51 protein-coding genes and 1 tRNA gene (2 of these 52 cut by a window edge) are annotated in these 56,104 nt (G+C 65.7%); 25 read left to right on the top strand and 27 right to left on the bottom strand.

Features of this window, described 5'->3' with window-relative positions; translation table 11 throughout:
• The 8 genes from glnE to AC0MAZ_RS01740 all read left to right on the top strand — a co-directional run.
• Positions 1-640, top strand: the end of a protein-coding gene (gene glnE / locus AC0MAZ_RS01775) for a bifunctional [glutamate--ammonia ligase]-adenylyl-L-tyrosine phosphorylase/[glutamate--ammonia-ligase] adenylyltransferase (RefSeq protein ID WP_475859964.1). 2,294 nt of this gene lie to the left of the window's left edge; only the last 640 of its 2,934 coding nucleotides appear in the window; its start codon lies beyond the left edge, outside the window; its stop codon occupies positions 638-640.
• Positions 641-877: 237 nt separating this feature from the next.
• Positions 878-1,927, top strand: a complete 1,050-nt coding sequence (waaF, locus tag AC0MAZ_RS01770) for a lipopolysaccharide heptosyltransferase II (protein ID WP_475859962.1) — start codon at positions 878-880, stop codon at positions 1,925-1,927.
• Entirely contained in the window at positions 1,928-2,986 is a 1,059-nt protein-coding gene (gene waaC, locus AC0MAZ_RS01765) for a lipopolysaccharide heptosyltransferase I (protein WP_232855042.1), read from the top strand.
• Complete coding sequence (locus tag AC0MAZ_RS01760; RefSeq protein WP_232855043.1) at positions 2,986-4,110, top strand: glycosyltransferase family 4 protein; 1,125 nt, start codon at positions 2,986-2,988, stop codon at positions 4,108-4,110. The genes waaC and AC0MAZ_RS01760 overlap by 1 nt, the downstream gene beginning before the upstream one ends.
• On the top strand, positions 4,107-4,913 hold the full coding sequence (gene rfaP / locus AC0MAZ_RS01755; RefSeq protein ID WP_475859960.1) for a lipopolysaccharide core heptose(I) kinase RfaP: 807 nt from the start codon (positions 4,107-4,109) through the stop codon (positions 4,911-4,913). The genes AC0MAZ_RS01760 and rfaP overlap by 4 nt, the downstream gene beginning before the upstream one ends.
• Positions 4,913-5,647, top strand: a complete 735-nt coding sequence (locus AC0MAZ_RS01750) for a lipopolysaccharide kinase InaA family protein (protein WP_203649796.1) — start codon at positions 4,913-4,915, stop codon at positions 5,645-5,647. Before rfaP ends, AC0MAZ_RS01750 begins: the two co-directional genes overlap by 1 nt.
• The gene (locus AC0MAZ_RS01745; RefSeq protein WP_203649805.1) at positions 5,644-6,396 is read left to right on the top strand and encodes a lipopolysaccharide kinase InaA family protein; all 753 of its coding nucleotides are present in this window, start codon (positions 5,644-5,646) and stop codon (positions 6,394-6,396) included. The genes AC0MAZ_RS01750 and AC0MAZ_RS01745 overlap by 4 nt, the downstream gene beginning before the upstream one ends.
• The gene (locus AC0MAZ_RS01740) at positions 6,396-7,838 is read left to right on the top strand and encodes a lipopolysaccharide kinase InaA family protein (protein WP_475859958.1); all 1,443 of its coding nucleotides are present in this window, start codon (positions 6,396-6,398) and stop codon (positions 7,836-7,838) included. The genes AC0MAZ_RS01745 and AC0MAZ_RS01740 overlap by 1 nt, the downstream gene beginning before the upstream one ends.
• Before the next feature lie 184 nt (positions 7,839-8,022).
• Here AC0MAZ_RS01740 and AC0MAZ_RS01735 read toward each other — a convergent pair whose 3' ends face one another.
• The 7 genes from AC0MAZ_RS01735 to AC0MAZ_RS01705 all read right to left on the bottom strand — a co-directional run bounded on the left by AC0MAZ_RS01735 (position 8,023) and on the right by AC0MAZ_RS01705 (position 16,432).
• Positions 8,023-8,199 (bottom strand): hypothetical protein, encoded by a 177-nt coding sequence (locus AC0MAZ_RS01735; RefSeq protein ID WP_203649809.1) that lies wholly within the window; start codon positions 8,197-8,199, stop codon positions 8,023-8,025.
• Entirely contained in the window at positions 8,196-9,308 is a 1,113-nt protein-coding gene (locus tag AC0MAZ_RS01730; RefSeq protein ID WP_234562823.1) for a PepSY-associated TM helix domain-containing protein, read from the bottom strand. The genes AC0MAZ_RS01735 and AC0MAZ_RS01730 overlap by 4 nt, the downstream gene beginning before the upstream one ends.
• Before the next feature lie 86 nt (positions 9,309-9,394).
• The gene (locus AC0MAZ_RS01725) at positions 9,395-11,833 is read right to left on the bottom strand and encodes a TonB-dependent siderophore receptor (RefSeq protein WP_475859955.1); all 2,439 of its coding nucleotides are present in this window, start codon (positions 11,831-11,833) and stop codon (positions 9,395-9,397) included.
• Between the two features lie 259 nt (positions 11,834-12,092).
• The gene (locus tag AC0MAZ_RS01720; protein ID WP_234562728.1) at positions 12,093-13,037 is read right to left on the bottom strand and encodes a FecR domain-containing protein; all 945 of its coding nucleotides are present in this window, start codon (positions 13,035-13,037) and stop codon (positions 12,093-12,095) included.
• Positions 13,034-13,552, bottom strand: a complete 519-nt coding sequence (locus AC0MAZ_RS01715; protein ID WP_186712646.1) for an RNA polymerase sigma factor — start codon at positions 13,550-13,552, stop codon at positions 13,034-13,036. Before AC0MAZ_RS01715 ends, AC0MAZ_RS01720 begins: the two co-directional genes overlap by 4 nt.
• A 235-nt stretch (positions 13,553-13,787) precedes the next feature.
• Entirely contained in the window at positions 13,788-14,498 is a 711-nt protein-coding gene (locus AC0MAZ_RS01710; protein ID WP_475859953.1) for a 3'-5' exonuclease, read from the bottom strand.
• Positions 14,495-16,432: a putative nucleotidyltransferase substrate binding domain-containing protein gene (locus AC0MAZ_RS01705; RefSeq protein ID WP_232855049.1), complete on the bottom strand. Its 1,938-nt coding sequence runs from the start codon at positions 16,430-16,432 to the stop codon at positions 14,495-14,497. Before AC0MAZ_RS01705 ends, AC0MAZ_RS01710 begins: the two co-directional genes overlap by 4 nt.
• 225 nt (positions 16,433-16,657) lie before the next feature.
• Here AC0MAZ_RS01705 and AC0MAZ_RS01700 point away from each other — a divergent pair, with 225 nt between their 5' ends.
• On the top strand, positions 16,658-17,107 hold the full coding sequence (locus AC0MAZ_RS01700) for a response regulator (protein WP_062575435.1): 450 nt from the start codon (positions 16,658-16,660) through the stop codon (positions 17,105-17,107).
• 84 nt (positions 17,108-17,191) lie between these two features.
• Here AC0MAZ_RS01700 and AC0MAZ_RS01695 read toward each other — a convergent pair whose 3' ends face one another.
• A complete protein-coding gene (locus AC0MAZ_RS01695; RefSeq protein ID WP_475859951.1) occupies positions 17,192-19,369 on the bottom strand; it encodes a malate synthase G in 2,178 nt (725 codons plus the stop codon).
• Between the two features lie 459 nt (positions 19,370-19,828).
• Here AC0MAZ_RS01695 and AC0MAZ_RS01690 point away from each other — a divergent pair, with 459 nt between their 5' ends.
• On the top strand, positions 19,829-20,347 hold the full coding sequence (locus AC0MAZ_RS01690; protein ID WP_475859950.1) for a glycine cleavage system transcriptional repressor: 519 nt from the start codon (positions 19,829-19,831) through the stop codon (positions 20,345-20,347).
• A 332-nt stretch (positions 20,348-20,679) separates the two neighbouring features.
• On the opposite strand, the gene rarD is transcribed toward AC0MAZ_RS01690, so the two are convergent.
• The 4 genes from rarD to AC0MAZ_RS01670 form a co-directional block, all read right to left on the bottom strand.
• Complete coding sequence (gene rarD, locus AC0MAZ_RS01685; protein WP_203649835.1) at positions 20,680-21,567, bottom strand: EamA family transporter RarD; 888 nt, start codon at positions 21,565-21,567, stop codon at positions 20,680-20,682.
• A gap of 64 nt (positions 21,568-21,631) precedes the next feature.
• Positions 21,632-22,606: a serine/threonine protein kinase gene (locus tag AC0MAZ_RS01680; protein WP_475859949.1), complete on the bottom strand. Its 975-nt coding sequence runs from the start codon at positions 22,604-22,606 to the stop codon at positions 21,632-21,634.
• A gap of 194 nt (positions 22,607-22,800) precedes the next feature.
• A complete protein-coding gene (locus AC0MAZ_RS01675; protein ID WP_475859947.1) occupies positions 22,801-23,565 on the bottom strand; it encodes a TOBE domain-containing protein in 765 nt (254 codons plus the stop codon).
• Between the two features lie 57 nt (positions 23,566-23,622).
• On the bottom strand, positions 23,623-24,360 hold the full coding sequence (locus AC0MAZ_RS01670; protein WP_203649845.1) for a ComF family protein: 738 nt from the start codon (positions 24,358-24,360) through the stop codon (positions 23,623-23,625).
• A gap of 90 nt (positions 24,361-24,450) precedes the next feature.
• Here AC0MAZ_RS01670 and bioB point away from each other — a divergent pair, with 90 nt between their 5' ends.
• The 9 genes from bioB (at position 24,451) to AC0MAZ_RS01625 (ending at position 35,097) form a co-directional block, all read left to right on the top strand.
• Positions 24,451-25,509, top strand: coding sequence for a biotin synthase BioB (bioB, locus tag AC0MAZ_RS01665; RefSeq protein WP_110734496.1), 1,059 nt, complete (start codon positions 24,451-24,453; stop codon positions 25,507-25,509).
• Positions 25,510-25,511: 2 nt separating this feature from the next.
• Complete coding sequence (gene bioF, locus AC0MAZ_RS01660; RefSeq protein ID WP_475859946.1) at positions 25,512-26,684, top strand: 8-amino-7-oxononanoate synthase; 1,173 nt, start codon at positions 25,512-25,514, stop codon at positions 26,682-26,684.
• On the top strand, positions 26,677-27,408 hold the full coding sequence (locus AC0MAZ_RS01655) for an alpha/beta fold hydrolase (RefSeq protein ID WP_475859944.1): 732 nt from the start codon (positions 26,677-26,679) through the stop codon (positions 27,406-27,408). The genes bioF and AC0MAZ_RS01655 overlap by 8 nt, the downstream gene beginning before the upstream one ends.
• Entirely contained in the window at positions 27,401-28,225 is an 825-nt protein-coding gene (gene bioC / locus AC0MAZ_RS01650; protein ID WP_232855058.1) for a malonyl-ACP O-methyltransferase BioC, read from the top strand. The genes AC0MAZ_RS01655 and bioC overlap by 8 nt, the downstream gene beginning before the upstream one ends.
• 1 nt (position 28,226) lies before the next feature.
• A complete protein-coding gene (gene bioD / locus AC0MAZ_RS01645) occupies positions 28,227-28,907 on the top strand; it encodes a dethiobiotin synthase (RefSeq protein ID WP_475859942.1) in 681 nt (226 codons plus the stop codon).
• 282 nt (positions 28,908-29,189) lie between these two features.
• Positions 29,190-29,486, top strand: a complete 297-nt coding sequence (locus AC0MAZ_RS01640; protein WP_203649856.1) for a pyrroloquinoline quinone biosynthesis protein PqqE — start codon at positions 29,190-29,192, stop codon at positions 29,484-29,486.
• 250 nt (positions 29,487-29,736) lie between these two features.
• On the top strand, positions 29,737-31,542 hold the full coding sequence (locus AC0MAZ_RS01635; protein ID WP_110734511.1) for a phenylacyl-CoA dehydrogenase: 1,806 nt from the start codon (positions 29,737-29,739) through the stop codon (positions 31,540-31,542).
• A 357-nt stretch (positions 31,543-31,899) separates the two neighbouring features.
• A complete protein-coding gene (locus AC0MAZ_RS01630; protein ID WP_203649858.1) occupies positions 31,900-33,183 on the top strand; it encodes a GGDEF domain-containing protein in 1,284 nt (427 codons plus the stop codon).
• Between the two features lie 135 nt (positions 33,184-33,318).
• On the top strand, positions 33,319-35,097 hold the full coding sequence (locus AC0MAZ_RS01625) for an acyl-CoA dehydrogenase C-terminal domain-containing protein (RefSeq protein WP_475859939.1): 1,779 nt from the start codon (positions 33,319-33,321) through the stop codon (positions 35,095-35,097).
• Between the two features lie 400 nt (positions 35,098-35,497).
• On the opposite strand, the gene AC0MAZ_RS01620 is transcribed toward AC0MAZ_RS01625, so the two are convergent.
• Complete coding sequence (locus AC0MAZ_RS01620; protein ID WP_186712661.1) at positions 35,498-36,421, bottom strand: LysR family transcriptional regulator; 924 nt, start codon at positions 36,419-36,421, stop codon at positions 35,498-35,500.
• A 208-nt stretch (positions 36,422-36,629) separates the two neighbouring features.
• Between AC0MAZ_RS01620 and AC0MAZ_RS01615 the strand changes: the two genes are divergently transcribed.
• Together AC0MAZ_RS01615 and AC0MAZ_RS01610 are read left to right on the top strand one after the other, a co-directional pair.
• Positions 36,630-37,907 (top strand): aspartate aminotransferase family protein, encoded by a 1,278-nt coding sequence (locus tag AC0MAZ_RS01615; protein WP_475859936.1) that lies wholly within the window; start codon positions 36,630-36,632, stop codon positions 37,905-37,907.
• A 157-nt stretch (positions 37,908-38,064) separates the two neighbouring features.
• Positions 38,065-38,223 carry a YqaE/Pmp3 family membrane protein gene (locus AC0MAZ_RS01610; RefSeq protein WP_009681539.1) on the top strand — a complete coding sequence of 53 codons (159 nt, stop codon included), beginning with the start codon at positions 38,065-38,067 and terminating at the stop codon, positions 38,221-38,223.
• Positions 38,224-38,350: 127 nt separating this feature from the next.
• Here AC0MAZ_RS01610 and AC0MAZ_RS01605 read toward each other — a convergent pair whose 3' ends face one another.
• From AC0MAZ_RS01605 to AC0MAZ_RS01560, 10 genes are all read right to left on the bottom strand, one after another.
• Positions 38,351-40,177, bottom strand: a complete 1,827-nt coding sequence (locus AC0MAZ_RS01605) for a S9 family peptidase (RefSeq protein WP_475859934.1) — start codon at positions 40,175-40,177, stop codon at positions 38,351-38,353.
• Positions 40,158-41,306, bottom strand: a complete 1,149-nt coding sequence (pqqE, locus tag AC0MAZ_RS01600) for a pyrroloquinoline quinone biosynthesis protein PqqE (RefSeq protein WP_234561414.1) — start codon at positions 41,304-41,306, stop codon at positions 40,158-40,160. The genes AC0MAZ_RS01605 and pqqE overlap by 20 nt, the downstream gene beginning before the upstream one ends.
• Positions 41,278-41,553 (bottom strand): pyrroloquinoline quinone biosynthesis peptide chaperone PqqD, encoded by a 276-nt coding sequence (pqqD, locus tag AC0MAZ_RS01595; protein WP_203649868.1) that lies wholly within the window; start codon positions 41,551-41,553, stop codon positions 41,278-41,280. Before pqqD ends, pqqE begins: the two co-directional genes overlap by 29 nt.
• Positions 41,550-42,305, bottom strand: coding sequence for a pyrroloquinoline-quinone synthase PqqC (pqqC, locus tag AC0MAZ_RS01590; protein ID WP_475859932.1), 756 nt, complete (start codon positions 42,303-42,305; stop codon positions 41,550-41,552). Before pqqC ends, pqqD begins: the two co-directional genes overlap by 4 nt.
• 133 nt (positions 42,306-42,438) lie before the next feature.
• Positions 42,439-43,350, bottom strand: a complete 912-nt coding sequence (gene pqqB / locus AC0MAZ_RS01585; RefSeq protein ID WP_475859930.1) for a pyrroloquinoline quinone biosynthesis protein PqqB — start codon at positions 43,348-43,350, stop codon at positions 42,439-42,441.
• A gap of 91 nt (positions 43,351-43,441) precedes the next feature.
• Positions 43,442-43,513 (bottom strand): pyrroloquinoline quinone precursor peptide PqqA, encoded by a 72-nt coding sequence (gene pqqA / locus AC0MAZ_RS01580; protein WP_003243383.1) that lies wholly within the window; start codon positions 43,511-43,513, stop codon positions 43,442-43,444.
• A gap of 170 nt (positions 43,514-43,683) precedes the next feature.
• Positions 43,684-45,999: a pyrroloquinoline quinone biosynthesis protein PqqF gene (gene pqqF, locus AC0MAZ_RS01575; protein WP_475859928.1), complete on the bottom strand. Its 2,316-nt coding sequence runs from the start codon at positions 45,997-45,999 to the stop codon at positions 43,684-43,686.
• Positions 46,000-46,179: 180 nt separating this feature from the next.
• Positions 46,180-46,962 carry a carbon-nitrogen hydrolase family protein gene (locus AC0MAZ_RS01570; protein WP_232855065.1) on the bottom strand — a complete coding sequence of 261 codons (783 nt, stop codon included), beginning with the start codon at positions 46,960-46,962 and terminating at the stop codon, positions 46,180-46,182.
• A 16-nt stretch (positions 46,963-46,978) separates the two neighbouring features.
• The gene (locus AC0MAZ_RS01565; protein ID WP_232855066.1) at positions 46,979-48,661 is read right to left on the bottom strand and encodes a flavin monoamine oxidase family protein; all 1,683 of its coding nucleotides are present in this window, start codon (positions 48,659-48,661) and stop codon (positions 46,979-46,981) included.
• A gap of 160 nt (positions 48,662-48,821) precedes the next feature.
• The gene (locus AC0MAZ_RS01560) at positions 48,822-49,136 is read right to left on the bottom strand and encodes a helix-turn-helix domain-containing protein (RefSeq protein WP_475859926.1); all 315 of its coding nucleotides are present in this window, start codon (positions 49,134-49,136) and stop codon (positions 48,822-48,824) included.
• A 551-nt stretch (positions 49,137-49,687) separates the two neighbouring features.
• Here AC0MAZ_RS01560 and AC0MAZ_RS01555 point away from each other — a divergent pair.
• Positions 49,688-49,978 (top strand): DUF3077 domain-containing protein, encoded by a 291-nt coding sequence (locus AC0MAZ_RS01555; protein ID WP_475859924.1) that lies wholly within the window; start codon positions 49,688-49,690, stop codon positions 49,976-49,978.
• Positions 49,979-49,994: 16 nt separating this feature from the next.
• Here AC0MAZ_RS01555 and AC0MAZ_RS01550 read toward each other — a convergent pair whose 3' ends face one another.
• Positions 49,995-50,456 (bottom strand): Lrp/AsnC family transcriptional regulator, encoded by a 462-nt coding sequence (locus AC0MAZ_RS01550; RefSeq protein ID WP_088852407.1) that lies wholly within the window; start codon positions 50,454-50,456, stop codon positions 49,995-49,997.
• Positions 50,457-50,612: 156 nt separating this feature from the next.
• Between AC0MAZ_RS01550 and AC0MAZ_RS01545 the strand changes: the two genes are divergently transcribed.
• The gene (locus tag AC0MAZ_RS01545) at positions 50,613-51,308 is read left to right on the top strand and encodes a CatB-related O-acetyltransferase (protein WP_475859922.1); all 696 of its coding nucleotides are present in this window, start codon (positions 50,613-50,615) and stop codon (positions 51,306-51,308) included.
• A gap of 145 nt (positions 51,309-51,453) precedes the next feature.
• Here the strand turns inward: AC0MAZ_RS01545 and AC0MAZ_RS01540 are convergent, their stop codons facing one another.
• On the bottom strand, positions 51,454-51,828 hold the full coding sequence (locus AC0MAZ_RS01540) for a hypothetical protein (protein ID WP_203649888.1): 375 nt from the start codon (positions 51,826-51,828) through the stop codon (positions 51,454-51,456).
• A gap of 268 nt (positions 51,829-52,096) precedes the next feature.
• Between AC0MAZ_RS01540 and AC0MAZ_RS01535 the strand changes: the two genes are divergently transcribed.
• Both AC0MAZ_RS01535 and AC0MAZ_RS01530 read left to right on the top strand, forming a co-directional pair.
• Entirely contained in the window at positions 52,097-52,300 is a 204-nt protein-coding gene (locus tag AC0MAZ_RS01535) for a DUF4160 domain-containing protein (RefSeq protein WP_475859920.1), read from the top strand.
• Positions 52,297-52,845, top strand: a complete 549-nt coding sequence (locus AC0MAZ_RS01530) for a DUF2442 domain-containing protein (protein WP_475859918.1) — start codon at positions 52,297-52,299, stop codon at positions 52,843-52,845. Before AC0MAZ_RS01535 ends, AC0MAZ_RS01530 begins: the two co-directional genes overlap by 4 nt.
• A 51-nt stretch (positions 52,846-52,896) precedes the next feature.
• Here AC0MAZ_RS01530 and AC0MAZ_RS01525 read toward each other — a convergent pair.
• Positions 52,897-52,973: transfer RNA gene (locus AC0MAZ_RS01525), tRNA-Ile, on the bottom strand.
• 17 nt (positions 52,974-52,990) lie between these two features.
• Positions 52,991-56,104, bottom strand: the 3' portion of a protein-coding gene (locus AC0MAZ_RS01520; RefSeq protein WP_475859916.1) for an EAL domain-containing protein. It continues 630 nt past the right edge of the window; only the last 3,114 of its 3,744 coding nucleotides appear in the window; its start codon lies off the right edge, out of view — the gene reads right to left on this strand; the stop codon is at positions 52,991-52,993.

Genomic DNA, 56,104 nt, shown 5'->3' with positions numbered 1-56,104 from the left:
CGGCCAGCTTTACGACGTGGACATGCGCCTGCGCCCCTCCGGCGCCTCGGGGCTGCTGGTCAGCTCGCTGGGCGCCTTCGAGCGCTACCAGCAGAACGAGGCCTGGACCTGGGAGCACCAGGCCCTGGTGCGGGCCCGCGTATTGGTGGGTTGCAAGCAGGTGGCCACGGCCTTCGAGGCGGTGCGGGCGCAGGTCCTCGGCCAGCCTCGCGACCTCGACAAGCTGCGCGTAGAAGTCAGCGAAATGCGCGCCAAGATGCGCGACAACCTGGGCACCAAGGCTACTGCCGCCGGCACCGCGGGCAACGCCTTCGATGCCGGCCAGCCGTTCGATATCAAGCAGGATGCCGGCGGTATCGTGGATATCGAATTTATGGTGCAATACGCCGCTTTGGCCTGGTCCCACGACCATCCGGCCATACTGCGCTGGACCGACAACATCCGCATCCTCGAAGAGCTGGAACAGGCCGGGCTGATGTCCGCCGCCGACGCCGTGCTGCTGCGCGAGGTGTACAAGGCGTTCCGTTCGGCGTCGCACCGTCAGGCCCTGCAGAAGCAGGCCGGGGTGATCGATGCGGCGCAGTTTGTCGATGAGCGTCGTGAGGTAAGGCGGATCTGGGGGCAGTTGGGCCTGGCCTGAGGTTGGTGCAGTCCCTGTGGGAGCGGGTTTACCCGCGAAGAAAGCGCCGCGGTGGCTGGCACGGGCTACGCCCGTGTTCGCGGCGGTTCGGCGCCCCGATGAACCCGCTCCCACAGGGGCCTCGATCACGAGCGAGTGCCACCGGTGGTACACTGTCCGCCACATAGCCTGAATATAAAGAGGGGAGGCCAGGTTGTAGCGCAGCCTGCAGCCTCCCCGAATGTTTCTGGATAAAGCATGAGAATACTGATCATTGGCCCCAGCTGGGTCGGCGACATGGTGATGGCGCAGACCCTGTTCCAGTGCCTCAAACAGCAGCACCCCGACTGCGTGATCGACGTCCTGGCCCCCGAGTGGAGCCGGCCGATCCTCGAGCGCATGCCCGAGGTGCGCCAGGCCCTGAGCTTCCCGCTCGGCCACGGCGCGCTGGAGCTGGCCACGCGCCGGCGCATCGGCAAGTCGCTGGCCGGCCAGTACGACCAGGCGATCCTGCTGCCCAACTCGCTCAAGTCGGCGCTGGTGCCGTATTTCGCCGGTATCCCCAAGCGCACCGGCTGGCGCGGCGAGATGCGCTACCTGCTGCTCAACGACGTGCGCAAGCTGGACAAGGCCCGCTATCCGCTGATGATCGAGCGCTTCATGGCCCTGGCCTACGCAGCGGATGCCGAGCTGCCCAAGCCTTACCCGCGTCCGAGCCTGCAAATCGAAGCCGCCAGCCGCGAAGCGGCCCTGGCCAAGTTCGGCCTGGCGCTGGACCGCCCGGTGCTGGCGCTGTGCCCTGGTGCCGAGTTCGGTGAGGCCAAGCGCTGGCCGGCCGAGCACTACGCCGAGGTGGCCGACGCGATGATCCGCCAGGGCTGGCAGGTGTGGCTGTTCGGTTCGAAGAACGACCACCCGGTGGGCGAGCAGATCCGCGACCGGTTGATCCCCGGGCTGCGCGAGGAGGCTTGCAACCTGGCGGGCGAAACCTCGCTGGCCGAGGCCATCGACCTGATGTCCTGCGCCGATGCGGTGGTGTCCAACGACTCTGGCCTGATGCATGTGGCCGCCGCCCTCAACCGCCCGCTGGTGGCGGTGTACGGCTCGACCTCGCCGGGCTTCACCCCGCCGCTGGCCGACCAGGTGGAAGTGGTGCGCACCGGTATCGAGTGCAGCCCCTGCTTCGAGCGCACCTGCCGCTTCGGCCACTACAACTGCCTGCGCCTGCTGGAGCCGGCCAAGGTCATTGCCGCGCTGCAGGGCCTGGGCGGGCCTAACCTGATCGATACCGTGGCCGAGGTCGACTGAGTGCGGGTACTGATCATCAAGACCTCGTCGCTGGGCGATGTCATCCACACCCTGCCGGCGCTCACCGACGCCGCCCACGCCATCCCCGGCATCCGTTTCGACTGGGTGGTGGAAGAAGGCTTCGCCGAGATTCCCAGCTGGCATCCGGCGGTCGACCGGGTGATCCCGGTGGCGATCCGCCGCTGGCGCAAGAATATCTGGCAGACGCTCAAGAGCGGTGAGTGGAAAGCCTTCAAGCAACGCCTGCGCGAGCACAAGTACGACCTGGTAATCGACGCCCAGGGCCTGGTCAAGTCGGCTTGGCTGACGCGTTACGTGAAAGCGCCGGTGGCCGGCCTGGACCGTTACTCGGCCCGTGAGGGCTGGGCCAGCCGCTTCTACAACCGGCGCCTGTCGGTCGCCGTCGGCCAGCATGCCGTGGAACGGGTGCGCCAGCTGTTCGCCCTGGCCCTGGCCTACGACCTGCCGGAAGGGCTGGGCGACTACGGCCTGGACCTCAACCGTTTGCAACTGCCGCCTGCCGCGCCCTACGTGGTGTTCCTGCACGGTACCACCTGGGCCACCAAGCACTGGCCGGAGGCCTACTGGCGCGAGCTGGCCGAGCGCATGGGCCGACGCAAGCTGCAGGTGATGCTGCCCTGGGGCAACCCGGCGGAAAAGGCCCGTGCCGAGCGCATCGCCCAGGGCTTGAACAACTGCCAGGTGCTCCCCAAGTTGAATCTTGTCGGCGTTGCCCGCGTGCTGGCGGCGGCCAAGGCCTGCGTGGCCGTGGACACCGGCCTCGGCCACCTGGCCGCCGCGCTGGATGTGCCGACCATTTCGCTGTTCGGCCCCACCAACCCTGGTCTGACTGGCGCCTACGGACGCGCCCAGATCCACCAGGCGAGCAACTTCCCCTGCGCCCCGTGCCTGCAGAAGAAGTGCACCTACAAACCGAGCGCCGAGGACCTGCGCCGGTTCGATCTCAAACGCGAGTGGCCGCTGTGCTTCACTCGCCTGAATCCCGAGCATGTGGCGGGCCGCTTGAGCGCGCTGCTGCTGGCTGAGGATGTTCGTTGATGCAACTGGCTTTTGTGCTCTACAAGTATTTCCCCTTTGGCGGGCTGCAGCGCGATTTCATGCGCATCGCCCTCGAGTGCCAGAAGCGCGGCCATCAGATCCGCGTGTACACGCTGATCTGGGAAGGTGACATTCCGCCGGGCTTCGAGGTGCTGGTGGCGCCGGTCAAGGCGCTGTTCAACCACCGACGCAACGAGAAGCTCAGCGCCTGGATGGAAGCCGACCTGGCCAAGCGCCCGGTCGATCGCCTGATCGGTTTCAACAAGATGCCAGGCCTGGATGTCTACTACGCCGCCGACGGCTGTTTCGAGGACAAGGCCCAGACCCTGCGCGGCGGCCTGTACCGCCGCTGGGGTCGCTACCGCCATTTCGCTGAGTACGAGCGGGCGGTGTTCGCGGAGGATGCGCGTACCGAGATCCTGATGATCTCCGAGGTGCAGCAGCCGCTGTTCATCAAGCACTACGGCACCCCCGAGGCGCGCTTCCACCTGCTGCCGCCGGGCATTTCCCAGGACCGCCGCCGTCCGGCCGACGCCGCGGCCATCCGCGCTGATTTCCGTCAGGAGTTCGGCCTGGCCGACGACGAGCTGCTGCTGGTGCAGATCGGCTCGGGCTTCAAGACCAAGGGCGTGGACCGCAGCCTGAAGGCCCTGGCGGCGTTGCCGTCAGCCCTGCGCAAGCGTACCAGGCTGATGGTCATCGGCCAGGACGATCCCAAGCTGTTCCAGGTGCAGAGCACGGCGCTCGGCCTGGGCGAGCAGGTGCAGTTCCTCAAGGGCCGCAGCGACATTCCGCGTTTCCTGCTTGGGGCCGACCTGCTGATCCACCCGGCCTACAACGAGAACACCGGCACCGTGCTGCTCGAAGCGCTGGTCGCCGGCCTGCCGGTGCTGGTGTCCAAGGTCTGCGGCTATGCCCACTACATCGCCGAGGCCGATAGCGGCCTGGTACTGGACGAGCCGTTCGAGCAGGAGCAGCTGAACCGCTACCTGCAACGCATGCTCGAAGACGCCGGGGCCCGCGCGGCCTGGTCGGACAACGGTGTGGCCTTTGCCGAGACCGCCGACCTGTACAGCATGCCGCAGCATGCCGCCGACGTGATCCTCGGTCAGGAGACCGCATGAAGCTGATACTGGCCGAACCGTTCAAGCGCCTGTGGGCCGGGCGCGATCCCTTCGAGGCCGTCGAGGCCCTGCAGGGCGAGGTGTACCGCGAGCTGGAAGGCCGCCGCACCCTGCGCACCGAGGTCGAAGGCGCGGGCTTCTTCGTCAAGATCCACCGCGGCATCGGCTGGGGCGAGATCTTCAAGAACCTGTTCAGCGCCAAGTTGCCGGTGCTCGGCGCCGGCCAGGAATGGCGGGCCATCCAGCGCCTGCATGAAGCCGGTGTGCCGACCATGACCGCAGTGGCCTACGGCGAGCGTGGCAGCAACCCGGCCACCCAGCACTCGTTCATCGTTACCGAGGAGCTGGCGCCCACCGTCAGCCTGGAAGACTTCAGCATCGACTGGGTGAAGCAGCCGCCAGCGCCGCGCCTGAAGCGCGCGCTGATCGCCGAAGTGGCGAAGATGACCGGCGGCATGCACCGCGCAGGGGTCAACCACCGTGACTGCTACATCTGCCACTTCCTGCTGCACACCGCCCGCCCGGTGACGCCGGACGACTTCAAACTGTCGGTGATCGACCTGCACCGCGCCCAGACCCGGGCGAGGATTACCCGTCGCTGGCGCGACAAGGACCTGGCCGCCCTGTATTTCTCGGCCCTGGACATCGGCCTGACCCGCCGCGACAAGCTGCGCTTCCTGCGCGGCTACTTCCAGCGCCCGTTGCGCCAGGTGCTCAAGGACGAAGCCGCGCTACTCGCCTGGCTGGAGCGCAAGGCGCAGAAACTCTACGACCGCAAGCAACGTTACGGGGACGCACTCTGATGGCGAGCTGGAACCTGGCGCCCGAGTATGCGCACCTGGCGGCCGATTTCGGCAGTGTCGACGCGGTGTTCGCCCTCCAGGGCGAACGCCTGACCCGCGACCCGCTGAGCGAGGTCATCCGCATCGAGCGCGATGGCGTCAACTACTACGTCAAACGCTACACCGGCGCCGGCAAGCACATGCGCCGCTACCTGGGCCGGCCGCGGGTCAAGGCCGAGTGGCAGAACCTCAAGCAGTTCGCCAAGTGGGGCATCCCCACCGCCGATGTGGTCGCCTGGGGGCTCGAGCGCCAGGGCCTGGCCTTTGGCCGCGGGGCAATGATCACCCGCGAACTGCCGCGCACCGAGGACCTCTCGGCGTTGGCCGAACGCAATGATCCGCGTCTGCGCGACAGCGCCTGGGTCGATCACGTCAGCCGCCAGCTGGCACGCCACACCCGGGTGATGCACGATCATCATTTCGCCCACAACGACCTGAAATGGCGCAACCTGCTGGTCGACGACCAGGGCACGCTATTCTTCATCGACTGCCCGACCGGCGACTTCTGGCGGGGCTTCATGCTGCGCCACAGGCTGATCAAGGATCTGGCGTGCCTGGACAAGGTGGCCAAGTACCACCTGTCGGCGACCCAGCGCCTGCGCTTCTACCTGCAATACCGCGGACACGCGCGTCTGAACGCCCGTGACAAGAAGCGCATTCGCCAGGTGCTGGGCTTTTTCGAGGGAAGGGAATGACCGATTACCTGGCCAGTGCCGACCAGGCGCTGCTGCAACGGCACGGGCTGAGCGACTTCGAGGCGCTGTGGGCCCTGCAGCTGGACGCCGTGGACGAACCCAATACCGGCCGTGGTGGCTGGAGCAGCGTGTTCCGCCTGGAACTGGAGGGCAAGGGGTTCTACCTCAAGCGCCAGAGCGACTACTTCACCCGCAGCCTGCAGCGGCCCTTCGGCGAGCCGACCTTCGCCCGCGAGTTTCGCAACATCAGCCGCTACCAGAAGCTCGACATCCCCGCTCTGCAGGCGGTGTTCTATGGCGAGCGCAAGCAAGCTGGCGAGCACCGGGCGATCCTCATGACCCGGGCGCTGGACGAGTGGACCGACCTCGAGCAACTGCTCGGCCGTTGGGCGCAGATGGACGCGCCGCAGCGCCAGGCGATCCTCCAGGCCTGTGGGCGGCTGGCCCGCACCCTGCACGGCGCCGGGCAGATGCACGGCTGCTTCTACCCCAAGCACATCTTCCTGCGTGAGCGCCGCGAGGGCTGGCAGGCCCAGCTGATCGACCTGGAAAAGACCCGTCCGCTGCTGTTCGGCATGCGCGACCGGGTCAAGGACCTGGAGCCGTTGCTGCGCCGCGCCCGGGCCTGGGACGAAGCGGACGTGCGCGTGCTGCTGGCGGCCTACCTGGAGCAGCCGGCGGACAGCGCCCTGGTATCCACCTGGCTGCAACGCCTGACCCAACGCCGTCGTCACAAAGAGGCCCGCTGATGCGCCTGAGCGAATTGAAGGAGGCCGGGCGCAGCCCGAGCCTGCCGCTGACCGTCACCCTCGCCGACGCCGCGGGCAGCGCCGACCTGCAGCTGCTCAACCTGTTGCGCGTGCTGCCGGGCCAGCGTTATGTCGGCGCGGGTATCTGGCGTGGCACCAAGGTGCTGGCCAAGCTGCTGGTCGGCGGCAATGCCGCCCGGCACTTCCAGCGCGAGCGCGATGGTGCCCTGCTGATGGCCGAACAAGGCCTGACCACCCCACGCCTGCTGGCCGATGGCCTGAAGGAAGGCGAGGGCGGCTGGGTATTGTTCGAATACCTCGACCATGCCGAAAGCCTGGGCGACGCCTGGGCCCGGGTGGAGCAGTTGCCGATGCTGGCCGACGAGCAGCACCTGGTGCTGGGCGAGGCCCTCACCGCCGTGGCGCAGATGCACGCCAAGGGCCTGTGGCAGGAGGACCTGCACCTGGACAACCTGCTGCGCCAGGACGGCCGGCTGTACCTGATCGACGGCGCCGGCATCAAGGCCGAGACCCCCGGCCAGCAGCTGTCGCGCCAGCGCGTGCTGGAAAACCTCGGGGTGTTCTTCGCCCAGTTGCCCAAACGCCTGGAGCCGTTCATCGAGGAAGCGCTGGTGCACTATGTGCTGGCCAACGCCGAGCACGCGCTGCCGCTGGAAGCGCTGCACAAGCAGGTGGACAAGGTGCGCGCCTGGCGCCTGAAGGATTACCTGGAAAAGGCCGGTCGCGAATGCACCCTGTTCAGCGTCGAGCGCAACCTGTCCGGGCTGCGAGCGATTCGCCGTAACGAAGTGGAGGCGATGCGCCCGGTGCTGGAGCAGGCCGATACGCTGATCGACCAGGGGCATCTGTACAAGACCGGTGGCGCGGCCAGCGTGGCGCGTATCGAGGTGGCCGGGCGCAAGTTGGTGCTCAAGCGCTACAACATCAAGAACACCGCCCACTGGTTCAAGCGCTTCTGGCGCCCGAGCCGGGCCTGGCATTCGTGGATCGAAGGCCACCGCCTGGGGTTTCTCGACATCGCCACGCCTCGCCCCCTGGCGGTGCTGGAGCAGCGGGTGATGGGGCTGCGCAGCACGGCCTACCTGGTAACCGAGTACGCCGACGGGCCGGACCTGATCGAATGCTTCGCGCCCTACGTGGAAAGCGGCGAGGCGCCCGACGAGCAGGTCGAGGCCCTGGCTCGGGTGATGCAGCAACTGATCCGCGAGCGTATCAGCCATGGCGACTTCAAGGGCCACAACCTGTTCTGGCAGGACGGCCAATGGTCGCTGATCGACCTTGATGCCATGTGCCAGCACGCCACCCAGCTCAGCTTCGCCCCGGCCTTCGCCCGGGACCGGGCGCGGCTGCTGCGCAACTGGCCGAGGGACAGCGCGCTGCATCAGCGGCTGGACCAGGTGTTGCCGCGGTTGGCTGATTGAGTGATCAGTTGAAGCGATCCCTGTAGGAGCGGCCTTGTGCCGCGAAAGGGCCGCAAAGCGGCCCCGGCGATCTTTGCCACAACGCTGAAATCCCGGGGCTGCTTCGCAGCCCTTTCGCGGCACAAGGCCGCTCCTACAGGTCCCTGCTGAATCAATGAGTCATGTGCAGTTCCATGTGAGCTGCCTACCGCCGCCAGAACCCACTCAGGCCCAGGCCGGCCGAAACGCCCAGCCCCACCCAGGCCAGCACATCCCACATCCCATCCCCGAGCAGTGCGGCAAACAGCCCGGCCGCACTGAGCACGGCGATCAGCGCCGGCCAGGCGAAGATCCTGCGGGTGCTTTGCGACTTGTGGCTCATGCCCGCACCTCCCGTGCCTTGCGTTGCTTACCCCACCACAGGTACAGGCCGCTGCCCAGCACGATGATGGTCAGCACATCGAGCACGGCCCAGAGGATCTGCATCGGCCGGCCGCCGTAGTCGCCGAAGTGCAGGGGCTGCGACAGGCCCATGGCGTCCATGTACCACGGGCGTTCGCCAACGGCGGTCACCTCCAGGGTACGCGCGTCGATCAGGATCGGCGTGAACAGGTGCGAGGTCAGGTTCGTGGCGCCATTCATGAACACCGCATAGTGGTGCTCGCTGGAGAAGCGTGTACCGGGGAAGGCGATGAAGTCCGGGCGCATGCCAGGCGCGGCCTGTTCGGCGATCTTCAGCAGCTGCGTGGCCGGAGCGCGCTCGGTGAGCGGCGGTGCGTCACGATACGGCGCGACCATCGCCGCCAGGCTGTCGTTGCGCCAGGCGGCGATCACCAGGTCGGATAGGGCACTGATCACCCCGGTGACGCCGACCACCAGGGCCCAGGTCAGGGTGACCACGCCGATCAGGTTGTGCAGGTCCAGCCAGCGCAGGCGCCGCGACTTGTCGTGGCGGACCGTGGCGAAGCGCAGACGGCGCATGAACGGCGCGTAGAGCACGGTGCCGGAGACGATGGCGACAATGAACAGCACCCCCATGAACGCCAGCAGCAGCTTGCCGGGCAACCCGGCGAACATGTCCACGTGCAGGCGCAGCATCAGCATCATGAAGCCGCCGTTGGCTGCCGGCATGGCCACGGCCTCGCCGGTGCGCGCGTCGAGCATGAAGGTGTGCGAGTCGTCGGGATGGGTGCCGGCGGTGGCGGCCATGATCGTGACCACGCCGTTGGGCTCGTCCTCTTCGTATCCGAAGTACTGCATCACCTCGCCGGGGCGGTGCTGTTCGGCCTTGAGCACCAGCTGCTGCAGATCCAGGTGCGGGGTGTCGGCGGGCATCTCGCGCAGTTGCGGCGCGTCGCCGAGCAGGTGCTCCAGCTCGTGGTGGAAGATCAGCGGCAGGCCGGTGAGGGCGAGCAGCAACAGGAACAGCGTGCAGACCAGGCTGCTCCAGGTGTGGATCGCTGACCAGCGGCGGATGGTTTGGCTTTTCATCACGGCTCCTTACGCAATCGCGGGGCAAGCCCGCTCCCACGCCGTTCTGTCTCGGCGTGGGAGCGGGCTTGCCCCGCGATGGGTGTTTACCACTTGTAGGTAGCGCTGGCGACGACGCTGCGCTGGTCGCCGTAGTAGCAGTAGTAGCCGTCGCAGGTCGAGAGGTAGTCCTTGTTCAGCAGGTTGCTGGCGTTGATCGCCACCGAGGCGCCCTTGAGGCTGTTGTCCAGGCGGCCCAGGTCGTAGTGCACGGCGGCGTCGAACACCGTGTAGGCCTTGCTCTTGCCGAGCCAGGTGTTGGCTTCGTCACCGTATCGGTTGCCGGTGTAGCGTGCGCCCAGGCCAATGCCGAAGCCGTCAAGCACACCGGTATGCCAGGTGTAGTCGGTCCACAGGGAGGCCTGCTGGTTGGGCATCTGTTGCAGGCGGTTGCCTTTGTACTGCCCTTTCTGGACTTCGGACTTGGCCAGGGTGTAGGCGGCGATCACTTTCAGGTTGTCGGTGACGTCGGAGACGGCTTCCAGCTCCAGGCCGTGGACCTTGACCTCGCCGGTCTGGCTGGAGACGGGCACCCCACCCACATTGTTGGTGACGGTCACGTTCTTCTGCTTGAGGTCGTACACTGCCGCCGACAGCAAGGTGTTGGAGCCAGGCGGTTGATACTTCACCCCCAACTCCCATTGCTGGCCTTCGGTTGGCTTGAAGGATTTCTCGATGTCAGCGCTCGAACCGCTGCTTGGCTGGAAGGACTCGGCGTAGGACAGATACGGTACAAAGCCCGAGTCGAACACGTAGCTGAGCGCCGCATTGCCGCTGAACTGCTTGTCACGCTGGGTGTTGGTGGCATTGCCCTTGTTGAGGAACGTGGTGCCGGTATGCACCCAGTCCTCACGCCCGCCCAGGGTCAGGCGCCATTTGTCGAGCGCCATCTGGTCCTGGATGTAGAGCCCGGTCTGGACGGTTTTCTGGTTGTAGTCCAGATAGGCCGAAGAGCGGTCCGGACGGGTGATCGGCAAGCCATACACCGGGTTGTTGACGTTGGTGGGCGGCACGTTGTCGCTGAAGCCATAAATGGAGAGGAAGTCGGAGTCCGTGCGCTGGTGGTCCAGGCCGATCAGCACGGTATGGCTGATATCGCCTGTGGCGAAGTCGGCCTGGAAGTTGTTGTCGAGCGCGAACTGGCTGATGTCCTCATCGACGTTGGTGGACATGCGGCTGGCATTGCCCTCGCTGTCCACCGGGCCGCCGGGTTGGTAGTAGGCACCAACGGTGAGCGTCTGGAATGACAACTCGCTCTTGGTGTAGCGCACGTTCTGGCGGAACTGCCAGACATCGTTGAAACGATGTTCGAAGGCATAGCCCAGCGCGTAATAGGTGCGGTCGTAGTATTCGTAATCCGGGTCACCCAGGTTCTTGTGGCGGGACACCTTGCCGAACGGCATGTCGATCTTGGTGCCTTGTATCGGATAGAACTGGCTGGTGGCACCGGTGTCGTCGCGGGTGAACTGGCTGAGGAAGGTCAGCGAGGTATCTTCGTCGATGTTCCAGGTCAGGCTCGGGGCGATGTTGTAGCGCTTGTTATCCATATGGTCGATCTGCGTGCCGCTGTCGCGTACCACGCCGCTGACGCCATAGAGGAACTGGCCCTGCTCATCGAGCTTGCCGGTGCTGGCGAAGTTGATCTGGCGGTGGTTGTCGCTGCCGTACTGCAGTTGGATCTCGTGGCTGCTCTCGGCCTGGGGGCGGCGGCTGACCATGTCCAGCAGACCGCCGGGCGGGGTCTGGCCATACACCGACGAGGCCGGGCCACGCAGCAGCGCAAGGCGGTCGAGGTTCCAGGTTTCGGCTTTCGGGTTGGCATACACGCCGCGGGGCAGGGGCAGGCCGTCGAGGAACTGGGTCGGCTCGAAGCCGCGCACGCGCATCCAGTCATAGCGGGTGTCGCTGCCGAAACTGGCCGAGACGATACCCGGCATGTACTTCACCGCGTCATCCAGGCTTTGCACGCCGCGGTCGCTCATCTGCTGGCGGGTGGCGACGGAAATGGAGCGTGGGACCTCGACCAGCGCGGTATCGGTCTTGGTGCCGGCGGCGGTGCGCTTGGCGGTGTAGCCTTCCACCGGGCCCCAGGCGCTCTCAAAGCTGCTGTTGGCGTTGATGTTGGTTTCCGGCAGCGCCAGGGTGCCTTCGCTCACCGCCACCAGACTGTAGCTGCCGGCGCTGCTCTGCTGCAGTTGCAGACCGGTATCGCGCAGGGCGGCCTGCAGGGCGCCGACCGCATCGTACTGGCCACTGACCGGCGCCGATTTGCGCCCGCTGACCAGTGCCGGATCCAGCGCCAGGGCGATCCCGGCCTGGCTGGCGATCTGGTTCAGGGTGCTGGCCAGCGGTGCGCTGGGCAGGTCGTAGGCACGCAGGGCGGCCTGTTCGGCGGCGAACAGGGTGGTGCTGGCCAACGGTGCGGCCAGGCCGATGGCCAGGGCCATCAGGCTGGGGCGAAGCAAAGCATCAACGGCACGGGACATGCAGCGGCTCCTCGACGAAATAGTGCTGACTGCTTCCTTGCCGAGCGAGATTGGGAAAGTGACAGGGTCTTTTGAAAAAATATCTGACAGGGTTGGCACGAGCGGCGCTCAGCGCTATATCGCCTTGGCTTCTTCGCGGGTAAACCCGCTCCCACAGGTTTGATGCATTCCCTGTGGGAGCAACTGTCTTGCTCAATTTTTAGAATCTGGCGCGATCCCTGTGGGAGCGGGTTTACCCGCGAAGGGCGGCACGCAGCGCTTATCTGGCGGAGACGGTCACCCACCACGGCGTATGCCGCTCGATCTTCACCGGCAGCGCCGGCTGCAGCGAGGCCAGGGCCAGGTCGGTGTCAGTCAGCGGGAAGCTGCCGCTCACGCGCAGGTCGGCGACCTCGTCGCTGACCCCCAGGTGGCCGCTGCGGTACTGGCCGAGCGCGGCCACCAGGTCGGCCAGGCGCACGTTGTCCACCACCAGCATGCCGCGGGTCCAGGCATCGCTGCCGACCGCCACGGAGCCGACCCGGCCCAGGCCGTCGGCGTTCATCAGTACCTGCTGGCCTTCGCGCAGCACCTGTTCGTCGCCACTGTTCTGCGGCTTGGCGGCCACCGAGGCCTGCAGCACCTCCAGGCGCGTGCCGGACTCCTCGCGCTTGACCAGGAAGCGCGTGCCCAGCGGGCGCAGGCGGCCATCCTCGGTGCGCACCAGCAGCGGACGGCTGTCCTTGTGGCCGGTTTCCACCGAGATTTCGCCACGATGCAGCACGATCAGCCGCTGCTCGCCGCGGAAATCGATGTCCACCGCGCTCTGGCTGTTCAGGCTCAGCAAGGTGCCGTCCTCCAGGCGCAGGGTGCGCAGCTCGCCGGTGCCGGTGCGCTGATCGGCCAGCCAGTAGGTCGGCGACAGGGTCGGCGCTGCGGCCCAGGTGAGCAGCCCGCCGAGCAGCAGCATGCCGGCCAGGCCGCCAAGGCGCTGGCGTAGCCCTGCCCGTGATTGCAGCAGGGTGTGGCGCACCGGGCCGGCGGCGGCGTTGACGCGCCGGTCGAGCATGCCCAGTTGCAACCAGGCGCGGGCGTGCTCCTCGTGGGCGGCGTGCCAACGCATGAATTCGTTGCGTTCGTCCGGGGTACCGCTACCTTCGTCCAGGCACAGCTTCCAGGCGATGGCCGCTTCCAGCACCTGGCTGGAAACCGGGGCCTGGTTCATGTCGGCTCTCCATAGAGGGCGACATAGCACTGGCGCAGGCCCTGGGCGAGGTACTGGCGCACGCGGGACACCGACACCCCGAGGCGCTCGGCGATCTCGGCGTGGCCCAGGCCGTCCAGGCGGTTGTACAGGAAGGCCGCGCGGGCCTTGCTCGACAGCTTGCCCAGCAGGCGGTCGATGGCCTTGAGGTCCTCGAGGATCAGGTGCTGCTGCTCGGGCGACGGGTGTTCGGCCTCGGGCAGCAGGGCCAGCTCGGCGAGGTAGGCCTGCTCGAGGGCGGCGCGGCGGAAGTGGTCGAACAGCAGGCCCTTGGCCACGGCGACCAGGAAGGCGCGGGGTTCGCGGGGGGCGTCCAGGCGCTCGCGACCGAGCAGGCGCACGAAGGTGTCCTGGCTCAGGTCTTCGGCGCGCTGACGGCAGGCGGTGCTGCGCTGCAACCAGGCCAGCAGCCAGGTGCGATGGTCGCGATACAGCGCTCCGACCAGCTCGGCATGTGGACTGTGCGCAGGCGTCAAGAAGCGATCCCCGGGAAAGAATGCGTTAACTAACGATAATTATTCGCGATTGTTGCAGAGGGGAGGGGGTGGGTGCAATGGACGCTTATCGGATGGCCATCACACGACAGGTGTTGCCTGTGCCGGCCTCTTCGCGGGTAAACCCGCTCCCACAGGATTCAACATGGCTCACGGGCAGCGCAGTCCCTGTGGGAGCGGGTTTACCCGCGAAGAGGCCGGCAAGGCCAATGAAAGTCTACAGGCCGTGACTCTGGACTTTACGCCGTCGCCACTGACGCACCCGCTGCTCCAGCTGCAACGGGCTGTCCAGTTGCTGGCGCCGGGCCTGGCTGAACAGGATCAACGCCAGCTCCGCGGTCACCTGGGCATCGGCGCTGGCATGGTGGCGGGCCTGGACTTCGAGGCCGAAGCGGGCGATCCAGTCGTCCAGACCGGCTTCACGCAGCACGGTGTCGGGGTTGAGCATCGGCGCCAGCTCCGCCACGTCGAGGAACGGATGCTGCAGGCGCAGGCCCAGGCTGTCCTTCAGCGCCCGGGCCAGCATGCGCTGGTCGAACGGGGCGTGGAACGCCAGCACCGGGCTGTTGCCGATGAAGTCCATCAGATCGAGCAGCGCCTCGGCCGGGTCGCAGCCGGCAGCCAGGGCGCTGGGGCCCAGGCCATGGATCAGCACACTGGCGTTGGTCTTCTGCGCGGGCCGGTGCAGGGTGCGCTCGAACGGACGACCCAGGGCGATGGCGCCATCCTCGATGGCCACCGCGCCGATCGACAGCACCTGGTCGCGGTTGAGGTTCAGGCCGCTGGTCTCCAGGTCCAGCACCACCCAGCGCTGTTCACGCAACGAGCGCACGCCCAGTGGCGCCGGCCCTGGCAGCATGGCCAGGCGCCGACGCAGCGGGGCGGCGAGTTCGGGGGCGGCGGGGCGCCACCAGGCGAACAGCTTCACAGCTGGTACCGCAGGGCCAGGCTGCTTTGCAGGCGTTGGGCCTGGCGCAGGGACTCGCGCAGGATGCGCCGGTCCAGGTGGTTGAGGCTGTCCGGGTCGAGCCGGTTGGAGTAGGGCTGGTTCTCGCGGGTCTGGCGCTGGTGCTGCTGCATGCGGGTCTGCTGGATGAAGTGGTAGGCCTCTTCATAGGCGGCGCCGTCGAGCGGGTCGATGATGCCCTTGGCGATCAGCTGGCGCAGGCGCTCCAGGGTGTTGCAGGCGCTGACGCCATGGGCCAGGGCCAGCAGCCTGGCGCCATCGACGAACGGGGTCAGGCCCTGCACCTTGAGGTCGAGGGTGGCGGCCTTGTCGTCCCCCTGGCGGGTCAGCACGAACTCGCGCAGGCGCCCGACCGGTGGTCGTTGGCGCAGGGCATTGTCGGCCATCATGCGCTGGAAGAGGCGGTTGTCGGCGACCTGCTCCAGCAGGCCCTGGCGCAGTTGTTCGCAGCCTTGCTCGTCGCCCCAGACCACGCGCAGGTCGAAGTAGATGCTCGAGCCCAGCAGGTTCTCGGGGCTCGCCTCGCGCACGAAGCCGGCGAAGCGTCGCGCCCATTCGCTGCGTGACAGGCACAGCTCGGGGTTGCCGGCCATCACATTGCCCTTGCACAGGGTGAAGCCGCACTGGGCCAGGTTGTGATTGACCTGCTGGGCCAGCGGCAGCAGCCGGGCGCGTATGGCCTCGGCCTCGACGGCGTCGCGGGCCTCGAAGAGGATGCCGTTGTCCTGGTCGGTGTGCAGCGTCTGCTCGCGGCGGCCTTCACTGCCGAAGCACAGCCAGCTGAACGGCACGCCCGGGTCGCCGCGCTCGGCGATGGCCAGTTCGATCACCCGGCACACGGTATGGTCGTTGAGCAAGGTGATGATCTGGGTGATCTGGGTCGAGGACGCGCCGTGGGCGAGCATGCGCTCGACCAACTGGCCGATCTCGCCGCGCAACGACACCAGGCTGTCCAGGCGTGGCGCATGGCGGATGGTGCGGGCCAGGTGCACCAGGTCGACACGCTGCAGGGAGAACAGGTCGCGTTCGGAGATCACCCCGCACAGGCGTTGGTTGTCCACCAGGCAGACATGGGCGATGTGCCGCTCGGTCATGGCCATGGCGGCGTCGAAAGCGCTGGCCTGGGGACTCAGGTGGAACGGCCGGGCGGTCATGTAGCGCTCGATCGGCGCGGTCAGCTCGGCACTGGCGTCGGCCACCACCTGGCGCAGGTCGCGCAGGGTGAAGATGCCGAGGGGATGGCGCTGGTCGTCGACGATGACGATGCTGCCGACCTGCTGCTCGTGCATCAACCCCACCGCCTCGCGCAGCGGCGTGTCCGGCGCGCACACCACCGGATGGCGCAGCGCCAGTTCGCCCAGCGGGGTGTTCAGCGAGTACTGGGTACCCAGGGTCTCCACGGCGCGTCGGCGCACCTGCTGGTTGACCTGGTCGAGCAGGCTGCTGACGCCACGCAGGGCGAAGTCGCGGAACACCTCGGACATGGAGAACACACGGATGAACGCGGCCTTGTCCAGTTGCAGGCAGAAGGTGTCCTCGCCGGCCAGGTGCTCGGTGCGGGTGGCCCGCTCGCCGAGCAACGCGGCCAGCGGGAAGCATTCGCCGCTGGCGATCTCGAAGGTGGTCTCGGTGCCCGGCTTGGTGACATGGTGGCGCTCGCCGACCACGCGGCCCTGCTTGACGATATAGAAGTGCTCGACCGGACCGTCGGCAGGCTTGATGATGCTTTCGCCGGCCGCGTGGAAACGCAGCTGGCACTGCTCCACCAGGTAGGCCAGGTGGTTGTGTTCCATCTGGTTGAACGGCGGGAAACGCTGCAGGAACTGCAGGGTACCCTGGATGTTTTGCAGCACTGCTGTTCTGCCCGCCTGGCTGTAGGCGTCCTTTTTGCTCATGGAACCGACCGCGATAAGTATGTCTGCATATGTAGCGCAGACCTTGTTGTTCTAAGGCTCCATGGTCGGACGACGGCTCTGCGGTGCCCATTGGACGTAAGTCTATAAGGCGCGACGGACGTTTCGCTGCTTGTGTCCGGTGTCAAATAGCCGACGAAAGGCAGTTTGCATGCAGGGGCTTTGCGGTCTGAACTTGAATAACGGGGTTTTTTTGACGAGACAACCATGGCAGAGCATGACGACATCCTGAGCGACGCCGAGCGAGAGGCGTTGGCCGTGGTGAGCGCACCCGTCGCGCCCAGGCCCGTGGTACTGGTGGTGGACGACAACCCGGTGAGCAGACAAGCATTGTGCCTGTATCTGCAGAGTCATCAGATTGACTGCATGGAGGCAGACGGAACTGAGGAGGCGCTGTTCAAACTGCATTATCAGTCGCGTATCGCACTGATGATTACCGACTTGCGCATGAAACCTCTGGATGGCCAGAAACTTATCGAGGAAGTGCACAAGACGGAACGGGCTGCTCTTCCGATCATCGTCGTCTCTGGCGACACCGATGTGAAGGAAGCGGTGGACGTGATGCATCTGGGGGTGGTGGATTTCCTGCTCAAGCCGGTGGACCTGGACAGGTTGCTGGAGTTGGTGAGGAAGGAGTTGCGAATAGGGCAGGGCTGAAAACGATCGCGGGGCCAGCCCGCTCCCACGCCAGCGTGCATGTGGCGTGGGAGCGGGCTGGCCCCGCGATGCGTTGCTGGCTGATTACAGCCCGTTGCGCGCCTTGAACTCGCGGCGGCGACGGTGCAGCACCGGCTCGGTGTAGCCGTTCGGCTGCTTGGCACCCTCTACAACCAGCTCGATTGCCGCCTGGAACGCGATGTTGTCATCGAAGTTCGGCGCCATCGGGCGGTACAGGGCGTCACCGGCGTTCTGCTTGTCGACCACCGCGGCCATGCGCTTGAGGCTTTCCAGCACCTGCTCCTGGGTGACCACGCCATGGCGCAGCCAGTTGGCCAGCAACTGGGCCGAGATGCGCAGGGTGGCGCGGTCTTCCATCAGGCCGACATCGTTGATGTCCGGCACCTTCGAGCAACCCACGCCCTGGTCGATCCAGCGCACCACGTAGCCGAGAATGCCCTGGGCATTGTTGTCCAGCTCGTTGCGGATCTCGTCGGCCGACCAGTTGGTGTCGGCGGCCAGCGGTATGGTCAGGATATCATCGACCGAGGCCGGGGTACGCGAAGCCAGCTCGCGCTGACGGGCCTGCACGTCAACCTTGTGGTAGTGCAGGGCGTGCAGGGTGGCGGCGGTCGGCGACGGCACCCAGGCGGTGTTGGCGCCGGCCAGCGGGTGGGCGATCTTCTGCTCGAGCATGGCGGCCATCAGGTCGGGCATGGCCCACATGCCCTTGCCGATCTGCGCGCGGCCTTGCAGGCCGGTGGCCAGGCCCACGTCGACGTTGTTGTTCTCGTAGGCGCCGATCCACTTCTCGTTCTTCATGGCGCCCTTGCGCACCACGGCGCCGGCTTCCATGGAGGTGTGGATCTCGTCACCGGTGCGGTCGAGGAAACCGGTGTTGATGAACACCACGCGCTCGGCGGCCGCCTTGATGCAGGACTTGAGGTTGACCGTGGTGCGGCGCTCCTCGTCCATGATGCCGACCTTGACGGTGTTGCGCTTCATGCCCAGCAGGTCTTCGACGCGGCTGAAGATCTCGGCGGCGAAGGCCACTTCCTCCGGGCCGTGCATCTTCGGCTTGACGATGTACACGCTGCCGCTGCGGGTGTTCTTGCGGCTGGTGTTGCCGTTGAGGTTGTGCAGGGCGATCAGGTTGGTGAACAGGCCGTCCTGGATACCCTCGGGGATCTCGTTGCCCTGGGCGTCGAGAATTGCCGGGTTGGTCATCAGGTGACCGACGTTGCGCACGAACAGCAGCGAGCGACCGTGCAGGGTGACGCTGCCACCGTTCGGTGCGGCGTACTCGCGGTCCGGGTTCATGGTGCGGGTGAAGGTCTTGCCGCCCTTGCTGACGCTCTCGGCCAGGTCGCCTTTCATCAGGCCCAGCCAGTTGCGGTAGACGATCACCTTGTCGTCGGCGTCGACGGCGGCGACCGAGTCTTCGCAGTCCATGATGGTGGTCAGTGCCGACTCCATCAGGATGTCCTTCACGCCGGCGGCGTCGGTGCTGCCGACCGGGGTGCTGGCATCGACCTGGATCTCGAAGTGCAGGCCGTTGTGCTTGAGTAGCACGGCGGTCGGCGCCTTCGCGTCGCCATGGAAACCGATCAGCTGGGCGTCGTCGCGCAGGCCGCTGTTGCTGCCGCCCTTGAGGGCGACTACCAGCTTGCCGTCTTCGATGCGGTAGCCGGTGGAGTCGACGTGGGAGCCGGCGGCCAGTGGCGCGGCTTCGTCGAGGAAGGCGCGGCCGAAGGCGATGACCTTGTCGCCGCGCAGCTTGTTGTAACCCTGGCCTTTCTCGGCGCCGCCCTCATCGCTGATGACATCGGTGCCGTAGAGGGCGTCGTACAGCGAACCCCAGCGGGCGTTGGCGGCGTTCAGGGCGAAGCGGGCGTTCATCACCGGCACCACCAGTTGCGGGCCGGCCATGTGGGCGATTTCTTCGTCGACGTTCTGCGTGGTGGCCTGGAAGTCGTCGACTTGTGGCAGCAGGTAGCCGATTTCCTCGAGGAATGCCTTGTAGGTCACCGCGTCATGGGCCTGGTCCTGGCGTGCCTGGTGCCAGGCGTCGATCTTGGCTTGCAGCTCGTCGCGCTTGGCGAGCAGGGCTTTGTTCTTTGGAGCGAGGTCTTTAATGATCTCTGCCGCCCCGGCCCAGAACTTGTCGGCTTCGATGCCGGTTCCAGGGATCGCTTCGTCGTTGACGAAGTCGTACAGGGCCTTGGCGACCTGAAGGCCACCGACTTGAACGTATCCAGTCATTGCTTGCCTCACCTCTGCTCAGCTATTTCGCTTTCGCTCTTCTGTATTAAGCCTGTAGCGCTTCTCTAAACACGGCACCAGTGCGTGCCCGCGTGCTCCGGGGCGGCTGGGTGCGGCTCGCCAGACGGGCCGGCGGGCGGTTGGCGTATTTTCACAGGCGCCTTGGCAGACATCGAAACGACGTTTTGTAGTCCGCGTCGGCGCATACTACATGAAGCAGCAGGCAGGTGAACATCAGACTAAAAGCGTCGCTCTGCGACCGGTTGGTCGCATGGGGTCACGCTGGGAGACGCCATGTTCGCAAAAAACAGGTGGATTGTTCCAGATAAATCTTGAAACAGTACACGATTGCTTGCCGTGACTGTCCTGCGGCAGGTTGCCGCGCCTTGCCTATACTGATTCGATCCCCGTATTCCGGTCGCCTGGGGCGGCCTTCGCAGACGAATGAAGGAGTGGCCCGTGGACCATCTCGTACTCACCGTGATCGCCCCGGACAAGGCCGGGCAGGTCGAGCGTATCGCCCAGTGCATCGCCGATCACAATGGCAACTGGCTGGAAAGCCGCATGTCGCGCATGGCCGGGCAGTTCGCCGGGATCCTGCGGGTGGCGGTGCCGGCGGAGACCTACGCCGAGCTGGTCGAGTCGCTGCAGAAACTGGGCGACCACGGCATCCGTGTGCTCATTGCCGAAAGCGGGATCGAGCCATCCTGCACCTGGAAACCGATCGCCATGGAACTGGTGGGCAACGACCGGCCGGGTATCGTTCGTGATATCACCCGCTTGCTGGCCGAGCAAGGGGTGAACGTGGAGCGCTTGAGTACCGAGGTGCGGCCGGCGCCGATGAGCAGTGAGCCGTTGTTCCATGCCGATGCGTTGCTGGCGTTGCCGTTGACCTTGTCGCTGGACGATCTGCAGGCGCGGCTGGAGAGCCTGGCGGATGATCTGATGGTGGAGTTGTGGCTGCGGCCGGAGGAGTGATTGAAGATCGCCGGGGCCGCTTCGCGCCCCATCGCGACACAAGGCCGCTCCTACAGGGGATCGCGGTTTCCTGTAGGAGCGGCCTTGTGTCGCGATGGGGCGCGAAGCGGCCCTGAGGTGGTTATCCCGATTTTGCGGGGAAGCCCCTGTGGATAAGCTGGGGGCGCTACGCTGGAGGCCAGTAACAGCAGGGCCTGGCGAAATTTGAGCAAAAAACGTCCACTATTCAGTAGCTTGTGCACAAACGCCGGGGACGAGGGTGTGGATAACCTTTGGAGCCATTGCTGTAGGCCACGTCCCCCGTGGCCTACAGCAATATGATCATTTTTTGATCAGGCGCGCTTGCGCAAACTCAGCCAGGCATCGACGCTGTAGACAGCCAGCCCCGCCCAGATAAAGGCGAACGCCACCAAGGTGCTCGACGACAGGTGTTCGTCGAACAGCAGCACTGCCTGCAGCAGCACCAGGGTCGGTGCCAGGTACTGCAGGAAGCCCAGCGTGGTATAGGGCAGGTGGCGTGCAGCGGCGTTGAAGCACACCAGCGGTACCAGTGTCACCGGGCCGGCGGCGATCAGCCACAGCGCTTCGCTGCTGCTGAAGAACTCAGGGCTGGCGCTGCTGGCCGTCGGGTGCAGCAACAACCAGCCGATGGCAATGGGCACCAGCATCCAGGTCTCGACCACCAGCCCCGGCAGCGCCGCTACCGGTGCCTGTTTGCGGATCAAGCCATAGAAGCCGAACGACAGCGCCAGGGCCAGCGACACCCAGGGCAGGCTGCCGACCTGCCACACCTGCTGCGCCACGCCCAGGGCCGCCAGGACCACCGCCAGCCATTGCAGGCGGCGCAGGCGCTCGCCGAGCAGCAGCATGCCCAGCAGCACGTTGATCAGCGGGTTGATGTAGTAGCCCAGGCTGGCCTCGAGCATGCGCCCGTTGTTCACCGCCCACACGTAGGTCAGCCAGTTGCCGGCGATCAGCGCACCGCTGAGCGCGAGGATCGCCAGGCGCCGCGGGTTGTCGCGCAGTTCGCGCCACCAGCCGGGGTGTTTCCACACCAGCAGCAGGAGCGAGCCGAACAGGGCCGACCAGAGCACGCGGTGGACGATGATTTCCACCGCCGGAACGCTCTGGATCGCTTTGAAGTACAGGGGGAACAGGCCCCAGATGATGTAGGCGCCGAGGCCCAGGAGGTACCCGCGGCGCGGGTTGGCGGCGTGCATGCAGAATCCTTGCTTAGGTAGCTAAATAAAGCGACGCCTATTGTAGACAGACCTCGGCCTGGACCTAGAACAATTTCAACGGTTGTTCATCGAGCGCGGCGATCTGCTCGCGCAGGGCGAGGATCTGATCGCCCCAGTAGCGCGGCTGGCCGAACCAGGGGAAGCTCGGCGGGAACGCCGGATCGTCCCAGCGCCGCGCCAGCCAGGCGCTGTAGTGCAACTGGCGCAGGGCGCGCAGCGGTTCGATCAGGGCCAGCTCACGCGGGTCGAAGTCGTGGAACTCGTTGTAGCCGTCGATCAGTTCGGCCAGCTGGCCGAGACGCTCTTCGCGGCTGCCGGCGAGCATCATCCACAGGTCCTGGACGGCCGGGCCCATGCGGCAGTCGTCGAGGTCGACCACGTGGTAGACGTCGTCGCGGTGCATCAGGTTGCCGGGGTGCAGGTCACCATGCAGGCGGATCGGCTGGTACGAGGTGCGAGCGTAGATGTCCTCGACCCGCTTGAGCAGGTCGCGGGCCACCGATTCGTAGGCCGGCAGCAACTCGCGGGGCACGAAGTCGCCGTCAAGCAGGGTCTTGAGCGAGGCATGGCCAAAGTTGTCCACAGCCAGGGCTTCACGGTGCTCGAAGGGTTTGGTCGCGCCTACCGCGTGCAGGCGCCCGAGCAACTGCCCTAGGCGATAGAGCTGGTCGAGGTTGCCCGGCTCCGGGGCATGGCCGCCACGGCGGGGGAACAGGGTGAAGCGAAAGCCCTGGTGCTCGAACAGGGAGCGGCCTTCGTGCAGCATTGGCGCCACCACGGGCACTTCGCACTCGGCCAGCTCGCGGGTGAAGGCGTGTTCCTCGAGGATCGCCGCGTCGCTCCAGCGCCCAGGGCGATAGAACTTGGCAATCAGCGGCTGCGCGTCCTCGATGCCCACCTGGTAGACGCGGTTCTCGTAGCTGTTGAGCGCCAGCACCCGTGCATCGCTTAGAAGGCCGAGGCTTTCCACGGCGTCCAGCACGAGGTCGGGGGTGAGGGTGTCGAAGGGGTGGGACATGAGAGGCTCCGGTCGCTGGGACTGCGGCCTGCATGTTACCCCAATCCCAAGGCTGACCCGCTCCTGAGTCGGTATGAGCACAGGAGATCACCCAGTCTTTTAGGTTGCGCTGTCGCACAGTGAGCCAAGTTGCATGAATCAACAGCGTGGGAGCGGGCTTGCCCCTCGATCCGGGCGCGCAGCGCACGGCCAGGCTAGACCGGCACCCCCAGCAACACGAACGACGGATGAAACTGCACCCGCAGGGCGCTCCCCGGCTGGACCTGCCGTTGCGCCAGCCAAGCCGCTTCGGCGATGGCGCACAAGGTCTGGCCATTGCCCAGCGCCAGGCGCACCTCGCCCGGCCCGCCCTGTTCAATCAGCACCTCTTCGACCTTGACCTTCAGGCAGTTGCTCCCAGGCTCCGGCGTCTCATCCGCGTCCAGCAACCGTACCCAGCCGGCCTTGAGCAGCGCCACCACCGTCCCCCCCAGCGCCAGCTCCAGCCGCTCGGTACTGCCCCGGGTGATCAAGGCCTCGATCTCCAGCCCGCCGCCCAGGTCCAGGCTGATGCGGTCATGCCGGCCTTCGCGGCGCAGCCCGCTGATCCGCCCCTGCAGCTGGTTGCGCGCACTGGTGCGGAGCATCAGGCGTCCGAGCAGATCGAGGTCGCTGCTGTCCTCGGCGGATTCGAGAATCTCCGCCTGCAGCGCCTGCAGGCGCTGGTACAGGCGCAGCACCCGCTCGCCTTCGGCGGACAGCCGCGCGCCACCGCCGCCGCGACCGCCGGTGCTGCGTTCCACCAGGGGCTGCGCCGCCAGGTTGTTGAGTTCGTCGATGGCGTCCCAGGCGGCCTTGTAGCTGATGCCGGCGGCCTTGGCGGCGCGGGTGATCGAGCCCTGTTCGGCGACATGCTGCAACAGGGCGATGCGCTGTGGACGGCGGGCGATGTGCTGGGTGAGCAGGGCTGGCAGGGACATGGGCGGGCATCGGGTGTGGTGTAGGTCCCGCGACGTTGCCGCCGTCACCGGGGCAAGTCAAGCCTGGCCCGGCCTGGGCGTGCGCGCCAGGCAGTAGATGTCGACCCGCCGGGCGCCGGCCTGGCGCAGCAGCCGGGCGATGGCCTGGGCGGTCGCCCCGGTGGTCAGCACGTCATCGACCAGTGCCAGGTGCAGGCCGTCGAGCTCGCTGCCGGGGGCAAGGGCGAAGGCCTGGCGCAGGTTGCGTTGCCGGGCCCGGGCGCCGAGGGCCTGCTGCGCCGGGGTATCGCGCACACGCAGGAGCAGGCGCTCGTCACAGGGCAGGCGCAGTTGCCCGGCGAGCCAGCGGGCGAGCATCGCCGCCTGGTTGAAGCCGCGCTGGCGCAGTCGACGCCTGGCCAGCGGCACGGGCAACAGGCGGTCCGGCCGTGGCAGGTCTTCGTCGTAGCGATGCATCAGGCTGTGGCCGAGCAACTGCGCCAGCAACCGCCCCAGCGGCCACTGACTGTTGTGCTTGAAACGGCTGACCAGGGTGTCGATGGGAAAACCGTAATGCCACGGCGCGATCACTTGGCTGAATGCGGGAGGGCGGCGGCTGCAACCGCCGCAGAGAAGGCCGTCGATGGCCAGGGGCAGCGCGCAACGGCGGCACTGCTCGTCCAGCCAGGGCAGCGCCTGCTCGCAAGCGATGCACAAGGGATAGGGCTGCTCGGCAGGCTCGTCGCAGAGCAAACAGAATTGATCGATATTTGTACAGATGTAAACCAGCTTGTTCTTGATTGGTTGACAGTGCATGAGGCCTTCCGTAACTATGCGTGCTATCCGTGATGCGCTGGAGGGTTTTCCTGTCCCGGCGTCAGTCAGACCATAGATAAGGAAACGCCGATGAGCGCCAGCGCAATTGCAACCACACGTCACGACTGGTCCCTGGCCGAGGTCAAGGCCCTGTTCCAGCAGCCGTTCAACGACTTGCTGTTCCAGGCCCAGACCGTGCACCGCGCGCACTTCGACCCCAATCGCGTGCAGGTTTCCACGCTGCTGTCGATCAAGACCGGCGCCTGCCCGGAAGATTGCAAATATTGTCCGCAGTCCGGTCACTACAACACCGGGCTGGAAAAGCAGAAGCTGATGGAAGTGCAGAAAGTGCTGGAGGAGGCCGCCCGGGCCAAGGCCATCGGCTCGACCCGCTTCTGCATGGGCGCGGCGTGGAAGCACCCGTCGGCCAAGGACATGCCCTACGTGCTGGAGATGGTCAAAGGGGTCAAGGCCATGGGCCTGGAAACCTGCATGACCCTCGGCAAACTCGACCAGGAGCAGACCCAGGCCCTGGCCCAGGCCGGCCTGGACTACTACAACCACAACCTCGACACCTCGCCGGAGTTCTACACCAGCATCATCACCACCCGCACCTACAGCGAGCGTCTGCAGACCCTGGCCTACGTGCGCGATGCCGGCATGAAGATCTGCTCCGGCGGCATCCTCGGCATGGGCGAGTCGCTGGACGACCGCGCAGGCCTGCTGATCCAGCTGGCCAACCTGCCCGAGCACCCGGAGTCGGTGCCGATCAACATGCTGGTCAAGGTCGCCGGCACGCCGCTGGCCGATGAAGAGGACGTCGATCCGTTCGACTTCATCCGCATGCTGGCCGTGGCCCGGATCCTCATGCCCAAGTCTCATGTGCGCCTGTCGGCCGGTCGCGAGCAGATGAACGAGCAGATGCAGGCCCTGGCGTTCATGGCCGGCGCCAACTCGATCTTCTACGGCGAGAAACTGCTGACCACCGGCAACCCGCAGGCCGACAAGGACATGCAGCTGTTCGCCCGCCTCGGTATCCAGCCGGAGGCCCGTGAGGAGCACGCCGACGAAGTGCACCAGGCCGCCATCGAGCAGGCGCTGGTCGAGCAGCGCAGCAGCGAGTTGTTCTACGACGCAGCCTCGGCCTGAGCATGGCCTTCGATCTCGCCGCGCGCCTGGCCGAACGGCGTGCCGCCGACCTGTACCGCCAGCGACCACTGCTTGAAAGCCCGCAGGGGCCGCAGGTGGTGGTCGATGGCCAGCCGCTGCTGGCCTTCTGCAGCAACGACTACCTGGGCCTGGCCAATCATCCCGAAGTGATCAAGGCCTGGCGTGACGGCGCCGAGCGCTGGGGTGTCGGTGGCGGTGCCTCGCACCTGGTGATCGGCCACAGCACCCCGCACCATGAGGTGGAGGAGGCGCTGGCCGAGCTGACGGGCCGGCCGCGCGCGTTGCTGTTCTCCACCGGCTACATGGCCAACCTCGGTGCGATCACCGCGCTGGTCGGGCAGGGCGACACGGTGTTACAGGACCGCCTCAACCACGCCTCCCTGCTCGACGGCGGCCTGCTCAGCGGCGCCCGCTTCAGCCGCTACCTGCACAACGATCCGGCCAGCCTGGCCAGCCGCCTGGGCAAGGCCACCGGCAATACCCTGGTGGTCACCGACGGCGTGTTCAGCATGGACGGCGACTGCGCCGACCTGCCGGCCCTGGCCAGGGAGGCCCGCGCACGCGGTGCCTGGTTGATGGTCGACGATGCCCATGGCCTGGGGACCTTGGGCGCCAATGGCGGTGGCCTGGTCGAGCATTGCGGCCTGGGTGTCGAGGATGTGCCGGTGCTGATCGGCACGCTGGGCAAGGCCTGCGGTACCTCCGGCGCCTTCGTCGCCGGTAGCGAGGAGCTGATCGAGGCGCTGGTGCAGTTCGCCCGGCCCTATATTTACACCACCAGCCAGCCACCGGCGCTGGCCTGCGCCACGCTCAAGGCCCTGGACTTGCTGCGCCGCGAACACTGGCGGCGCGAGCACCTGGCCGCGCTGATCCGGCAGTTCCGCACGGGCGCCGAGCAGATTGGCCTGACCCTGATGGACAGCCATACGGCGATCCAGCCAATCCTGATCGGCGATGCGGCCCGGGCGCTGGCGTTGTCCCGCCTGTTGCGCGAGCGCGGGTTGCTGGTCACGGCGATTCGCCCACCCACCGTGCCCGCCGGCAGCGCCCGCTTGCGGGTGACCCTGAGCGCCGCCCACAGTGAGGCGCAGGTCCAGCTATTGTTGAATGCATTGGCCGAGTGTTATCCACAGCTGGAGTCCGCCGATGCGTAACCGACTGATCCTCCTGCCCGGCTGGGGCCTGGGCACCGCTTCACTGGAGCCGCTGGCCGCCAGCCTGCGCGCCCAGGATCCACGCCTGCAGGTCGAGCTGATGCCGCTACCGGAATTGGCCGACAGCGATGTCCAGGCCTGGGTTGACCATCTGGACCGCAAGCTGCCGACCGACGTGTGGCTGGGCGGCTGGTCGCTCGGCGGCATGCTCGCCAGCGCTCTGGCGCACAAGCGCGGCGACCACTGTTGCGGCTTGCTCACCCTGGCCAGCAATCCCTGCTTCGTGGCCCGGCCGGACTGGCCGCACGGCATGCCCGCCGATACCTTCGGCACCTTCCTGGACGGCTGCCGCAGCCACACCCATGTCACCCTCAAGCGCTTCCGCACCCTGTGCAGCGAGGGCGCGCAGCAACCCCGCACCTTGCTGCGGCAGCTGGGGGTGGGCGTGCCCGACACCGATCCGCTGTACCTGGCCACCGGGCTGGAAGTCCTGGCCAGCCTCGATACCCGCACCGCCCTGGAGCAATACGGCGGCCCGCAGCTGCACCTGTTCGCCGGCAGTGACGCGCTGGTGCCGGTGGAAGCGGCCCAAGCCCTGAGCGACCTGCTGCCCGACGTGGAAGTCGGTCTGGTCGAAGACAGTTCCCACGCCTTCCTGCTGGAGTATCCCCAGGAGCTGGCGGCGGGCATCAAGAGTTTCCTGCATGAGAGTGGCGATGACTGACCTTTCCCAGCCCACCCTGCCCGGCGCGTTGCCGGACAAGCGCCAGGTGGCGGCTTCGTTTTCCCGCGCTGCGGCCAGCTACGACAGCGTCGCGGCCTTGCAGCGCGCCGTGGGCATCGCGCTGCTGGAAAAGCTGCCCAGCGGCCTCGCGCCTGAGCGCTGGCTGGACATGGGCAGCGGTACCGGCCACTTCAGCCGGGTGCTGGCCGAGCGCTTCGCGGATGCGGGCGGCGTTGCGGTGGATATCGCCGAAGGGATGCTGCGCCATGCCCGCGAGCAGGGCGGCGCCCGGCATCATGTGGCGGGCGACGCCGAGCGCCTGCCGTTGCGCGATGACAGTATTGATCTGTTGTTCAGCAGCCTGGCGGTGCAGTGGTGCGGCCAGTTCTCCAGCGTTTTGGACGAGGCGCGGCGGGTGCTGCGCCCCGGCGGCGTGCTGGCCTTCAGCAGCCTGTGCGTGGGCACTCTCGATGAATTGCGCGCCAGCTGGCAGGCCGTGGATGGCATGGTGCACGTCAATCGCTTCCGGCGTTTCGAGGATTACCAGCGCCTGTGCGGTGACAGCGGGCTGGAATTGATCGATCTGGAGCGGCGTCCCCACGTGCTGCATTATCCCGACGTGCGCAGCCTGACCCATGAGCTCAAGGCGCTGGGCGCGCACAACCTCAATCCGGGGCGCCCGTCGGGGCTCACCGGGCGGGCGCGGATGCAGGGCCTGTTGCAGGCCTACGAACAGTACCGCCAGGCGCAAGGCCTGCCGGCCACCTACCAGGTGGTCTACGGCGTCTTGCGCAAGCCGTTGGACGGGGAGCAGTGACATGAGCAAGGCCTATTTCATTGCCGGCACCGACACCGATGTAGGCAAGACCACCATCGCCGCGGGTTTGCTGCATGCGGCGCGGCAACTGGGGTTGAGCACCCTGGCGGCCAAGCCGGTGGCGTCCGGGTGCGTGGTGACGGCCAAGGGGATGCGCAACAGCGACGCCCTGGCGCTGATCGACGAAAGCTCGGTCAAGTTGTCCTATGAAGCAGTCAACCCCTTCGCCTTCGAGCCGGCTATCGCCCCGCATGTGGCGGCCCGCGAGGCCGGGGTGGCGCTGAGCGTGCCGGCGCTGCGCGATGCCATGCAGCAGGTGCTGGCGCAGCACGCCGACTTCACCTTGATCGAAGGCGCCGGTGGCTGGCGCGTGCCGTTGTCCGACCATGCCAACCTGTCGGACCTGGCCATTGCCTTGAAGCTGCCGGTGATCCTGGTGGTGGGCGTACGGCTTGGGTGCATCAACCACGCCTTGCTCAGTGCCGAAGCCATCGCCCGGGACGGTCTGCAACTGGCGGGATGGGTGGCGAACATCGTCGATCCGCGTACATCGCGCCTGGAAGAAAACCTGTCCAGCCTGGCCGAGCGTCTGCCCGCGCCCTGCCTGGGGCGGGTGCCGTGGCTCAAGCAGGTGGGAGCGGATGCCGTCGCCGAGCACCTGCAGCTTGATCTGCTGGATTAGTGCCTCGGGCAAATTTCTGGCGACAAGCCGCTTCTCCTGTGGGAGCGGGTTTACCCGCGAATACGGCAGTGAGTTCATCGACGCATTCGCGGGTAAACCCGCTCCCACAGAATGTTTTTGGCCTGGAGATTCCCTTGGGGAGTGGCGTTGCTCGGTGCGGAGCTTGTAAGCATTACCCAGTCTATTGGATAGCACTAGGCTATTATTGATTTAAACGGGCCTTTTTCCCTGTCTGCTGCTTTAATAAGGCCTGTTCATCATCCAGCGTCATGGAGTCCTGACATGGAAATCAATGCGAGCTCCGCCTTCTACGCGGGCCTGGGTGCCATCCAGAACGGCCAGAACCGTGTCGACCAGGCCGCCCAGCAGATTGCCAGCGGTGCTGTCGAGCGTGGCACCAGCGGGCAATCCACCGAATACCAGGCCGAGCGCCTGCGCGGTGTAGACCGCAGCCAGCAGTTGGACCTGGCCACCAGCACCGTGCAACTGGCCCTGGGCAAGCACGAAGTCGAACTCGGCGTCAAAGTCGCCAAGGCTTCCGATGAAATGCTCGGTCGGTTCATCGACACCTACGTCTGACCCGCTGAATCACATCCGGTTACGTCGCGGGGCAAGCCCGCTTCCATTCGTGGGAGCGGGCTTGCCCCGCGATGCGTTTAAGGGTGCTTGGCGTAAATGTCATATTCGGCGGCATAAATGCCATCGTTCACCCACCTTGACAGCGAGGCCACCTAAACGTAAGTTTCAAACAACTGTTTGACCGAAAGCCGCCAAGAGCTGGTCGGTATCCGCGGTCTCCCCACCGAACTCATCACAGAGGTTCATCGCAATGCCTGATTACAAAGCCCCCTTGCGTGATATCCGCTTCGTCCGCGACGAGCTGCTCGGCTATGAGGCGCACTATCAGAGCCTGCCGGGCTGCCAGGACGCCACGCCCGACATGGTCAACGCGATCCTGGAAGAAGGCGCGAAATTCTGTGAGCAGGTCCTGGCCCCGCTGAACCGTGTCGGCGACCTCGAAGGCTGCACCTGGAGCGAGTCGGGCGTGAAGACACCGACCGGCTTCAAGGAAGCCTATGAGCAGTTCGTCGAGGGTGGCTGGCCGAGCCTGGCCCATGACATCGAGCACGGCGGCCAGGGCCTGCCCGAGTCGCTGGGCCTCACGCTCAGCGAAATGGTTGGCGAATCGAACTGGTCGTGGGGCATGTACCCAGGCCTGTCCCACGGCGCGATGAACACCATCTCCGAGCACGGCACTCCCGAGCAGCAAGAGACTTATCTCACCAAGCTGGTATCCGGCGAGTGGACCGGCACCATGTGCCTGACCGAGCCGCACTGCGGCACCGACCTGGGGATGCTGCGCACCAAGGCCGAACCTCAGGCCGACGGCAGCTACAAGGTTTCCGGCACCAAGATCTTCATCTCGGCCGGTGAACACGACATGGCCGACAACATCGTCCACATCGTCCTGGCCCGCCTGCCCGATGCCCCTGCCGGCACCAAGGGCATCTCGCTGTTCATCGTGCCGAAGTTCCTGCCCAACGCCGAAGGCGGCGCGGGCGAGCGCAACGGCGTGAGCTGCGGCTCCCTCGAGCACAAGATGGGCATCCACGGCAACGCCACCTGCGTGATGAACTTCGACGGCGCCACCGGTTACCTGATCGGCCCGGCCAACAAGGGCCTGAACTGCATGTTCACCTTCATGAACACTGCTCGCCTGGGCACCGCGCTGCAAGGCCTGGCCCACGCCGAAGTGGCGTTCCAGGGTGGCCTGAAGTACGCCCGTGACCGCCTGCAGATGCGCTCGCTGACTGGCCCGAAAGCACCAGAAAAAGCCGCTGACCCGATCATCGTCCACCCGGATGTGCGTCGCATGCTGCTGACCATGAAGGCCTTCGCCGAAGGCAACCGTGCGATGGTGTACTTCACCGCCAAGCAGGTGGACATCGTCAAGTACAGCCAGGACGAGGAAGAGCGCAAGAAGGCCGACGCCCTGCTGGCCTTCCTGACCCCGATCGCCAAGGCGTTCATGACCGAAGTCGGCTTCGAAGCCGCCAACCACGGTGTGCAGATCTACGGCGGCCACGGCTTCATCGCCGAGTGGGGCATGGAGCAGAACGTGCGCGACAGCCGTATCTCCATGCTGTACGAAGGCACCACCGGCATCCAGGCCCTCGACCTGCTCGGCCGTAAAGTGCTGATGACCCAGGGCGAGGCGCTCAAGGGCTTCACCAAGATCGTCCACAAGTTCTGCCAAGGGCAGGAAGGCAACGCCGCCACCAAGGAGTTCGTCGAGCCACTGGCCGCGATCAACAAGGAGTGGGGCGAGCTGACCATGAAGATCGGCATGGCCGCGATGAAGGACCGCGAGGAAGTGGGTGCCGCTTCGGTGGACTACCTGATGTACTCCGGCTACGCGTGCCTGGCCTACTTCTGGGCCGACATCGCCCGCCTGGCCGCCGAGAAACTGGCAGCCGGCACCAGCGAAGAGGCGTTCTACACCGCCAAGCTGCAGACCGCGCGCTTCTACTTCCAGCGCATCCTGCCGCGTACCCGCAGCCACGTCGCGGCGATCCTGTCCGGCGCCGACAACCTGATGGCGATGAAGGAAGAAGACTTCGGTCTGTCCATCTAAACCGGTTGGTTGTACCAAAAACCGCCTGCCCTCACCGGCAGGCGGTTTTTTTTCGCCCGGGTTTTTACACGAACCCCCTGTAGGAGCGGCCTTGTGCCGCGAAAGGGCCGCAAAGCGGCCCCGGCGATCTTTGTTTCAACGCTGAATCCTGGGGCCGCTGCGCAGCCCTTTCGCGGCACAAGGCCGCTCCTACACGGATCGCGCGAAATCAGGAATGTCGCATCCAGTAACGAGAAAGTCTCAAGCTTGGCCCCTGATCTGCCGTTAAAGCGGGCATCTGTATTCATCTATTCATGTGCACTGCCGATGAAGTAGGGGCACAATGCCATTATTGATCTGCCGGGTCGGAGATTACCCTTGTTTCGTCTATCCGCTGTACGCGCGAGCCACTTCCTGCCTTCGCTGATTCTGTTGCTGGCAGGGCTTGCGGCAGCCTATGTGAGGGACCTCAGCGTCTTCTTCACATCGCTGTTCAACGTTCTACCCACCTTGGTGCTGTTGCTGGGGGGCGCCTACTGCGCCGTGTACCGCCGCCAGCGCGAGCTGTTCCTGATGGTCACGGTGTACGTCGCCTATTTCCTGCTCGATACCCAGACCGATTACTACCGCGACAACGGCCGGGTCCGCGAGGATGCGGCGGTGATCTTCCACCTGGTGTGCCTGCTGCTGCCGGCGCTGTTCGGCCTGTACGGGGCGTGGCAGGAACGCACCCACCTGGCCCAGGACCTGCTGGCACGCTTCGCCGTGCTGTTCGCCGTGAGCAGCGTGGCGGTGGCGCTGGAGCAGAGTTTTCCCGAGGCGCTGCTGGGCTGGCTGGCCGAGATCCGCTGGCCCGCGCTGCATGGTCAGTGGATGAGCCTGATCCAGCTGGCCTACCCCTTGTTCCTGGCGGTGTTCATCCTGCTGGTGGTGCAGTACCTGCGTGAGCCAAGGCCCTTGCATGCCGCGCAGATCATCGGCCTGATCGGCATCTTCTGGATGCTGCCCAAGACCTTCATCCTGCCGTTCACCCTGAACATCATGTGCAGCCAGGTGATGCTGATGATCGCCGCCGCGGTGTCCCACGAGGCTTACCAGATGGCCTTCCGCGACGAACTCACCGGCCTGCCCGGGCGGCGCGCCCTGAACGAGCGCATGCAGCGCCTGGGGCGCAACTATGTGATCGCCATGACCGACGTCGACCACTTCAAGAAATTCAACGACACCCACGGCCACGATGTCGGCGACCAGGTACTGCGCCTGGTCGCCAGCCGCCTGTCCAAGGTGACCGGCGGCGGGCGCGCCTACCGTTACGGTGGCGAGGAATTCGCCCTGGTGTTCGCCGCCAAGACCGCCGAAGAGTGCCTGCCGCACCTGGAGGCGGTGCGCGAGATGATCGCCAACTACGCCATCCAGTTGCGTGACCAGAACAGCCGTCCGCAGGATGATTCCGCGGGTCGCCAGCGCCGTGTCGGAGGGGCCAATACCACGGTGTCGGTAACCATCAGCATCGGCGTGGCCGAGCGCCAGGCCGAGCACCGCAACCCCGACGAAGTGCTCAAGTCCGCCGACCAGGCGCTGTACAGCGCCAAGGGCGCGGGGCGCAACTGTGTCATGACCTTCGGCCAGCAGTCGCGGCGCGGCGCCGTGCGCATGGCGTGAATTTTCGTGTGACTATGTAAGACTATTCGGTCGCATGATGACCCTATGTCTCGTAAAAGTTGTTCGGTTACACTGCGGTCATCCCAGTGCCGCGGCCCCGACGGGCCGCTCCGACCCCGATAGCGAGAGGTTGTCATGGCTGAATATAAAGCGCCCCTGCGCGATATGCGCTTCGTCCTCAATGAAGTCTTCGACGTGGCCACGCTCTGGTCGCAACTGCCCGCCCTGGCCGAGGCCGTCGATGCGGACACGGCCATGGCCGTGCTGGAAGAGGCCGGCAAGGTCACCGGCAAGACCATCGCGCCGCTGAGCCGCGCCGCCGACGAAGAGGGCTGCCACTGGGACAACGGCTCGGTGCGTACCCCGGCAGGCTTCATCGAGGCCTACCAGACCTACGCCGAAGGGGGCTGGGTCGGCGTTGGCGGTGATCCGCTCTTCGGTGGCATGGGCATGCCCAAGGCCGTCTCGGCCCAGGTCGAGGAGATGGTCAACGCCTCGAGCCTGGCCTTCGGCCTGTACCCGATGCTGACCGCCGGCGCCTGCCTGTCGATCAACGCCCACGCCAGTGAAGCGCTCAAGGAACAGTACCTGCCGAACATGTACGCCGGCGTCTGGGCCGGTTCCATGTGCCTCACCGAGCCCCACGCCGGTACCGACCTGGGCATCATCCGCACCAAGGCCGAACCCCAGGCCGACGGCAGCTACAAGGTCAGCGGCACCAAGATCTTCATCACCGGCGGCGAGCACGACCTCACCGAGAACATCATCCACCTGGTGCTGGCCAAGCTGCCGGATGCTCCGGCAGGCCCTAAAGGCATCTCGCTGTTCCTGGTGCCCAAGTTCCTGGTCAACCAGGACGGCAGCCTCGGCGCGCGCAACCCGGCCACTTGCGGCTCGATCGAGCACAAGATGGGCATCCAGGGCTCGGCCACCTGCGTGATGAACTTCGACGAAGCGGTCGGCTACATCGTCGGCGAGCCGAACAGGGGCCTGGCGGCCATGTTCACCATGATGAACTACGAGCGCCTGGGTGTCGGCATCCAGGGCCTGGCTTCGGCCGAGCGTTCCTACCAGAACGCCGTGGAGTACGCCCGCGACCGTCTGCAGAGCCGCGCCCCGACCGGCCCGCAGGCCAAGGACAAGGTGGCCGACCCGATCATCGTCCACCCGGACGTGCGCCGCATGCTGCTGACCATGAAGGCGCTGACCGAAGGCGGTCGCGCGTTCTCCACCTATGTGGCGATGCAGCTCGACAGCGCCAAGTACAGCGAAGACGCCGCGACCCGCAAGCGCAGCGAGGAGCTGGTGGCGCTGCTGACCCCGGTGGCCAAGGCCTTCCTCACCGACCTGGGCCTGGAGTGCACCGTGCATGGCCAGCAGGTCTTCGGTGGCCATGGCTACATCCGCGAATGGGGCCAGGAGCAGCTGGTGCGCGATGTGCGTATCACCCAGATCTACGAAGGCACCAACGGTATCCAGGCACTGGACCTGGTAGGCCGCAAGGTGGTGGCCAGCGGCGGCGCCTACTACACGCTGTTCGCCGACGAGATCCGCCAGTTCATTGCCACCGCCGGCGGCGAGCTGGGTGAATTCACCAAGCCGCTGGCGGCATCCCTTGACCAGCTCGATGAGCTGACCGCCTGGGTGCTGGACCAGGCCAAGGGCAACCCCAACGAAATCGGCGCGGCCTCGGTCGAGTACCTGCACGCATTCGGCTATGTCGCCTATGCCTACATGTGGGCATTGATGGCACGGGCGGCCAAGGCCGGTGAAGGGGATGCCGACTTCTACGGCGCCAAGCTGGGCACGGCACGGTTCTACTTCGCACGTTTGCTGCCACGGGTTCACTCGCTGGTGGCATCGGTGAAGGCGGGGAGCGAGTCGCTGTACCTGCTGGACGCTGCGCAGTTCTGACCATTTTGGGGCTGCGTTGCAGCCCATCCGGCCGGTCCGACGCCTCGGCGAGGCCGCTCCTACAAGGGGGATGCAATCCGTCTGTAGGGGCGGCCTTTTGTTTTGTCAGGGCGGCGTGTTTGTGAATGGGCTGCTTTTGTAAGCTTTGGCTTACACGACGTGGTGACGTTTCGCCTCTTTCCTAAGATTGGATCCACGGTTACTCTTTCTTACATGGACGTAGCGCAGGACGCGCAATGGACAGAGCAGGACGCCTTACACGGAAGTAGCGCAGGAAGCGCGAAAAGCTAGAACAGGGACACGAAGGATTTCCTGCCAGGACGGCGGGATGATAGGGATGTCGAAGGGAAACAGTCTGGAAAACCCCGCTTAGGCGGGGTTTTCTTTGTGCGCGTGTTTTTCAGCCGAGCACGTCCAGAGGCGAGACGCCCAGCTGGCGCGGGTCGGCTTCTTCCTCCAGCAGGGTCCGCAGCAGCTCCACCGAAGCCTGCTGGCGCTGGGCATCGCGGAACACCAGGCCAACCTTCAGCGGCACCCGCGGCTCGCTCAGGGGCTTCCACAGCAGTTCCTGATCGTCCTGTGCGGCATCCTTGGCCCTGCCCGGCAGGATGGTTGCCAGCGCCGTGTGCGCCAGGCTGTCGAGGATCCCCGCCATGTTGTTCATCTCGGCCTGTACCTGGGGCCTGCGACCCTGGCTGGCCAGCTGCGCCTTCCAGATCTGGCGGATCTGGAACTCCTCGCCGAGCATCAGCATCGGCAGCTCCGCCGCCTGGCGGATCGAGACCTTCTTGAAGTCTTTGAGCGGGTGGGTCCTGGGGATCACCAGCTGCAGTTCATCCTCGTACAGCAGCAAACCATGCAGCCCGGGCTGGCGCGGCGGCAGGTAGCTGATGCCGATGTCCAGGCCGCCATTGAGCAGGCGCCGCTCGATCTCCGACCCCGACAGTTCATAGATCTGCACCACCAGATGCGGCTGGGCCTTGCGCACCCGTTCCAGCAACTGCGGTACCAGGCTTGGCCGCACGGTCTGCAGCACGCCGATGGCCAGGGTGCGCAGCGACTGGCCCTTGAAGTTGCCCATGGCTTCATGGGCCCGTTGCAGGCCGTCGAGCAGGGGCACGGCATGGTTGTACAGGGTGTGGGCGGCCAGCGTGGGCAGCAGGCGCTTGTTGCTGCGTTCGAACAGGCTCAGGTCGAGGCTGTGTTCCAGTTGGCGGATCTGCTGCGACAGTGCCGGCTGTGACAGTGACAGACGCTCGGCGGCACGGCCCACATGGCCCTCTTCGTAGACCGCGACGAAGTAACGCAGTTGGCGAAAATCCATAAGTGATACTTATCGAAAAAGCTGGAAAAACGAAATGGCCGGGAACCGACCGCAAGCCTAGTCTATCGCCGTATTCCAAAGGGTTACAGCGGCTATTCAGGCGATTGTTACCCCGGATGAAAAACACTTTTGATAGGCAAGGCAAAATATCCGATTCCGGCGCCAGACCGGAACCTTGACCGCCCACCCGTGATTGGCCGGAGCCCTGATGAACCTGTTCAACCTGCGCCGTTCGGCGCCCGCCGTCGCCGAGCCCAAGCGTGCTCCGGTGATCGAGCCGGCCGGCGCGCAGCTCTCCCGCGATCGGCTGATGCCCAGCACCGAGCGCGCGCCGCAGGTGTTCGTGCGTGGTCAGGGTTCCTGGCTGTGGGACAGCGAGGGGCACGCCTACCTGGACTTCACCCAGGGCTGCGCGGTCAACAGCCTGGGCCACAGCCCGAGCGTGCTGGTCAAGGCGCTGGGCAACCAGGCCCAGGCGCTGATCAATCCCGGCGCCGGCTATCACAGCCGCGGCCTGCTGAGCCTGGTCGAGCTATTGTGCCAGCGCACCGGCAGTGACCAGGCCTACCTGCTCAACAGCGGTGCAGAAGCCTGCGAGGGCGCGATCAAGCTGGCGCGCAAGTGGGGCCAGCTGCACCGCAACGGCGCCTATCACATCATCACCGCCAGCCAGGGCTGCCATGGTCGCACCCTGGGGGCCTTGTCGGCCTCCGACCCGCTGCCGTGCAACCGCTGCGAGCCCGGCCTGCCGGGCTTCAGCAAGGTGCCGTTCAACGACCTGGCGGCGCTGCACGCGGCGGTCGACTCGCGCACCGTGGCGATCATGCTCGAGCCGATCCAGGGAGAAGCCGGCGTGATTCCGGCCACCCGTGATTACCTCCAGGGTGTCGAGCGCCTGTGCCGTGAGCTGGGCATCCTGCTGATCCTCGATGAAGTACAGACAGGTGTAGGCCGCTGCGGCGCCCTATTGGCAGAAGAGTCCTACGGCGTACGGGCCGACATCATCACCCTCGGCAAGGGCCTGGGCGGCGGCGTGCCCCTGGCGGCGCTACTGGCCCGTGGCCGCGCCTGCTGCGCCGAACCGGGCGAGCTGGAAGGCAGCCACCATGGCAACGCGCTGATGAGCGCCGCCGGGCTGGCCGTGTTGCAGACCGTGCTGGAGGCGGGCTTCTTCGAGCAGGTGCTGGACAGTGGCCGGCACCTGCGCGATGGCCTGAGCCGCCTGGCGGGTCGCTACGGCCAGGGCGAGGTGCGTGGCGAGGGGCTGCTGTGGGGCCTGCAACTGCGTGAAGACAGCGCGGCGCAACTGGTCGAGGCCGCGCTGCAGGAGGGCTTGCTGCTCAATGCGCCGCAGGCCGACGTGGTGCGGTTCTCGCCGGCGCTGACCGTGAGCAAGGGCAATATCGACGAGATGCTCCTGCGCCTGGCCCGGGCGTTCGCCCGCCTGCATGCCCAGCAGCATAACCGCCGCGAAGTGCCGGCCTGACCGGTTGCTCCGGCATACAGAATTTCAACGAACCGTCTGGCGTTCCTGCGCATCGCCCCTGGCCTGAAATACATGGCCCGGGGCGTTTTTTTTGCCCGGTGGAACCTCTGCCAGGCACGGCTAGTCTGTGTTGATACACCCTCAAGGAGCGCAGCACATGGACTTCATCCGCATCATCATCGCCATCATCCTGCCGCCGCTGGGCGTGTTCCTCCAGGTGGGGTTCGGTGGCGCGTTCTGGTTGAATATCCTGCTGACCTTGCTGGGCTATATCCCCGGGATCGTGCACGCGGTGTACATCATCGCCAAGCGCTAGGGGACACGCGGCCCCTGTAGGAGCGGCCTTGTGCCGCGAAAGGGCTGCAAAGCAGCCCCAGGTTCTCAGCGGTAAAGCAGATATCGCCGGGGCCGCTTCGCGGCCCTTTCGCGGCAAAAGGCCGCTCCTACAGGGATGGCGTTGCCTGGCTTAGCAACCTGCAGTAGAACTTCCACTCCTCCTCGAGCGCATGCGCCAGGTTCGCCGCCTGGCGAAAGCCATGCCGCTCGCCCGCGTAGAAATGCCCCTCGGCCTCGATGCCGTTGGCCTTGAGCGCTTCAAGCATGCTGCGGGTCTGCTCCGGCACCACCACCACGTCCAGTTCACCCTGGAAGAAGATCACCGGCACCTTGATCCGCCCGGCGTGCAGCAGGGGCGTGCGCTGGCGATAACGCTCGGCATCGCGCCGGGGGTCGCCGATCAGCCAGTCCAGGTAGTCGCCTTCGAACTTGTGGGTGGCCCGGCCCAGCGCCTCGGGGTCGCTGACACCGTACAGGCTGGCGCCGCCGCGGAAGACGTCCCGGAAGGCCAGGGCGCAAAGGGTGGTGTAGCCGCCGGCGCTGCCGCCACGAATGAAGGCCTGATCAGGGTCGATCAGGCCCAGGCCGGCAAGATGGGCGACCGCCGCGCAGGCATCTTCCACATCACTCGCTCCCCAGTTCAGGTGCAGTGCCTGGCGGTAGGCGCGACCATAGCCGCTGCTGCCCCGGTAGTTGAGGTCGGCGACGGCAAAGCCGCGCTGGGTCCAGTACTGGATGCGCGGGTCGAGCACCGGGTAGCAGGCCGAAGTCGGGCCGCCGTGAATGAACACCACCAGCGGCGATGGCCCATCCGAGCCTTGCATGGCCGGGTAGAAGAATCCGTTGGCCTCGCCTTCGCCACTGGCGTAACGGATCGGCTGTGGGAGGCTGATGTCCTCGGCGGGCAGCACCTCGGCGCCACCTGCCAGCACCTGGACTTCGTGGCTGCGCCGGTCGATGGCGATCACGGCCGCTGGGCTGATCGGCGAGGCGGCTACGGCGTAGAGCTGTCCGTCATCCAGCGCCAGGCTACGAAAACGCGTGTACGCACTGGCATAACGCTCCACTTCGCCATCGGCGCAGCGCAGCCCCAGTTGCCCGAAACCGTCCTCGAACCAGCTGGCCAGATAGCTGGCGGGGCCAAGGGCCAGCCAGGTGCTGGCACCCAGTTGCCAAGGGGCGGCGGCATGATCGGCGGGCGCGGCGGGCAGGCGTTGCCAGTGTCCGTCGCGTTCGCCCCAGGGCTGCCAGAAACCGTCGCGGTCGGACAGGCAATACAAGCGGCCTTGTTCGTCGAAGCGGGGCTGTTGCAGCGATTCGTCCTGCCCGGCGATGCAGCGTGCCGGGCCCCAGGCGCCAGACGGTTCGCGTTCCCGGCACATCAGGCGGGTGACGGTCCAGGGTTGGGCCGGGCGGTCCCACTCGATCCAGGCCAGGCGTTCCCCATCGTGGCTCAGCGTGGGCGAGGCGTAGAAGTCGGCCCCTTCGGCCAGGATTTGTCGATGCTCCGGCGAGAGGCTCACCAGGCGATGCACGACCTGTTCGCCATGCTGCTCTTCGACGGCCAGCACCTGGCCGGCCTGCCACTGCACATCGCCATAGCGGCAGTCGTCGGCGTGGGTAAGCGGGCGCGGTGGGCTGCCATCCAGGGCCTGCAGGTAGACCTGTTGGTCCTTTTCGTTGACGAATACCAGCCCGTCGTCGCCCAGGCAGAAGCTGCCGCCACCGTACTCATAGACCCGGCTGCGCACACTGAATCCGTCCGGGGTCAGGCAGCGGGCCTGCTGATCGCGCCAGTGCCAGACCCGGCAAGCGCCATCGGCAGGGCGGAACTCGTTCCAGAACACACCTTGCGCGCCGACCTTGAGCTCGGCGAAGTCGGTACCGGCGGCCACCGCCTGGGCGGCGCTGAACTCAGCCACGGGCGATGACATGGGAATTGCGCTCGTTGCGGAAGGTCATCTGTTCGATCTCCAGCGTTGCGTGTTCGGCCTCCTCGCGGGCCTTGAGGATGATGCCATGGTCCGGCGACTTGGCGCACACCGGGTCCGCCTTGCTGGCGTCGCCGGTGAGCATGAAGGCCTGGCAACGGCAGCCGCCGAAGTCCTTTTCCTTCTCGTCGCATGAGCGGCACGGTTCGGGCATCCAGTCATAGCCACGGAAGCGGTTGAAACCGAACGAGTCGTACCAGATATGCCGCAGGTCGTGGTCGCGCACATTGGGGAACTGCACCGGCAGCTGGCGCGCGCCATGGCAGGGCAACGCGGTGCCATCCGGCGTGATGGTCAGGAACAGGCTGCCCCAGCCGTTCATGCAGGCCTTGGGGCGCTCTTCGTAGTAGTCCGGGGTGACGAAGATCAGCTTGCACGGCTTGCCTTCGGCCTTGAGCTTGTCCCGGTACTCGTTGGTGATGCGCTCGGCCCTCTCCAGCTGGGCGCGGGTCGGCAGCAGGCCCAGGCGGTTGAGGTGCGCCCATCCGTAGAACTGGCAGGTGGCCAGCTCTACGAAGTCGGCTTCAAGGGCCAGGCACAGCTCGATGATGCGGTCGATCTTGTCGATATTGTGCCGATGGGTGACGAAATTGAGCACCATCGGGTAGCCATGGGCCTTCACCGCCCGGGCCATCTCCAGCTTCTGCGCGAAGGCTTTCTTCGAGCCGGCCAGCAGGTTGTTCACCTGCTCGTCGCTGGCCTGGAAGCTGATCTGGATATGGTCCAGTCCGGCCTGCTTGAACGCGGCGATCTTCTGCTCGGTCAGGCCGATGCCGGAGGTGATCAGGTTGGTGTAGTAGCCCAGGCGCCGGGCTTCGCCGATCAGCTCGGCGAGGTCCTGGCGCACCAGCGGCTCGCCGCCGGAAAAGCCGATCTGCGCGGCGCCCATCTCGCGGGCTTCGGCCATCACCTTGAACCACTGCTCGGTGCTCAGTTCCTTGCCCTGCTCGGCGAAGTCCAGCGGGTTGGAGCAGTACGGGCACTGCAGCGGGCAGCGGTAGGTGAGTTCGGCCAGCAGCCACAGCGGCAGGCCTACCGGTACCTCAGGCGAGGGTGATCCAGTGTTCGGCACGGGCCACCTCCATGAATTGCTCGATGTCGTCGGCGACTTCGGGCACACCGGGGAACTGCTGCTCGAGTTCGGCGATGATCAAAGCGACACTGCGCTGGCCATCGATGAGCCCGCCGATCAGCCCGGCGCTGTCGTTGAGCTTGATCATCCCCTCGGGGTACAGCAGCACATGGCCCTTCTGCGCCGGCTCGTACTGGAAACGGTAGCCGGGGCGCCAGGCGGGCACCTGTTGACGGTCGAAACTCATAGGGTGATCCCCTTGTGCCAGACCCGCTCGCGGGTGACGCTGTGATAGGGCGGGCGGTTCAGTTCATAGGCCATGCTCATGGCGTCGAGCATGCTCCACAGGATATCCAGCTTGAACTGCAGGATCTGCAGCATGCGTTCCTGCCCCTCGCGGGTGGTGTAGTGCTGCAGGGTGATCGCCAGGCCGTGCTCCACATCGCGCCGGGCCTGGCCCAGGCGGGTGCGGAAGTATTCGTAGCCGGCCGGGTCGATCCACGGATAGTGCTGCGGCCAGCTGTCCAGGCGCGACTGGTGGATCTGCGGGGCGAACAGCTCGGTCAGCGAGCTGCTGGCGGCTTCCTGCCAGCTGGCGCGGCGGGCGAAGTTGACATAGGCGTCGACCGCGAAACGCACGCCGGGCAGCACCAGCTCCTGGCTGCGCAGCTGGTCGGGGTCCAGGCCCACGGCCTGGCCGAGGCGCAACCAGGCCTCGATGCCGCCGTCCTCGCCGGGCGCGCCATCGTGGTCGAGCAGGCGCTGGATCCACTCGCGGCGCACTTCGCGGTCCGGGCAGTTGGCCAGGATCGCGGCATCCTTCATCGGGATGTTGACCTGGTAGTAAAAGCGGTTGGCCACCCAGCCCTGGATCTGCTCGCGGCTGGCGCGGCCTTCATACATCGCCACATGGTAGGGGTGATGGATGTGGTAGTAGGCGCCCTTGGCGCGCAGGGCCTGCTCGAACTCGGCAGGGGACATCGGCGCAGTGTCATTCATCAAGCGGATTCCTGTAGAACAGACCATCGGCTGTGCGCGGATCCTGTGGGAGCGGGTTTACCCGCGAAAGCGGCAGTGAGTCTTACGACGCATTCGCGGGTGAACCCGCTCCCACAGGAATCGGACAACACCGTCACAACTTGATGCTCATGCCATCGAAGGCAACTTCCACGCCCCGGCGCTGCACTTCGGCGCGTTCCGGCGAGTCTTCGTCGAGGATCGGGTTGGTGTTGTTGATGTGGATAAGCACCTTGCGCTGACGCGAGAAACCGTCCAGCACCTCGAGCATGCCGCCCGCGCCGTTCTGCGCCAGATGACCCATCTCGCGGCCGGTACGGGTGCCGACGCCGCGGCGCTGCATCTCATCATCCTCCCACAGGGTGCCGTCGACCAGCAGGCAGTCGGCGCCGTGCATCATCTCCAGCAACTTGGCGTCGACCTGGCCCAGGCCCGGCGCGTAGAACAGCTTGCCGCCGGTACGGGTGTCCTCCACCAGCAGCCCGAGGTTGTCGCCCGGGTGCGGGTCGAAGCGGTGCGGGGAGTAGGGCGGCGCGGCGCTGCACAGCGGGAAAGGGGTGAGGCGCAGGTTCGGGCAGGCGTCGATGACGAAGCTGCCTTCGAGCTCGATGCGGTTCCACACCAGGCCGCCGTTCCAGTGGCTGAGCATGTTGAACAGCGGAAAACCGGTGGTCAGGTCCTGGTGGACCATGTCGGTGCACCACACCTGGTGCGGGCAGCCCTCGCGCAGGCTGAGCAGGCCGGTGGTGTGGTCGATCTGGCTGTCGAGCAGGACGATGGCGTCGATACCGGTGTCGCGCAGGGCGCGTGCCGGCTGCATCGGCGCGAACGCCTGGAGCTGTGCGCGGATGTCCGGCGAGGCATTGCACAGGATCCAGTGCTCGCCGTCGTCGGACAGGGCGATGGACGACTGGGTGCGCGCCGTGGCACGCAGGGTACCGTCACGGTAGCCCTTGCAGTTGGCGCAGTTGCAGTTCCACTGGGGGAACCCGCCACCGGCGGCGGAACCGAGGATCTGGATGTACATGGGTACTCTCTAGCCGCAAAGGTTAGCCCGAAAGCCGTATCGGAAAAACGCAAACGCCCCGGCGGGCCGAGGCGTCGAACCGCGCAGACGCTTAACGGTTGGCGAAGTACATGGTCACTTCGAAGCCGATACGCAGGTCAGTGTATGCAGGTTTGGTCCACATGGGCTTGCTCCTTCCGGATGGGGTTTGGGGTGGTCGGCTCACTATTGGGTACTCCCCGGAGAGAGAGGTTCCATTGGCCGAGATTGCGCTATCTTACAAGAAAAATTTGTACCGAAAGGTTAATTCTTCGAAAAGCGCCATTGCATTTGCGGTAACAATCCCGCCGTTTTTCATTGCCATTCGGCGTCCGGGGCGGTGGCGTTGGCCAGGCACAACCAACCGTGGCTGGCATCGAGCAACTGCTGGAGCAATGCATCCAGCTGGCCTTGTTCGACATTGAGGATAGACCCTCGCATGCGCGACAGGTCGGCATTGTGTGTCGCGATATGTGCCTGCCAGGCCCATTGCGTGATATCGGCGTTGGCCATCGCTGTCTCGTCGAACTGATCGGCCAGCTGCGCTCGCGCCGCTGGGGCCAGTGCGACGCCCTGGCGCAGCATGTCCAGCAGATGGCCGAGGATCTGTGCGTGGTCGGCGTGCGGCGATTGCACGCCGAACAGCAGCCCGGCGTAGCCTTCGATCTGACGAAAGGCGCTGAACACGGCGTAACCCAGCTGCAGCTCGACGCGCAGGCGCTGATAGAACGGGCCTTGCAGCACGTGGGCGAGCAGTCGTCCGGCGGCCTGCAGATCAACCGGCAGTGGACAGAACAGCAACAGCGCGGGCTCGCTGCCCAAGGTCGGGATCTGCCGCCAGTGGCGTCCGAGGATCGGGCGCGCTGGCGAGGGGGCGATGGGTTGTCCCATGAGGCCTTGCAGTGCCGTGCCCAGGGCGCCCTGTTGGGCGGGGGCGAACCCTTGTGCCAATCCCTGCCAGCGTGCCTGCTGCCAGAGTGCGTCGAGCTGCGACTGGTCCAGGGTGCAGGCTGGCTGCGGTTGCTTTTCACCCGTCAGTAAGGCGTCCGGCAGTGCCTTCAGCAGGGCACGGATCGGAATCAGCGGCGGTTCGGCTGCCGCTGGCGAGTGCCAATGCTTTCGGGTCGGCGCGCGCAGCAAGGTCAGGGCTTCCTGCGTGGCAATGATCACGGCCAGCGGATGCCCCGCCAGGCGCAACTGCCAGTACTCGCCAAGGGTCTCGAAGCCCAGTTGCAGCGCCGCCTGCGCGGCCCGCTCGCGCAGGGGTTGCAGGCTGTGTTGCAGAACGACCTGCATGCGCTGACGCAGCGGTGAAGGAATGTGCCAACGCAGGTCGAGGGTCGCAAACTGGCGAGAGGGCGGCAGGCAGTCGCCGATATCGAGCCCTGCTGGCAACGGCGTGCTGGTCGCGGGTAGTTCGGTTGCCAGCAGCGCTTCATCGGGGGGCAACTGCCAATCTCCGGCAGCTGAGGAAGGCAAGTCCCACAGCAGTGCGGCGAAGGCGTCCAGGCCTTGTGTCCCGAGCCCTGCGAAAGGCCGGCCGGCACTGTCGCGCTGGGCCAGTTCGAGTGCGCTGGCGGCCTGTTCATGGCGTTGCTGCAGGCGGGTGAAGCGGTCGTTCAGTTGCTCGTAGTCCTGTTGCCGCAGAAAACCCAGCCAGCCGTGCAGCAGCTCCCGGGTCTCGGCCAGGCAGGCCTGGTCCGACAGCTGCAGCTGGACATGCCAGAGCAACTGCCCGGCATGGGCGTGGAGTTGTTGCGCCTTGCAGCCCTGCAGCCGGCCGCGCTGGCGCAAGGCATCCAGCCAACCGCCGGGCCGACTGTCGGTGAGCTGGGCCAGCAGCAACTCGAGCGCCTGCTCCGCGCCATCCGGCAGTCCGTCATGGGCGAACAGCAGGTCGTGGCGGTTGCCCCATGCGTCTGGTGTGTGCAGTGGCGCGTCGAGCAAGGCGGGTGGCCGTTGCCGGGTGACGCTTTCGCCCTTGGCGAACAGCCCGCCGAACTGCCTGCCCAGCTGCGCCAGCTCATCCAGCGGTTGCGGGCCGGCCAGGCTCAGGGTGAGTTGCCCGCCCTGGTAGAAGTCGTGGTGGAACTGCTTCAGCCTTTGCTGGAAGGCCTGGCTTTGCAGCGGCAGGCTATGACGGTTGCCAGCATGGAAGCCGCTCAGCGGATGGCGCGCCGACACCGACTGCAACAGGGCGAACTGGCGCTGTGCCTCGGGGTTGCGCGACCAGGCGATGAACTCGGCATGGATCACCTCCCGCTCGCGGCGCTGGCGTTCGATGGCGAAGTCCGGCTCGGCGAGCATCTGGCACAGACGCTCCAGCCCACCAGCCAGCGCCACGGGGGGCACTTCGAAGAAGAAGTCGGTGGTGCGCTCGCGGGTGCTGGCGTTGACCTGGCCACCCAGGCCCTGGACGTAGCGCATCAGGCCGTCGTCCAGCGGAAAACGCCTGTTACCGAGGAAGAACAGGTGTTCGAGAAAGTGCGCCAGGCCCGGCCAGCGCGCTGGTGCGTCGTGGCTGCCGGCATGCACCCGCAGCGCAGCCGCCGCGCGCTTGAGGCGTGGCGCGTGGCGCAGGGTCAGGTGCAGGCCGTTGGCGAGGGTGAGGTGGCGAATGGCATCGGACATGACGCCATGCTAGCGCGCAATGCCGAGGTTGTCTGTTCTGGCCTTTTCGCGGCACAAGGCCGCTCCTACAGGCGACCGCGCCCCCCTGTAGGAGCGGCCTTGTGCCGCGAAAGGGCTGCAAAGCAGCCCCGGCAGCGCCAAGCCGAGCGCCAATTCTCAACACCCTGAAAGGACTGGCTGTTAATGCAGATCCCGACGCAAGTCCGCCAGGTAGGGAAACGCCTCCCGCCCTTTCAATACCCGCTCACGCTGCAGGTCTGCCAATAACAGTCCTTCCTCATCCCCGCCCATCACCAGCACATCACCATCCGGCCCGACGATGCTGCTCTGCCCGCAATACCGGATCTCGCCCTCGCTGCCGCAGTAGTTGGCGTACACCAGATAACACTGGTTCTCCTGCGCCCGCGAGCGCACGGTCACCTGGCAGACGAAGTCATAAGGCGCCATGTTCGCCGTTGGCACCAGGATCAGCTCGGCACCGTTCAGCGCCAGGCGCCGGGCGTTTTCCGGGAACTCGATGTCGTAGCAGATCAGCAGCCCGACCTTCCAGCCGTCCAGCTCGACCACCGGGAAGTGATCGGCGCCGGGGCTGAACATCGAGCGGTCCAGCTCGCCGAACAGGTGGGTCTTGCGGTAGTTGCACAGGCTGCGGCCATGGGCGTCGATCAGTTGCACGCTGTTGTGGATCGACCCGTCCTCGGCCCGTTCCGGGTAGCCATAGACGATGGCGATCCGGTGCGCCTGGGCGATCTCGACGACGCTCATGGCCGAGGGGCCGTCCTCGGCCTCGGCCAGGCGTTCCACCTGGTCCAGGCCGATGTTGTAGCCGCTGAGGAACATCTCCGGGCACACCAGCAACTGCGCGCCACGGGCGGCCGCCTGCTGGGCCTGGTGCTGCAGGCGCTCGAGATTGCCGGGCACGTCCAACGGCTTGGGCGTGCCCTGGAACAGGGCGATGCGCATGAGGCTACTCCTACGCTCAGTCGGCCAGGGCGATTGGGCCGATCTCGTGGAACACATCGCCCGGGCCGGGGTTGTCCGGGTGGGTCTGGCCACCGAAGTGGTTGATGATACCCCACACCGCGTTCAGCGAAGTCTGCACCGCGCCTTCCACCCAGGCCGGGGTCCACGACACATCGTCACCGGCGATGAAGATGCCGCGCTGTTCGGCGGGCATGTCCTGCTGCATGAAATGCGCGTACATGCGCTGGTTGTAGCGGTAGTGGCCCGGCAGCGCGCCCTTGAAGGCGCCGAGGAAGTGCGGGTCGGCCTCCCACGAGATGGTGATCGGGTCGCCGATGATATGCCCGGCGATATCGGTCTTGGGGTAGATCTTCTTCAGCGCGTCGAGGGCCAGCTGCACGCGTTTTTCGGTCGGGTGCGGCAGCATCTTCAGGGCGTCGCTCATCCAGGCGTAGGACAGGCAGATCACCCCTGGCTTGTCGTCGCCGTTGTCGAACAGGTAGGTGCCGCGGGTCAGGCGATCGGTGAGGGTCATGCTCATCAGGTCGCGGCCGGTCTCCGGGTCCTTGTCCTTCCAGAACGGCCGGTCGACCATGACGAAGGTCTTCGACGACTGCATGTAGCGGGTGCGGTCCAGGGCCATCCACATCTTCTGCGAGAACAGCGACTCCTCGCAGTCGATCTGGGTGGTCAGCAGCCAGCTCTGGCAGGTGGTGAGCACCGCCGCGTAATGGCGCACGTCGCCGTAGTTGTCGGTGACCGCCAGGCGGCCATCGGCGGCGCGGGCGATGCGCTTGACCCCGGTGCGCGGCGCGCCGCCGTGCAGGCCGCTGAGGCTGGTGCCGGCCGGCCAGTGGGCGCAACGCTCCGGCACATGGCGCCAGATGCCCTGCGGTACCTGCTCGACGCCGCCGACCACCAGGTGCTGGTGATCGTCGCAGTTGGTCATCACCACGCGGAAGATTTCCAGCATCGAGTTGGGGAAGTCCGAATCCCAGCCGCCGGTGCCGAAACCGACCTGGCCGAACACTTCGCGGTGCTGGAAGCTCAACTTGGCGAACGAGCGCGAGGTGGCGACGAAGTCATAGAAGGTGCGGTCGTCCCACAGCGGTACCAGCTTGTTCCACAGGTCCTTGAGGCGCGGCACGTCGCGGTCGCGGATGGCCTGCTGGATATCACCGAACTGCGCGCCGCTCTCCAGGGCGTCGGCCCAGGCCTCGGCCACTTCGTGGAACAGCTGCGGCAGGTCGGCGGATTTCTCGGCGTAGTAGGTCTGGCCTTCCAGGTCGATGACCGTGCTGCCCGATGCCGGGGTCAGCGGGTTGGGGAAGGGCTTGGTCTCCAGGCCCAGCTTGTCGACGTAGTGGTAGAACGCCGTGGACGACACCGGGAAGCGCATGCCGCCCAGTTCGGCGACGATGCCGTCGGTGCCGTTGAACGCCTGCGAGCGCAGCCGGCCACCCAGCTTGGAAGCCTCGTACACCACGGGCTTGAGGCCCAGCTTCATCAGCTCGTAGGCCGCCACCAGCCCGGCGATACCGCCACCGACGATCGCCACCTCTTCGCCATGGCGCTCCTTGGGAATGCTGCCCAGGCCGGCCGGATGCTCCAGCCAGTCGTCGAAGGCGAAGGGGAAGTCGGGGCCGAAGATGGTGATGGGTTTCTTGCCGTCGGCGGGGTGGCGGTTTTTCTTGTTCATGTAATGACCTTGCCAGGGGCTGCGCAGGGGGCGGAGCCTGAGTATAGAGAATGCCTGGTGGCCATTTTATGAAGTGGGGTGCTCGTTATTAAGGTGCAGAGTGGCGTCGTTATGTGCTTTGTTTCGTCTTAATGATTCATATTTATTCAATACTGACGAATCAGCTCAGCGATGCCAGGTGCTCGACGGTTTCAGGGTACTTCTGCACCAGTCGAATCAGCGCCACGGCCTGGGCGTTGGGCTTTGAGCGGCCCTGTTCCCAGCTCTCCAGGGTGCGGGCGTTGGTGCGCAGGTAAGCGGCAAACACCGCCCGGGACATGTTCAGGCGCTGGCGCAGTTCGGTCAGTTCGCTGGGGGCCAGCGGGACAAGCTCCTCGAAGGTCACCTTGTGCGAGCGCAGGGTCAGTTTGCCGGCGCGCTCATCGGCGAGGGCGTCGAAGCCTTCGGTGAGTTCAGTGAAGATGTTGCGTGGCATTGGTGGCTCCTGCTTTTCAGGTGCGCCATGTTGCCATTTCTGTACGTGATCTACGTATAGAATATTACTTTCAAGTTGTTTCACTTGGCGGGTTCCCAAGTCTTGAGGCGAGATGCATACCTTGTGGGAGCGGGCTTGCCCCGCGAATTGGGCCGCATAGTGATTATCGGGTCATGGCACGGGCTCAGCCCGTGATCGCGGGGCAAGCCCGCTCCCACAAAGTCTACGTCGCGCTGGAGAGAATCAGCTTGGTCCTACAGAGACATGTAATAACAGGAAGTATCCTACGAGCCATGTAGCCTCGGTCTGGCAGTTTGGGAGAACCCTTCGCGGTTAACTTCAGCCGGTCACCGCCTATTCGGTGAGCGGGCGTGAGAACCCTCTTCCAACTTGAGCGCCGAGGCATGCGTTATGGCAGCCTTGCGCGGGCAGGCTTTTGCCTGGCCGGTTTCCAAGTTGGCCGGATTCTCACCCCGCGTACGGCTGCCACCCAATTCCCGTGAGAAGGATGCAGATGGCAGTAAACCCTGGCTCAACTTGGATACTGCGCTATGAAAAAGATCGTCCCCGACCCACCCCTCTCCCTGAACCCGACCACCGAGCAGTCCTTCTGCTCCTGCCAGTCCAGCCATCCCCCCATCTTCACCGTGCGCCCCGGCGTCGATGCCGCCGACGCCCTGGTCCACGCCAGCATGCTGGCCCGGGCCATCCAGGAAATCGCCGATGAATACGCCCAGCACCATGCCCCCGAGGCGGGGCGGGCGATGATCTGGTCGATCCTGCATTCGGCGGAAACGGTACGCGCGCTGCTGGAAGGGCTGCTCGACGCGATGGAGGCCTGAGGGCCGGGCGCCGCGGTCAGCCCGGCTGGCCGCGGTCCACCTTGCTGCTGAGAATGATCGACGTGGTGGTCTTCTCCACCCCGTCCAGGCTGCCGATCAGGTCGAGCAACTGGTCCAGTTGCTCCGGCGAGTCGCTGAGCAGCCAGGCCACGTAGTCGAACTCGCCACTGACCGCGCACAACTGCTGGACCTGCCCCATGGCGCTGAGGTGGCGCACGATGTCCTTGCCCGAGCGCGGCTGCGCCTTGATCCCCACGTACGCCTGCAGGCCGCCACCGATCAGGCGCTGCCCCAGGCGCACACCATAGCCGGTGATCACCTTGTTGCGCTCCAGGCGCTCGAGCCGCGAGTTCACCGTGGTGCGGGCGATGCCCAGCTGGCGGGCGAGGGTGGCGACGCTTTCGCGGGCATTGATCTGCAGCAGCGCGATCAACTGGCGATCGATGGCGTCAAGGGCGATGGAGGAGGTGGCCGGCATGGTAGGTCTCTTTTGTCGAGCTGCTAGCCTATGCAAGCGCGACCGCTTCGCGCAAGGCGTACAAAGGTGTCCGGGGCTGGCATTGCGCCGACAAGACGGTACGATGGCAGGCCGCTGCCATCGGGCAGCCTGGACCATGGCAGGAGTGATTGACCCATGAAGTTCAAGGACTGGTATTGGCGGCGATGGATTCGCCAACACGGTTGCAAGGTGAGCACAGGCATTTCCAAGTTCGGCAAGCGGGCAAAGCTGGCGCTCGAGGCCGAAGTGCGCATGGGCGATGTGGCGGTCAGCGCCGCCACCCTCGACGTCTCCATCGGGGCTCATACCTATATCCGCAGCGGCGGTTCGCTGCAGGTGGTCGAATCGATCGGGCGTTACTGCTCCATTGGCAGCGCGGTGGTCATCGGCCAGGAAAAATACGCCCACCCGACCGACTGGCTGAGTTCCCACCCTTTCCAGTTCACCGACACCCAGTGGCAATACGAACCGCCGAGCACACCGGCGCGTATCGGCCACGATGTGTGGATCGGCGAGGGCGCGATGATCATGGAAGGCGTTGAGGTAGGCACGGGCGCGATCATCGCCACCCGCGCCCTGGTCACCCGGGACGTACCGCCCTACGCCGTGGTGGCGGGCTTTCCGGCCAAGGTCGTGCGTTTTCGATACCCGGAAGCGATGATCGAGCGCTTGCTCGCATCGCGCTGGTGGGAGCGCGATACCCGGCAGTTGCTGGAACTGCCGCTGCACGACCCTGCCGCCTGCCTTGACGGGATCAGCGAGCTGGGTGAAGCCAATTATTCGCGGATCGAGATCTCGCGGCGCGGGTGCAAGGTGCTGGCGTCTGCTTGAGTCACCGCGAGATTGAATCGACTGGGGCTGCTGCGCAGCCCATCGCGGGCAAGCCCGCTCCCACAGGCTTCGCGCATTGGCGTGCGAATGCGTGGGAGCGGGCTTGCCCCGCGATGAGCCGCAAAGCGGCCCCGGTAGGTTTCGATCAACGCGCGGCGCTGGTCTGCGCCGTGGTGGCGCAAGGCGACTTCAGGCCGGCGGTCATGCTTTCAACGTTGTCGAGCATCTGGTTGCCCTTGTTGACCTTCTGGGCGTTCTCCGCCAACTGCATGCGCTGGTCATAGGTGGCCGAGGTGCCGTTCATGCTGTTCTTGGTTTCCAGCACCGAGTTGGCGATGCTCAGCAGGCTGCGGCCGGTGGAGATCAGGTTGTCGGTCGCACTGGGCGTGCACGGGGCGTTGCCGCCGGCCATCTGGCTGGGCTGCTGGCCCTGATTGTAGGAGCCCGGCGCTACACAACCGGCGAGTGTTACCAGCATGGGTGCAATGAGCAGGGCCCCAAGCGTTCCTTGGATGTTCATGTGACGTTCCCTCGATCACCGGGCTCCGACCCGGTGCCGAAGCGATGGAGGGATTCTAGAAACGGGGCCGTGGCGGCGAAATAGAACGGGTGTGCTAAAGGCACTTTGCCGCTGCCAGGCCTGTGGCACATCAGCCTTGTTCGAGAAAGCACCGCTTACATTTCTCGGGGTGAGCAGCGTGCGGAGCAGTGGTAGTGTTCAGTGCAACCATTGCACTCTATACTCGACCATGCCTACCATCCAAAGACTGTCCGATTGCTCGATATGCATGTACGCCGCTGATCATCCGCCACCTCATTTCCACGTGCGGTTCAGTGATGGCCGTCAGGCGCTGATCGCCATCGAGGAACTGGCACCCCTGACTGGATTAGGTGGCGCGCGCGTTTCCAGACGCGCTTTGAGCGAGGTGCTTGGCTGGGCCTCGACCAACAAAGTCCAATTGCTTGCCAAGTGGAAGGAGTTGAATCCATGACCAGTAGGCATTTCTTGCTGACCGATGTTGCCGTTACTGCCCCCGGCAGCTTGTTGCTGAGTTATGCGGATGGTGAACGGCTGCCAGTCAACCTCCATGAGATCATCGCTCGTCACCCGACCCTGCAAGCACTAGGCGACCCGAAGGTTTTTGCCTCCGCCGCACTCGGAGAGTGGAGAGATAGTGTTATCTGGATGGATGACGATAATCTCGAACTGGCGTCGGATAATCTGCGTGCACGCGCTCTGGAGCAAGCAGGCGAATGCTCTCATGAAGTGATCCTTGATTGGATGGCGAAGCACGGTCTCACACTTGACAGTGCGGCGCAGGAACTGGGGTTGAGCAGGCGGATGCTGGCGTATTACCGGAGTGGCGCAAAGCCTGTGCCTCGGATAGTTGCATTAGCCATGAAGGGGTGGGAGAGGCAGGAAGTTGAAAGGGACAGTGCCAGATCAGTGGCTACCTGTAATCCCATCAAGTTAAACGTTGAGAAGTTGGGTAGGAGTGTTAGTCCATCTTCCAGTCCGCCTAGGAAACGAGCCTGACTCCTCGAAGGCAGTACGTAAAAAGCCGCGCAAAAGCGCGGCTTTTTTGTTTGGTGGGCCCACACGGACTCGAACCGTGGACCAAAGGATTATGAGTCCTCTGCTCTAACCAACTGAGCTATAGGCCCTCAGCAGGTGCGCAGGATTATAACGAGGGTTTCGATAGCGTGCCATCCGAAAGATCCGTTTGTGCTATGCGAAGAAAGGTCGCCGCGAACTCCTCCGGCGGCAGCGGCAGGCTGACGATGTAGCCCTGGATCTGTTCGCAGCCTTCGGCGGCCAGGAAGCGCTGCTGCGCCTGGTTTTCCACGCCTTCGGCAATGATCGTCAGCTGCATGCTGCGGCCCAGGGCGATGATGGCGCGGGCGATGGCGGCGTCGTGGGGATCGTCGGGCAGGCCGCGGATAAACGACTGGTCGATCTTGAGGATGTCCAGCGGCAGGCGCTTGAGGTAGCTGAGTGAGGAGTAGCCGGTGCCGAAGTCGTCGATGGCCAGCTGCACGCCCAGCAGCTTGAGCTGATGCAGCACGCTCAGCGCTTCCTCGGCCTGGCTCATGATGAAGTTCTCGGTGATCTCCAGCTGCAGGTCGCCGGCCTTGAGCTGGTAGCTGCGCAGCAGCTGTTCGATGCGCCGGGCCAGGCTGGGCTGGCGTAGCTGGGCGCCGGCCAGGTTGATCGAGAGCGGGCCGAAGGCGTGGTAGGCCTTCTTCCAGGCGTGCATCTGCCGGCAGGCCTGCTCCAGCACCCAGTCGCCGAGCTGCAGGATCGTGCCGTTTTCCTCGGCCAGGTGGATGAACCGCTCGGGGGGCACTTCGCCGAAGGTGGGGTGGGTCCAGCGGACCAGCGCCTCGGCGCCGACCAGGCTCTGGGTCTTGAGGCTGAACTTGGGCTGGTAGCACAGGCTCAGCTCGTTGCGCTCGATGGCGCGGCGCAGTTCGTGTTCGAGGGCGATGCGTTCGCTGGCCTGGGTGGTGAGCTCGCGGGTATAAGCCTCGACGCGGTTACGACCCTTGGCCTTGGAGCGGTACATCGCGGCATCGGCGTTGCGGATCAGACTGGCGACATCGCTGCCGTCCTGTGGGTACAGGCTGATGCCGATGCTGGCGCTGGTGAAGAACTCGTGCTCGCCGGCCTGGAACGGTGCGTGGAAACCGGCCAGCAGCTTGTTGGCGATGGCGCTGGCATCGCTGGGCTTGTGCAGGCCGGGCAGGAGGATGATGAACTCGTCGCCGCCCAGGCGGGCCACGGTGTCCACGTCGCGCACCTGCTCCTTGAGGCGCTGGGCGATGCCCTTGAGCAGCAGGTCGCCCACCGGGTGGCCGAGGCTGTCGTTGATGTGCTTGAAGCGGTCGAGGTCGAGGAACAGCACCGCGCCCTGGCGATTGGATATCTGGGCGCAGTTCAGCGCGGCCTGCAGGCGACTTTCGAACAGGGCGCGGTTGGGCAGGCCGGTGAGCGGGTCGTGGTGGGCCTGGTAGTCGAGCTTGGCCTGGGCGTGCTTGAGGCTGGAGATATCGGCGAACACGGCGACGAAATGGGTGATCTCGCGCTCGTGGTTGCGCACGGCGCTGATGGTCAGCCAGCCGGGGTACAGCTCGCCGTTCTTGCGCTTGTTGTAGATCTCGCCCTGCCAGTGACCCTCGGCGGTCAGCTGGTGCCACATGGCAACGTAGAAGGCGCTGTCGTGCTGGCCGGAGGCGAGCAGGCGCGGGGTCTGGCCAAGGGCTTCAATCTCGCTGTAGCCGGTGATTTCGCTGAAGGCGCGGTTGACCGCGCTGATGCGCTGGTCGGTGTCGGTGATCAGCACGCCCTCGGCGGTGTTCTCGAACACCGTGGCGGCCAGTTGCAGCTTCTCCTGCATCAGGTGGCGCTCGGTGATGTCGCGGGCGATGGTCAGCATGCAGTCGACGCCACCGATCGGCAGTGGCCGGGCGGACAGCTCGCAGAGGCGAATCTGCCCGTCGCTGCGGCGGATATGGCAGCTGAAGTCGCGCACGAAGCCATCGCGCTGTAGTTGATCGACCAGGCGCTGGCGTTCGCCGAGGTCGACCCAGATACCCAGGTCCAGCGAGGTCTGGTCAACCGTCGTGCTGACATCGTAGCCGGTCAGGCGGCAGAAGCCTTCGTTGACCTCCAGCAGCAGGCCGTCGCTCTGGCGCGACAGCAGCAGCCCGTCGGGGGAGGCGTGGAAGGCCTTGGCGAACTTCTCCTCGGAGGTCTGCAGTTGCTGCTGGGTTTCCTTGAGCTGGCTGATGTCGCGGATCGCCACCACCAGTGCCGGCATGCTGTCCAGTTCGAAGGTTTCGGCCGAGGTCAGGCCGGTGAACAGTTCGCCGTTGTTGCGCCGGAAGGTCATTTCCAGGTTGCGGATGCCGCCGCGGTGCAGGCGTTCGAGCAAGGCCGGGCCGGTGCCGGCCACACCCCACAAGCCGAGCTCGGTGGCGGTGCGGCCGATCACTTGCGCAGGATTCAGGCCGATCAGCTCCTCGAACGCTTCGTTGACCTCCAGCAGGCAGCCGTCGCTGTGCCGGGCGATGATCAGGATGTCCGGGCATTGCTGGAACACCGAGGCGAACTTCTGCTCCGACAGGCGCAGGGCATCCTCGGTATGCTTGGTCTCGCTGATGTCGATCATCAGCCCGCGCATCAGCGACTTGTGGCCGTGCTCGATCATGCTGACGATATTGCGCACCCACAGGGTATGGCCGTCGGCGCGGATCACCCGGTAGTCGAGGCTGTGATCGCGTCCGGCCGCCGTTTCACTGTCGCAGTAGGCCTGCGCCCAGAGGGCATCCTCCGGGTGCAGGATGCTGCGCCAGAAGCCGGGCTTGAGCCACTCACCCGTGGGGTAACCGAGCAGGTCCTCGGCGTGGGGCGAGACATAGCTGTAGCTGAAGTCGTTGGCATCGGCCTCCCAGGCCACCGCCGACAGGCTCTCGATCAGGCCACGGTAGTGGTACTCGCTGCTGCGCAGCTCCTGTTCCAGGGCGATGCGCCGGGAAATCTCCGAACTCAGGCGGCGGTTGATGCGGATCACCACCGCCAGGATGGCCATCAGCACCAGCACCGCCGGCAGGCCATAGAGCAGTACATCGTGCCAGAAGGTCCGCTGATCGACGACGTTGCCCACCCAGCGTTGCTGGATATGGCTGACTTCACTGCTGCTCATGTCGGCCATCACCTTGTCGAGGATGCCGACCAGCACCTTTTGCTGGCGGGGCACGGCCATGGCCAGCTGGTAGCGGTAAGGGGTCTCGCC

The sequence above is a fragment of the Pseudomonas sp. A genome, from assembly GCF_056270345.1.
The sequence above is the reverse complement of the archived record's forward strand: the minus strand, read 5'-3'. Positions and strand labels throughout refer to the sequence as shown.

Excerpts from the sequence above, each read along its gene's own strand:
- waaF (WP_475859962.1), top strand. The coding sequence starts at position 878 with ATGAGAATACTGATCATTGGCCCCAGCTGGGTCGGCGACATGGTGATG.
- AC0MAZ_RS01760 (WP_232855043.1), top strand. The coding sequence starts at position 2,986 with ATGCAACTGGCTTTTGTGCTCTACAAGTATTTCCCCTTTGGCGGGCTG.
- rfaP (WP_475859960.1), top strand. The coding sequence starts at position 4,107 with ATGAAGCTGATACTGGCCGAACCGTTCAAGCGCCTGTGGGCCGGGCGC.
- AC0MAZ_RS01750 (WP_203649796.1), top strand. The coding sequence starts at position 4,913 with ATGGCGAGCTGGAACCTGGCGCCCGAGTATGCGCACCTGGCGGCCGAT.
- AC0MAZ_RS01745 (WP_203649805.1), top strand. The coding sequence starts at position 5,644 with ATGACCGATTACCTGGCCAGTGCCGACCAGGCGCTGCTGCAACGGCAC.
- AC0MAZ_RS01740 (WP_475859958.1), top strand. The coding sequence starts at position 6,396 with ATGCGCCTGAGCGAATTGAAGGAGGCCGGGCGCAGCCCGAGCCTGCCG.
- AC0MAZ_RS01735 (WP_203649809.1), bottom strand. The coding sequence starts at position 8,199 with ATGAGCCACAAGTCGCAAAGCACCCGCAGGATCTTCGCCTGGCCGGCG.
- AC0MAZ_RS01730 (WP_234562823.1), bottom strand. The coding sequence starts at position 9,308 with ATGAAAAGCCAAACCATCCGCCGCTGGTCAGCGATCCACACCTGGAGC.
- AC0MAZ_RS01725 (WP_475859955.1), bottom strand. The coding sequence starts at position 11,833 with ATGTCCCGTGCCGTTGATGCTTTGCTTCGCCCCAGCCTGATGGCCCTG.
- AC0MAZ_RS01720 (WP_234562728.1), bottom strand. The coding sequence starts at position 13,037 with ATGAACCAGGCCCCGGTTTCCAGCCAGGTGCTGGAAGCGGCCATCGCC.
- AC0MAZ_RS01705 (WP_232855049.1), bottom strand. The coding sequence starts at position 16,432 with ATGAGCAAAAAGGACGCCTACAGCCAGGCGGGCAGAACAGCAGTGCTG.
- AC0MAZ_RS01700 (WP_062575435.1), top strand. The coding sequence starts at position 16,658 with ATGGCAGAGCATGACGACATCCTGAGCGACGCCGAGCGAGAGGCGTTG.
- AC0MAZ_RS01695 (WP_475859951.1), bottom strand. The coding sequence starts at position 19,369 with ATGACTGGATACGTTCAAGTCGGTGGCCTTCAGGTCGCCAAGGCCCTG.
- rarD (WP_203649835.1), bottom strand. The coding sequence starts at position 21,567 with ATGCACGCCGCCAACCCGCGCCGCGGGTACCTCCTGGGCCTCGGCGCC.
- AC0MAZ_RS01680 (WP_475859949.1), bottom strand. The coding sequence starts at position 22,606 with ATGTCCCACCCCTTCGACACCCTCACCCCCGACCTCGTGCTGGACGCC.
- AC0MAZ_RS01675 (WP_475859947.1), bottom strand. The coding sequence starts at position 23,565 with ATGTCCCTGCCAGCCCTGCTCACCCAGCACATCGCCCGCCGTCCACAG.
- AC0MAZ_RS01670 (WP_203649845.1), bottom strand. The coding sequence starts at position 24,360 with ATGCACTGTCAACCAATCAAGAACAAGCTGGTTTACATCTGTACAAAT.
- bioB (WP_110734496.1), top strand. The coding sequence starts at position 24,451 with ATGAGCGCCAGCGCAATTGCAACCACACGTCACGACTGGTCCCTGGCC.
- bioF (WP_475859946.1), top strand. The coding sequence starts at position 25,512 with ATGGCCTTCGATCTCGCCGCGCGCCTGGCCGAACGGCGTGCCGCCGAC.
- AC0MAZ_RS01655 (WP_475859944.1), top strand. The coding sequence starts at position 26,677 with ATGCGTAACCGACTGATCCTCCTGCCCGGCTGGGGCCTGGGCACCGCT.
- bioC (WP_232855058.1), top strand. The coding sequence starts at position 27,401 with ATGACTGACCTTTCCCAGCCCACCCTGCCCGGCGCGTTGCCGGACAAG.
- bioD (WP_475859942.1), top strand. The coding sequence starts at position 28,227 with ATGAGCAAGGCCTATTTCATTGCCGGCACCGACACCGATGTAGGCAAG.
- AC0MAZ_RS01640 (WP_203649856.1), top strand. The coding sequence starts at position 29,190 with ATGGAAATCAATGCGAGCTCCGCCTTCTACGCGGGCCTGGGTGCCATC.
- AC0MAZ_RS01635 (WP_110734511.1), top strand. The coding sequence starts at position 29,737 with ATGCCTGATTACAAAGCCCCCTTGCGTGATATCCGCTTCGTCCGCGAC.
- AC0MAZ_RS01625 (WP_475859939.1), top strand. The coding sequence starts at position 33,319 with ATGGCTGAATATAAAGCGCCCCTGCGCGATATGCGCTTCGTCCTCAAT.
- AC0MAZ_RS01620 (WP_186712661.1), bottom strand. The coding sequence starts at position 36,421 with ATGGATTTTCGCCAACTGCGTTACTTCGTCGCGGTCTACGAAGAGGGC.
- AC0MAZ_RS01615 (WP_475859936.1), top strand. The coding sequence starts at position 36,630 with ATGAACCTGTTCAACCTGCGCCGTTCGGCGCCCGCCGTCGCCGAGCCC.
- AC0MAZ_RS01610 (WP_009681539.1), top strand. The coding sequence starts at position 38,065 with ATGGACTTCATCCGCATCATCATCGCCATCATCCTGCCGCCGCTGGGC.
- AC0MAZ_RS01605 (WP_475859934.1), bottom strand. The coding sequence starts at position 40,177 with ATGTCATCGCCCGTGGCTGAGTTCAGCGCCGCCCAGGCGGTGGCCGCC.
- pqqD (WP_203649868.1), bottom strand. The coding sequence starts at position 41,553 with ATGAGTTTCGACCGTCAACAGGTGCCCGCCTGGCGCCCCGGCTACCGT.
- pqqC (WP_475859932.1), bottom strand. The coding sequence starts at position 42,305 with ATGAATGACACTGCGCCGATGTCCCCTGCCGAGTTCGAGCAGGCCCTG.
- pqqB (WP_475859930.1), bottom strand. The coding sequence starts at position 43,350 with ATGTACATCCAGATCCTCGGTTCCGCCGCCGGTGGCGGGTTCCCCCAG.
- pqqF (WP_475859928.1), bottom strand. The coding sequence starts at position 45,999 with ATGTCCGATGCCATTCGCCACCTCACCCTCGCCAACGGCCTGCACCTG.
- AC0MAZ_RS01570 (WP_232855065.1), bottom strand. The coding sequence starts at position 46,962 with ATGCGCATCGCCCTGTTCCAGGGCACGCCCAAGCCGTTGGACGTGCCC.
- AC0MAZ_RS01565 (WP_232855066.1), bottom strand. The coding sequence starts at position 48,661 with ATGAACAAGAAAAACCGCCACCCCGCCGACGGCAAGAAACCCATCACC.
- AC0MAZ_RS01560 (WP_475859926.1), bottom strand. The coding sequence starts at position 49,136 with ATGCCACGCAACATCTTCACTGAACTCACCGAAGGCTTCGACGCCCTC.
- AC0MAZ_RS01555 (WP_475859924.1), top strand. The coding sequence starts at position 49,688 with ATGAAAAAGATCGTCCCCGACCCACCCCTCTCCCTGAACCCGACCACC.
- AC0MAZ_RS01550 (WP_088852407.1), bottom strand. The coding sequence starts at position 50,456 with ATGCCGGCCACCTCCTCCATCGCCCTTGACGCCATCGATCGCCAGTTG.
- AC0MAZ_RS01545 (WP_475859922.1), top strand. The coding sequence starts at position 50,613 with ATGAAGTTCAAGGACTGGTATTGGCGGCGATGGATTCGCCAACACGGT.
- AC0MAZ_RS01540 (WP_203649888.1), bottom strand. The coding sequence starts at position 51,828 with ATGAACATCCAAGGAACGCTTGGGGCCCTGCTCATTGCACCCATGCTG.
- AC0MAZ_RS01535 (WP_475859920.1), top strand. The coding sequence starts at position 52,097 with ATGTACGCCGCTGATCATCCGCCACCTCATTTCCACGTGCGGTTCAGT.
- AC0MAZ_RS01530 (WP_475859918.1), top strand. The coding sequence starts at position 52,297 with ATGACCAGTAGGCATTTCTTGCTGACCGATGTTGCCGTTACTGCCCCC.